Below are 57,671 nucleotides of genomic sequence, written 5' to 3'. Positions count from 1 at the left end.
TGAGGAGGGCTACTCCGTCCCGCCCTGCGTCATTTTGCGGGCGCGCATCCGCTCCGCCCCCATCTGGATGGCCAGCTTGACCTCGCCGATGGCCCGTGTGACCTCGATCTCACGCGGGCAGGCCGGTGTGCAGTTGAAGATCGTCCGGCAGCGCCAGACGCCATCCGGCGCAGCCAGGATATCCAGCCGCTGCTCCGCAGCCTGGTCGCGGCTGTCGAAGATGAAACGGTGGGCCTGGACGATCGCCGCCGGCCCAACATACGACCCATTGGCCCAGAAGGAGGGACAGCTTGTCGTGCAGGCCGCGCACAGGATGCACTTGGTGCTGTCGTCAAAGATCGCCCGCTCTTCCGGTGACTGGCGGCGCTCCCGGCCGTCCGCCGGGGGCGGGTCGTTGTTGACGAAGTAGGGCATCACCGCCCGGTAGTGGGCGAAGAACGGCTCCATATCCACGATCAGGTCTTTGATCACCGGCAGGCCCAGGATCGGTTCCACCTGAATGGTCACGCTCTCCGCGCCTTCCGCCGCCAGGCTGCTGACCAGCACCTTGCAAGCCAGCATGTTGCGGCCGTTGATTCGCATGGCGTCGGAACCGCACACGCCGTGCGCGCATGAGCGCCGGAAGGCCAGCGTGCCGTCTTGCTCCCACTTGATGCGATGCAGCAACTCCAGCACGCGGTCGGCAGGGGCGACATCTTCCAGGGTGAAGTCCTGCCAGTAGGGCTTAGCGTTGGTCTCCGGGTTGAAGCGCCGGATGCGGAAATGGGCTTTCATCGCTTATCCCCAGTCTGATACAGTGCAAAGTGTTGGGTTCGCTGCGCCGGGTCTGGCGCGGGTGATCACCGCCGCGTACCCGGCTCGCTATTTTCCCGCTGCCTCTCAATAAACGCGTTCCTGCGGCTGGTAGCCCAGCGACAGATCCACCGGGCGGGAGTGATCCAGCCGGATTTCGCCATCGACCAGCGTGGCGAACGTGTGCACCAGGAAGCGTTCGTCGTCGCGTTTGGGAAAATCTTCCCGGCTGTGCGCGCCGCGGCTTTCCTGGCGGGCCAGGGCGCTGGCGGCAGTGACCTCGGCCACGTCCAGCAGCGCGCCCAGTTCCCACGCTTCCAGCACATCGGTGTTGAAGCGGTAGCCGCGGTCGTCAAGCGTCAGGTCGTCCCGGAAGGCCGCCTTGAGATCGCGCAGCGTCTTCAACGCTTCCTGGATGCCCTCCGCCGTGCGGAAGACACCGACGTGATCCATCATCGTCTCCTGCATCCGCCGCCGAAGCTGGCCGGGGCGGGTGCTGCCCTTACACGTGCGGAGGCGATCCAGTTCGGCCTGGACGGGGCCGGTCGGGTCGGATGGCAGCGGCGGCAGGTCAGCGCTGCGGGCGTATTCAGCGGCCTTCTTGCCGGCGATCCGCCCGAAGACGATCAGGTCGGTCAGGCTGTTGGTGCCCAGGCGGTTGGCGCCATGTACACTGACGCAGGCCACTTCGCCCGCCGCGTACAGGCCGGGCACAATCGCCCCGTCGGCGCTGGCCAACACTTCAGCATCGACATTGGTCGGGATGCCGCCCATCGCGTAGTGAGCGGTCGGCGCGACCGGGATCGGCTGCTCGACCGGATCCACCCCGGCGTACGTCTTGCAGAAATCGAGGATGTCCGGCAACTTCTGATGGATGGTTGCCGCGTCGATCCGGCGCGAGTCGCCTGCTTCTGCCAGGTAGCGGTTGACGGTCTTGGGCGTCACATCCAGGTGTACGTAGGGCTTGCCGTTGATACCGCGCCCGGCCTTTAGCTCCAGATAGATGGCCCGGCTGACCACATCCCGGCTGGCCAAGTCTTTGATCGTCGGGGCGTAGCGCTCCATGAAGCGCTCGCCCCGATTGTTAAGCAGGACTCCACCTTCGCCGCGCACGCCTTCGGTGATCAGCACGCCCAGCCCGTAAAGGCCGGTGGGGTGGAACTGGAAAAACTCCATATCCTCCAGCGGCAGGCCGCGTCGCAGCAGGATGGCCGGGCCGTCACCGGTCAGGCTGTGGGCATTGCTGGTGACCGACCAGACTCGCCCCCACCCGCCGGTCGCCCAGATCACAGCCTTGCTATGGAAGACGTGCAGCTCGCCTGTGCCGATCTGGATGGCGACCACGCCCGCCGCCCGTCCATCGTCACTCAGGAGCTGATCCATGACGTGGTACTCGTCGAAGAAGGTGATCTGGTTCTTGATGCACTGCTGATAAAGCGTCTGCAGGATCATGTGCCCGGTGCGGTCGGCGGCGTGACAGGCGCGGCGCACGGGCTGCCTGGTTTTGTTGTTGGTGTGGCCGCCAAAGCGGCGCTGGCTGATCGTACCGTCAGGGTTGCGGTCAAAGGGCAGTCCCAGGTGCTCCAGCTCGATCACGGCGCTGACGGCTTCCTGGGCCAGCACCCGTACCGCGTTCTGGTCGGAGAGGTAATCGCCGCCCTTGACCGTATCGAAGGCGTGCCACTCCCAGTGATCTTCCTCCAGATTGCCCAGCGCCGCGCCGATGCCCCCCTGCGCCGTCCCGGTATGGCTGCGGGTGGGGTAGAGCTTGCTGACAACCGCCACCTTACCGCCGGGGAGATTCTGACTGGCGTAGAGCGCAGCCATCAGCCCTGCGCCGCCCGCGCCTACGACGACAATGTCGAATTCATGTGTGTGCATAGCGTTTCGCTCTCAGCCCATAAAGATGTCACATACCCGGCACGCCACTGATCAGGGCTAGCGCGCCGATGATGATCAGTGCCGCGCAGCCGACAACCACCGCCCAGGTCAGCCCGCGCCGCACGGTCGGGTGGTGAGCGTAGTCGTTGAAGACGATGCGCAGGCCGTTGAAGCCATGAACAAGCGCCAGCGCCAGCAGCGCCGCATCGTAGATCCGCCAGCCCAGGTAAGCCCAGCGTGCGGCAACGAAACTGGCCGCCAGGCCGGTCCCGCCCTGGTTGATGCTGAATACACCCTCGATCACGTGCATGATCGCCAGATGGCCAAAGGCCAGCGGCAGAATCAACATCCCGGAGACGCGCATAAAGCCCCACAGCACCTGCTCCAGGCGGCTACGCCGGGTGAGCAGCGGGCCGGCCAGTCCTGCGCGACCGCTGACAGCCCCGAACAGCCCGGAGAGGAGCACCCCCGCCAGCAGGGCCAGGATCATCCCGCCGCCGAAGGGCACAACGACCCGGCTGAACACCAGCTCCAGTTGCAGGTCAAATGAGCGGCCTGTGTAGAACTCGACCACGTGCTGGGCCATCAGGACGAAGACGGGGACGAGTACCACGATCGTGGCCAGGAAGACGATCTGGGCGGCGCGCGCCTGATGCCGCCACCACTCCGGGCGGAAGTCAAAGATGGCGATGCGCAGCCCGTTGAAGGCGTGGAAGACCACACAGGCCACCAGCGCAAATTCGCCGATGGTGAACAGTGGGGTCTGGTAGATCGCGATCGCTTCTTCGTAGAGTTCCGGGAAAAAGGCCACCCACGAGGTATCGATCACATGGAGGACGAGGAAAAGCAGCGTGCCCAGTCCGGCTAACCGGTGCAGAACCCAGCTCCATTGCCCGATCTTCCCCCGGTAGCGCAGAACTTCGGTGACGGTCATGGTCAGCGTGGTCATAGGCACAGGCTCCTGAACAGGTGCTCTCAGGCTCGCCGACGGCGATTCGTCTGGGCGGGCACCGGCCCGCTGAGCCGAGGCGAACGCCGGACGGGTGGAGCGATTTCTGGACAGTTGACGGTGACAATGGCCGATTATAGCCCGACGCTTTTAAATGCCAAATTACGATGCGTGGCGGGGGTTAGCGGCGGGGAGGCCGAGGGGGGAGGGGGGAGACGGGCCAGGAGACCGGCGGGGCGGGGTATGGCTGCCGCGGGCAACGGCTTCTGCTGTATAATGTGCGCCATTCTTCTGAGGGGGTGAAAGCACGATGCAGCGCGATCGCGAATACTGGCTGGTGGCAGGCGGCTACGCCCTGATCTTCGGTGCGATGGCTCTGGTGGAGCCGTACCTGGTCCCGCACCTGCTGGGACTGGGGCTTTCCGGCACCGAAGTCGGCAATCTGATGGCGGTGGTCAACCTGATCGGGCTGCTGTTCATCCCGCTGGCGTCCTCAGCGGCAGATCGCAGCGGGCGGCACCGGCGGATCACGGTGTGGTCAACGCTGCTGCAGGCGGCTGCCGCGCTGGCGATGGGCCTGCTGACGATCCCTCTGCTGGTCGGCGCGGCGGTGATCCCCTTCCGCTACTTCACCGGGCTGGGGATGACCGCCCGCAACCGGCTGGCGCTGGCCTGGCTGCAGGCGCGTAACAGCCGGGATTACGGCAGCCTGCGCCTGTGGGGATCGCTCGGTTTTGCCGGGTGTGTGGTGATCGGCGGCGTGGTGGCCCAGCGGGCCGGCGTGCCGCTCCTGTTCGTGGCCAGCGCCGCGGTTGCCCTGGCCTCGCTGGCGCTGCTGCAGCCATTCGCGGCGCAGCTGCCCACCCAGGAACAGCGCCGGCGGGAAGGGCGGCCCTCGCCGGTGCTGGTGTTGCTCCTGCTGGTGATCATCCTGATGTCCCTCTCCCGCGCCGCCTATAACGGTTGGGTGCAGGATTTCATCCAGACCGGCCTGGGCGGCGGGCAGAGCGCGGTCGGGCTGTACATGGCTCTGGTGGCGCTGATCGAGGTGCCGGTGATGGCCTACGAGCACCATCTGGTGCAGAAGTGGGGTTCCGGGACGACCTGGGCGCTGGGATTGATCCTGGTGGCGGCGGGCTTCTGGCTGTTTTCGCTGGTGCAGACAGTCCCCCAGGCGTTGCTGCTGGCTTTGCCGATGGGTGTCTCGCAGGGCTTCACCATTGTCGCGCCGGTGGTGCTGATCGGGCAGGTCAGCCGCCCGCATAACACGACGCTTAACCTGGCGCTGGCCGGGGTGCTGGGCAACCTGGGCACGCTGATCGGCAGCCCGATCGCCGGGCGGCTGTTCGACGCTTACGGCGTGCGGACGTTGCTGCAGGTGGGCGCGCTGGGGATGTTCCTGACGCTGATCGTGCTGGTGGGGGGGCTGCGGCTGGCAGGGCTGGGCGCGCTGCGCCCGGAGGGCGCAGGCCGGTAAGGAGGATGGAGTTTTTCCGCTACCTCCAGTACAAGATAGCGCCACCATGCTGTAACCGCGCCATATTCCTACTCTTTTGCCAATGAACAGCACAGTGGCATGCCTCTAGGCGAGGCAGCCAGTGACTATGCCTTGCAGGAATGACACTTCGCGGTAAGGCGCTACGCTGCGCCGCCATCCCCGCCGATCGCCAGGACCAGGCGCACGGCGGCGGCGACATAGGCCGCGCAGCGCGCGCCCTGGTTGGTGGCGACGAAGCGGGCTTCCCCTTCCGGCGTGCCCAGCGCGCAGCCGCACAATTCATAGCAGCCGGTTGACCCGAATTCCGCCTGGAAGCGCTCCAGCACCTGCTGCACGGCGGCGTAGACCGGCTCGACCGACTGCGCCGGGGTATCGCGGCCCAGCAGTAGCCCCAGGCCCATGATCGCGCCGGAGAGCGCGCCGCACATGCCGCGCGTGTTGGCGATACCGCTGCAGAAGCCGGTGGCGATCCGGGGGATGAGCGGCGACTCGATGCCCTGGCTGCGGGCGATGGCCAGCAGCACGCTTTCCGCGCAGTACAGGCCGGACTGGAAGGCCTGGCGGCCCTGCTCGGCGGGATGGTCGGTCATGGTGGCGCGACTCCTTTCTACCAGCGCTAGCATCTGTGCTGTCATTCTGCAGCGGCAGGGTGTCTGCTGATCACTGCCTGACACGGATCATACCTGATTCTGATGGATTCCGATCGGTTCATGCTGATGGGTCGTCAGCCGCGAGTATCCATCACCTGCGTCGGTTGTTGCTTTTGTTGAAAACCATACAATGAATGCGGTGCTGCCTCTTCGTAGCATTTCGGGCGGCAGCCATATCGATTGTAGATTGTGATGCTGGAGGAGGCTTTACATGTTGAAAAGAGTTGTTCTAGGAATGGCAGTGATGGTGCTGTTGTTGGGCGTGACGGTGGCTTATGGCCAGGGCGGGACGATCGCCGTTGGCGACACCCTGGAAGGCATGCTGAATAACTCCACGGCGGAGTACACGTTTACCGCCCGGGGCGGCGAGTCGGTGACTTTCACCCTGCGCTCGGACGATTTTGACCCATTTCTGGAGTTGCGGGATGGCGACGGCGTTACCCTGCTGACCGACGATGATAGCGGAGGGGATCTGAATGCTGCGTTGATGTACACCTTCAGCGCCGCTGGGACCTACCGCGTGGTGGTGACCAGCTACTCAGGCCCGGCCACAGGAGCCTATACACTCAGCGCGGCTGCCTTCGAGATCGTGACACTGAGCTACGGCGTGCCGGCCAAGGTGAAGGTCAACAACGATGTCCATAACTTCACCTTCACGGCGGAGGCCGGGACAGTGATCGACCTGGCCTGCGACAATCCCGACCTGGATGTGCGTCTGACGCTGGTCGATGCTGGTGGTATGCAGGTGGCTTACGACGATGATGGTGGCCCCGGCTACGCGCCCTACCTCCGCCGCGTGATTCTACAGGATGGCGGCCAGTACACTGTGCGGTTGGAGCCAGTGGGCAGCGATGTGGTGGGTACAACCCTGTGCACCCTGACCCAGACCGAGGTTCAATCGCTGGACGGCGGTCCAGTGACTGTCACCTTGAGCAGCGATATGTCGATGGAGCGCCTGGTCTTTACCGCCACTGCCGGGCAGACGTACCGGTTGACTGTCAGCAGTCCGTCCCAGACTGACGCCTACATCACGGTGATGCAGGAGGGTTACGAGGTTTACAGCCTGAATTTCTCCCAGGCTCTGGAGGGGTCGTTTGTCTTTATGGTTTCCAGCGGCGGGCTGTTGCCGGTGGAAGTGACCAGCTACAGCACCTGGTCTGGCCCGGTGACCCTCGAGATCACGGTTGAACCGGTCGCTCCCTAGGGCATTACAGGGAGCGCGATCGTTGGTGAAGAAGAAATGGGCGGTCTACGGGCCGCCCGTTTTCTGTTTGGAGTCCAGCAATGGTTTGCTGTTTCCGGGTATCCGCGCCACCCCCACCGCGTTATTCTGGGGGTGGTGGCGGCAAAAAACGGTCGGTAGTATCATGCCCTAGAGGCCGCAGGCAGCCGTGCTGCGGGCCGGGGACGCGCTTTTGGCAGGGGGGACTGGAGCGAGGCTGAGACGTGACACCATGAAACACAATCGTATCGTCCTGGACCCGGACGCCGTGGACGACGTGCTACAGCAACTGGCCGTATCGTACGATCTGGATTCGGGTACGCTCGAATACCTGGGGCGGATCGTCGCCCTCTACCCGCGCCCGGCGACCATGTACGTGGATGAATCCAGCGCCCTGTTTTACAGCCAGACTCCGCTGGTCGACCGCTTCACCTTCAACCTGCAGGCGGATGAGCTGGTGCTCTTCGCCAGCGACCCGCTGACCTTTATCGACGCCACGATCGAGATGGCAATGTACCTGGCCGGTTTCGCCACCATGCTCGGCGTGGATGAGCAGTGGAAGATCGAATTCACCATCGGCGCGTGGAAGCCGGTCAAGAGCCGGATCAAGCGCGAACTGGGTATCCCGGTCATCGACGAGCCGCTGTGGATTGTCGGATTGCCCCCGGAGAAGGAAGGGCATGAGGACCCACACCCCTTCCTGACGCTGGTCTCCCGCCTGGATATTGCCTCGTTCACCCAGATGGTCCGCCTGGCTGCCCGCGATGATGTGGAGGTCAACTTCCCCCCCGGCGCTGATCCGCGGGTGATCGAGGTTTATGTGCGGGTCAAGACGGCGATCGAGCAGGTAGCGGACGGCCTATCGCTGGCGGACTGGCGCGAGTTCAACCGGCGGTTGTTGCTGACGGTGCAGGAGCTGGAGGCCGAGTATCAGCCGTCCAGCCTGCCCGTCCCGCACTGGTGGCAGCAGCCGGAGCGGCCGGGTGATCCCCGGTCGGGCGACGCCGCTCCTGAGGAACGGGAGCGCGCCCTGAGCGCCCAGGCGGAAGGGGAAAGCGCGCCGGCATCGGAACAGACGCCGCTCTCTGAACGCGAGCGCTGGGACCCGTTTGCCGCCTACCTGGAAGAACTGTTCGGCGATGATGAGTAGTTGGCCGACAGCCAGGACGCGATGAGCAGCGATCGGTCACGCTACGAACGCTATCTGGCGGCGTACCGTGGTGCGGAGCCGCCACCCTGGGATACCGGTATCGTGCCGCCGGAGGTGCGGGCGCTGGCAGAAGGGCCACAGGCGCTCCCGCCTGGGCGGGCGTTGGATGTGGGCTGTGGCACGGGCGTCAGCACGGTGTACCTGGCCAGGCGCGGCTGGCGGGTGACCGGCGTGGACTGGGTGGCCGCCGCGCTCAGGCAGGCCCGCGCCCGTGCGCGAGCCGCTGGTCTGGGCCGGGCGCAGATCCGTTTTGTGCGCGCGGATGTCGGCGCGACGGATTTTCTGATCGAGCATCCCCCGGTTGATCTGTGGCTGGATATTGGCTGTCTGCACGGGCTGGCGGAAGAAGAACGGCGGCGCTATGCCGACCATGCGGCGCGGCTGGTAGCGGCGGGCGGCCTGCTGCGCCTGTACGCCTGGCAGCGGCAGGCAGGCACGGATGACCCGCCGGGCCTTAACCCGGAGGATGTGGCAAGTCTGTTTGGTGCTGCCTTCGTGCTGGTAGCAGTCGTTTTCAGCCGGGATACCGCTGGCGAAGAACGTCCGGCAGCCTGGTATGCGCTGCGCCGCCGGCAGGCGGGGGTGAGTCCCTAGACTCTGGCCGCGGCCCCGATCAGGCGGGCCACTTCGGCCAGCAGGTCAGCCGGGATAACCGGTTTGGTCATGAAGCTGGTGACGCCCGCGGCCAGGGCTTCCTCCCGCAGGGTCGGGCTGATCTGTGCGGTCAGCATCAGGATCGGCAGGTCAGCCAGGCCGGGCATGACTCGCAGCCGCTGGCAGATTTCCAGGCCGTTCATGTCAGGCATCATGTAGTCGATGATGATGGCGTCCGGCTTCTGGTGCGCCACCAGCGCCAGCGCCTCCGCGCCGGTAGCCGCTTCCAGGGTGACGTAGCCGCCCCTGCCCGCCAGGATCAGGCGCAATAACATCCTTGTGTCAGCCAGGTCGTCGACAATGAGGATATGACGCATCGTCATAAGATATCCTTCAGATAAAATTGTGATGCAAAGTCCGGACAATTATAGCTGGTACAGACAGCCCTGCAATAACCGGCCGTGAGTGTCTGCCGGGGCAACGCCCGGCAAGGCGGAGGTTGCCAGGCCGGGATTATAAAACCGCCGACCATCCCAGCCGGGACGGTCGGTAGTCGCTGGCGGTGCAAAATCTGCGCTGGCCCTGGCCCGAGGCCTACAGTTCGACCACGATAACCCGCGCTTCGGCGCGGCGCAGCAGCAGGCGGCGGCCATTCAGTAGGTACTCGATCGGATCGCCCAGGGTGGTTGCGCTGAGCATTTCAATCACTGCACCCGCTGTCAGGCCGACCTCGCTCATCCGTCGGCGGAAATCGCCACGCCCGCCAATCTGCTTGATCACGGCCGTTTGACCGGGCAGCAATTGATCAAGCGTGCGGATAACCGTGGTGATCGTGGTTGGGGTTGTCATTACACCTCCTTGACCGGGCTGTTACGATAAGCCGGGAATCTACCTGTTGTCAGGGATGCCTGAAGCTGACGCCTGTCGGGGCTGCAATGCGGGTGATTCGGGAGTACGTGTGGCGCAGAGAACACGGGTTCTGGTGGCGTTGCGTACGGGGAATGGGCACCCCGGCATCATGGCATCCTGCTGTCTGTCTACCCTGAGTATGGCTAACATGCACAATAGCGGGTAGTGACGGTTGTCACAATTTCAACAAACAGCCGGGATCGACTGCCGTTTTGCCCTGCTGGTAGCTCTGCGGGGCGGGCAGCCTGATGGATGCGAATCGGCGCTCAATGGGCGATAATCCAGGTACATCAGTCTGGCAGAGGGGGGGAACTCCATGCGTTTGACCACCATGAGCAGCGCTGTCCTGCGCAGCTTGGACGGGCACGGCATGACGCTGAGCGGCCCGCACGGCGAAGCCCTGCGCATTGACATCCTGGAACAGGATGTGGTCCGCCTGTGGTTCATGCCGGATGGTACGCCGCGCCTGAACCGTACCTGGGCGGTCGCTGGGCCAGGTGGCGCGATGCCCCGCGAGGGCCGCCGCCGCGATGATCTGTCGCCCTTCACGCTGCCGGGCTTCAGCCACGAGATGGCCGGTCAGGCGATTCACCTGCATGCCGGCCGGCTGACCCTGCACATCGATCTGGCGCGGCTCCATATCGTCTGGGCGGACGCCACCGGGACGGCGTTTGCCGCCGACCTGTGGGGGCGCGGCTTTGCCCACGATCGGGGCGGGCGGGCAGTGCGTCACACCCTGGCCCGCCGCGCTGACGAGCACTACTATGGCTTTGGCGAGAAGGCCGGACCGCTGGACAAGGCGGGGTTGCGCCTGCGCATGGACGCCGTCGACGCGCTGGCCTATAACGCCGAGAACAGCGACCCCCTTTACAAGCACTGGCCATTTGGCATCACGTATGTGCCTGACCGGGGGATTGCTTACGGCCTGTTCTATGATAATCCGGCCAGTGCTGTCTTTGACCTGGGGCGGGAGATCAATGCCATCTACGGCCCGTACCGCTACTACGAAGCCGCTGACGGCGACATCGATTGCTACCTGATCTACGGGCCGGGTATCCCGGAGGTGGTGGAGAAGTTCACCCGTCTGACCGGGCGGCCCTGCCTGCCGCCGCGCTGGACGCTGGGCTATCTCGGCTCGACGATGCGCTATACCGAATTGCCGGACGCCGACGCGCAACTGCGTGGCTTCATCGCCCGCTGCGCCGGGCACGACATCCCCTGTGATGGCTTCCACCTCTCCTCCGGCTACACTACCGACGCGGCGGGCAAGCGCCAGGTCTTCACCTGGAACCGGGCCAAAATCCCCGATCCGGCGGCCATGACCGCCGCTTTCCATACGGCGGGGATGCACGTGCTGGCCAACATCAAGCCGCACCTGTTGCGCTCCAACCCCGCCTATGACGAGGTGGTCGGGCGTGGCGGCTTTGTCCGCGCAGCGGAAGCCGATGCGCCGGAGGTAGTGGACTACTGGAGTGGTGGGATTGCTGAAACTGACCCGGCGTCGTATATCGATTTCAGCAGCGCCGCCGGTTTTGACTGGTGGCGGGGGCAGGTCAGGCAGGCGCTGCTGGAGTGCGGCGTCGACGCGCCCTGGAACGACAACAACGAGTTTGAACTGCGCGATGACGCCGCCCGTTGCGCTGGATTCGGTGAGCTGTTGCCGGTCGGGCTGGCCCGGCCAATCCTGACCCTGTTGATGGGCCTGGCTTCCTATGAAGCCGTGCGGGAAGCGCACCCCGATCGGCGGCCGTTCGTAGTGACGCGGGCGGCCTCGCCCGGCATGCAGCGCTACGCGCAGACGTGGTCCGGCGATAACCACACCTCCTGGCATACGCTGCGTTACAACATCCCAATGGGGCTGGGCCTGAGCCTTTCCGGGATGCCCAACACCGGTCATGACGTCGGCGGGTTTGCCGGGCAGCCGCCGGAGCCGGAGTTGTTCCTCCGCTGGGTGCAGAACGGCATCTTTCACCCGCGCTTCACCATTCATTCGCTGGGTCTGGGCGGCCAGGCCACCGAGCCGTGGATGTACCCGGAGGTGTTGCCGCTTGTGCGGGAAGCTATCCGCTTCCGTTACCGGCTGCTGCCATACCTCTACACATTGCTGGCGGAGGCGGCGCGGACCGGCGCCCCGATTGTGCGCCCTCTGGTCTATCACTTCGCCCATGATCCGCACTGCCGGATGGAGTCGTTCGACTTCATGCTGGGGCCAAACCTGCTGGTAGCCTCCGTGCTGGAGCCGGGGGCGCGGACGCGGGCGGTTTACCTCCCTGCTGGAACGGCCTGGTGCGATTTTCATACAGGCCAGTGGCACGCGGGCGGGCAGATGGTGACGCTGGACGCGCCGCTGGAGCGCATCCCGCTGCTGGTCCCCGCCGATGGGTTGATCCCGCTGGGGCGGGCTATGCGCCATGTGGGGGCGGAGCCAGACAGCCTGCGCGAGGTACATGTTTTCCCGTCGCCGGGTGGGGGCGAGGGTGCCTTTGCGCTGGTGGAAGATGACGGCTGGAGCATGGCCTACACCCGCGGGGAGCAGACCCGTTTGACGCTGCGCGTTGCGGCTACGGCGGCGCAGATCGTCCTGGCTGTTGACCCGCCGCAGGGCGGCTTCCCATTGCCTTACGACACGGTGGCGTTTGTGCTGCCGCCCGGCGAAATGCGCCCGGTTTCCGGCGGCGAGGTTGCTACAGGCGAGGATGGCCGCCGGCGGGTGCAGGTGGCGGTGCCGCCCGGTCGGTGAGAATAAGGGGCCAGGGAACAGACAGTAAAGGAAGCCAGAGCAGGGGCGCTACCTGTGGTTGCAGGTTTATCGTCCCGGCTTCCCGCTCTCCCGGTCTCTTTCTTGCTGGCCGCCGTGATCACGGGCTGATCAGCCCTGCACCCCCGTTCCGGTGGATGACGGAGCCGGGCGGGCGTGTTATGCTCTGGATGCATGGTTGGTGCATGAAAGCAGGGGGCGATGAGTGATAGTGTCTTTGACGCGCTGCAGTCGACGGGCAACATTGGTCGGGATGTCAGCGCGTTTCTGACGGCAATGGGCCGGGCTGATACGCTGGCCCATACCCGCCAGGTGGTGGGCCAGGCCCGCATCCTGGCGGCGCGCTTTGGCCGTGATATGGCCGGGGATATGACCCGCGCGGCCCAGGCGGCCTGGTGCCATGATCTGGCGGCCGTCGTGCCGCCGCAGAATCTGCTGGACGAGATCAGGCGATGGAACGTCCGCCTCAAGCTGGAAGACCGCGCCATCCCGCCGCTCTTGCACGGTCCACTGGCGGCGGCGGTCGCCCGGCGGAAGCTGGGCATCACCAGCCGGGTCGTGCTGAACGCCATTCGCTATCATTCCACGCTGCGCGCCGGGGCGGGCCGGCTGGAGAAAATCGTCTTTGTGGCGGATAAGGTCGCCCTTGATCCCGCCTCGCCGCGTCATGACTTCCTGCCCGCGCTCAAGGCGGCGCTGGATGTCGGGCTGGATGCGATGGCCTTTGCCTACCTGGACTGGGTGATCCGCCACGAGGACGAACTGGGGTGGACGATCCATCCCAACCTGCGGGCAGCGCACGCTGAGCTGTGCGCGAACCAGGTTGCCGGGGAGGAACCGGTCGCTCATGCCCGTTGAGAGCGCTATCCACGACCATCTGCTGCCCAGTAATGCAGTGGGTAGCGTGATGCGCCTGCGCGTGGTGACTCCGCCCGGCTACGACCGGCGACGCCAGTACCCGGTTGTGTACCTGCTGCATCTGTGGGGCAGCCATGAACGCTTCTGGACTGATCGGTTGGCTGTGCACGTCCGGCTGGCGGAGGGCATCGCAGCGGGGATGTTGCCGCCGATGATCCTGGCTATGCCTCAGGGCGACAAGAGCTTCTACCTCAACGCCGCCGATCCGCCCGGCGTCGTCTGGGAGGATTCGCCCTACAACGATGCGAGCGAGTATTACTACGACGGCTTTGACTGTTACGGCAACTACGGCGACTACCTGCTCAAAGAAGCTATCCCTTTTGTCGAGGGGCATTACCCGGTGCGGCGCGACCGCGACGGACGGGCGATCGGCGGTCTGAGCATGGGCGGGGCAGGGGCGGCTGTCCACGCCTTCACCGATCCGGCCCGCTTCTGCGCGGTCGGGTTGCACAGTCCGGCGGTCTTCTACGACCCGGATGGCCCCGGGGCGCCGCCCTGGATCTTCGGCATCGACGACGACGATGCTTTCGCCCGGCGCGATCCGCTGCACCTGGCGCGGCGCTTTGTCATCCCGGCCAGCCAGCCGCGTATCTGGCTGGATTGCGGCTGGGACGATCCGCTGCGCCGCAGCATCGAAACGCTTCACCAGGAGTTGCTGGCGATGGGCCTGGCGCACGATTACCATCTATGGCCGGGCGGCCATGACGGCGCTTACTGGGTGCAACATGTTGCCGACTATCTGGCCTTTTATGCGCGTGGCTGGTAATCAAGCGGTGCGGCGTGGGCGTGGCTGGCAGGTTGCCATGCTGCTTGGCGGCCTGATTCTGGCCGGCCTGTTGCCTGGCGCAATTGAAGCCCAGGGTGGCGACGCGACACTGCCGCCGCCTGCGGCGTTGCCGGAGTACGGCGTGCTCGTCCAGCAATGCGGCGCTGGCGTGCAACCGCGCGGTCCGGACTTTGCCGCCAGCGGCCTGATCGTGACCACTTTCTCCCGTGACGCGATGTGGGTGGTGGATCTGGATCGCCGGATGCGCTACCCGCTGCCGGAGACTCGCCCCTGCGCTCCTAACTGCCGGCCCTCCCCGGATCGCTGGCGGCTGCTGTATGTTTCGCCGGAGACAGCTACCTTCTGGACAATGCGACCGGATGGTTACGACCGCCAGCCGGCCTTCCCCTACTATGTCAGCGAGCTGGACTGGTGGGATGAAACACACTGGCTGGTATGGCCGACCGCTGGCCGCCCGGCCATTTACCCCATCGGCGTCCCCCCGGAGCAGGGGGAGCCAGTGCATCTGGCCGACTTTGACACGTTCTCCATCCAACCCGGCGGCTACTACGGGCTGCGGTTGGCCCAGGGATCGGCAGAGTGGCCGGTGCTGGAACTGGTCAACCTGGAGGATGGGGAGGCGCTGCCCCTGCTGGAGGTCAAGCCGTACAGCGGTGGGGCGGTCTGGTCGCCGGATGGGGCGCGGCTGGCCTACATTGGCCGGGGGGAAGTTGACCCGCTGGTCGGGCTGGCCGGGGCGGAGGTTTTTCTGGTGGAGCCGGGGGTGGCGGATGCCGTCCGTGTCACCAACCTGACCGGCCTGTATGGCGCGGTGCGGCTTAGTGGAGAGCAGATGACTCACGCCCTGAGCTGGTCGCCGGACGGGCGCTACCTGGCTTTCTGGGTGATCGAGATCATCGGGCCGGATATGGCCGCCAACGTCGGTCATGCAGTCATCCACGTACTGGATACCGCCAGCGGCAAAATCACGGCTTACTGCGGCTTTGCCACCAACCGGGTCAGCCCGCGCCTGCCAGCCCTGGTCTGGTCGCCGGACGGGCGCTACATTGCCTTCGGCGTCGACGTGCCAGAGGACGAGCGCGCCGCCCTGCTGCTGATCCTGGATACACTCAGCGGCGACTACACCGAGGTCAGCGAGGGGATGTATGCCGCCTATGGCACATACGACCCGGTCATGTGGGGCGTGCGCTGACGCTGCGCTGCGCCCCTTCCCACCTGCTTCATTCACGGCACTTCGTACAGGCGGTAGCCTTCCGCTGCCAGAATTTCGCGCAGCCCGGCTTCAGCAGCCCAGGGCGGTTCCGGCTGGCCCGGCGCAGCGATCCAGTAGTCGTGGGCGGTCACCGTGGCCCGATCAGCGGCGCCCAGCAGGCTCAGGCGCAGGTCAGCCTGCATCAGGGCGTAGTAGAAGTGGTATTCGGCGAACAGCACCGTCGATCCCGGCGGTGCTTGTGTCCGCAGCCAGCGGATCGCTGGCCAGCGCCCGCCGAGCTGGATGGCATGCCGGGCATCGTCGCTCATGAACGGGTCGCGCAGGATCTCCAGCTTGTGATCGACGGCCATCCGGGCGGTGGGTAGCGCCAGCAGAATGATGGCCAGCGGCAACGCGACGCGCGTCAGCCAGCCGGTGCGGGCCAGCCAGCGCTGATGGGTCAGCCAGCCGGCGGCAGCCAGCAGCAGGTCGGCGCCCATCACGGCAAAGACGCCCCAGATCAGCAGCAGAAAGCGCAGGTCGTAGCTGAACAGCAGCCACCAGACCAGCCAAAATGGGACGCCAAAGCCCAGCAGCAGCACTGCGCGTGGCTCCAGGGCCGGGCGTGCCCGCCACAACCTGATGGCCTGCCAGCCCACGCCCGCCAACCCCAGCGCGCCGCCCAGCAGAAAGTGCGACGGTGTCAGCGCCGGGCCAAGCAGCATGGCCAGCGTCCGGTTGGCCTGGTCGGTCCAGCCGGTAGGCGGGATCAGATAACCGTAGGCCAGCGAGGTGTGGACATACCATGGCCCTGCCGCCAGCAGAATCCCGCCCGCCAGTAGCAGGGACTCCCACCCGTTGATGGCCCGTCCTGCCCCAGTGCGTCTGAGCCAGTGCGTGAAGATTACCCAGCCAGCTAGCGCCGCCGGGATCAACAGCGCGCCGTTCTTGGTGAAGGCGGCCAGCCCGGCCAGCAGCCCGGCCAGCGCCGCGTTGATCATCCCCGGTCGGCGACTCAATCGCCAGGCGAAGATCATCGCCAGCAGGGCATGTGTTCCGGCGGGCACGTCAGTATAGGCGGAGGCGGCCCAGTGTGGCAGGATCGGCGTCGTCGCCAGCAGGTAAGCGGCGGCCAGCCCGACCGTCCGACCATACAGATCGCGCCCCAGCACGTAGGCCGCGCCGATCCCGCTCATGGCCAGGACGGCGATCACGAAGCGCCCGGCGTATTCCTGTGGCCCGCCACTGATCAGGTGGAGGTAGGCCATTGCCAGCGGAACGAGCTGGGGATAGGCGTCATATACTCCGGCTCCGCCGAAGCGCCCGGTCGTGGCGAAACGGTAGGCCATCGGCCCGTAGAGGCTCAGGGTGTCGTCTTCGCCAAAAGGCCAGTAGGCGGCGTTGAACAGCGTCAGGACGATTACGGCGGCGATGGCCAGTACCGCGGCGACGGCTGCCGGGTGGCGCCCGCTACTTCTCGGCGAAGCGGGAGGGGGTACTCTGGGGTGTTCGCGCTGCAGGACATAACCGCCCGCTCCGGCCAGCGTCAACAGGAGCGCCATCAGCGGTCCGGCAGCAACCAGCGTGGGGGAGACCGCCGCCAGCATCATCAGCAGCCAGGCCAGCCCACCCAGGCTCAGGGCGGGCGTCAGGAGGGCGACCAGCGCCAGGTCGTCCTCACCCTCAGGGGCGGGCGAACGCGACAGCAGCCAGCGTGCCCAGGGATAGGCCCAGAGCAGGCTGAAGATCGCGGCCAGCCAGGGAACCAGTGCGTTAATCATGCGCCTTCCTTCTTGCGTTGTCAGCTCATTGTAGCAGGCCCACCTGCCTCCGGCACCCCATTCTGCGTCGTTTTTTGACATTGGGAGTGTCTAAAGGTAAAGATATGGGTAAAATGGGGGTATGAGCCAATGTCCATACTGTCACCGAACCGAACAGCAGGTCAAAGCGGGTCTGAATGCCTCAGGCAGCCAGCGCTATCTGTGTAAGGCGTGCCGCCGCAAGTACACGCCCCAGCCGAATGACATCGGGTATCCAGCTGAAATACGGCGCCAGGCGCTGGAGATGTATGTTGATGGGCTGAACTTTCGGCGTATTGCGCGCCTGCTAAAAGTCAACCATCAAACGGTCGCCAACTGGGTCAAAGCCCACGCTGATCAATTGCCCGATCCGCCGCCGGCTCCTGCCGAGCCCATTGAGGTGGAAGAACTCGATGAGTTGTTCACCTTCGTTGAGCGTAAAAAAACGTCGTCTACGTGATCACCCAGGTCGACCGAGCCAGTCGCTGCATTGTCGGCTGGGATGTGGTCTGGGAAAGGAGCACAGAGGCGCTGCAAGCCATGCTCGACCGTAATCCTCAGGCCCGGCGGTATTATTCGGACGACTTCTCAACCTATCACACACTGGTGTACTATCCCGGTCGTCATCAGGCCCTGACCGACAAGAGCCAGACCTATTCCGTTGAAGCGGACAATGCTGAACTCCGTCACTATCTGGCGCGACTGGCGCGTAAGTCGCGTTGCTTTTCTCGGTGCATTCACGCCCTCTGGCGTTCCATCAAGTTGTTTGTGTTTGCCTGGAATCGCCGCCAGTTATTCAAACGCCAGTTCCCGGCTTACCCGGCTCACCTGAAAGATTTCGTGTATCCTTGAAATTAGACACTCCCTTTGACATTTCAGCCTTTGGATGACTATACTAGGGTACTACCTGTCGAGAGTGGAAGAGCCTGGGTGGGAAGATCAGGCCGGGGGTGCGCCAAGCCGGTCTTGATCAGCAGGCGGCGGCGCTTCAGTGAGGGGGGCTGCGGCAACTTGACAGGCACTGTGGGCTATTGCTCGGCGGGCTGCCGCCGGCATTGCACATGAGCGAGCACGTTGCTTAGGCCTTTCTTTTCATTTCGTCCCATTGTTCCTGCCACAGCGCAAACCACTCAGCCAGAGGGGGGATCGGCGGTTCTGCCGCGGTATCAGACCCCGGTCTCTGTCGTGTGATTCCTGTTGAGCGCCTTTCCGGCGCTGAGTCCGGAAGGCTATTGGTTCGCTCCAGAGCGAGGAGAGGAATACCATGAGGAAGCTGAATAGGGTTCTTCTGACCGGCCTGTTGCTGGCGCTGGCGCTGACCCTGGCGCTGCCGACAACGGCCCAGGGGCCGAAGGGCGGTATCATCCTGGAAGCCAGCTTCGGCGGTGACCCGGCCACCTTCAACCCCCTGCTGTGCACGGAGACGGGTTGCGCCCGGCTTGTCGGTTTGATGATGCCCGGCACGATCGGCGTTGATCCGGAGATCGCGGCGCCGGCTCGTGTGGGCGATAATCCGCGGGTGCGCGGTGCGCTGGTCAAGGACTGGCAGATCTCTGAGGATGGCACCGTCTATACCCTGACCTTCCGCGATGACTACTTCTGGACGGACGGCACCCCGGTCACAGCCTTTGACTACAAGTTCGCCTGGGATGCGATCGTCAGCGGCCAGACCGACACCAACCTGGGCTATGTCCAGGATGTGATCGCCAGCGTGGAAGCCCCTGATGCAACGACGGCCGTCGTCACACTCCATGAGCCGGACTGCAACGCCCTGCTCTACATCGGCTACATCCAGGTGATCCCATCGCACCTCTTCAGTGATGACTTCACCCAGTTCAACGACAACCCCTGGAACTTTGAGCCGACCGTGACCGCTGGTCCTTTCACCTTCGGGCAAATGCGTTCCGGTGAGCTGGTCAGCCTGCTGGCTAACCCGAACTACGTAGACGCCGAACTGGGCTATGTCAACTCTGAGGGCTTCATCTACAAGAATGTGCCCGACGCGACAGTGATGGTCGAGCAGTTCCTGGCCGGTGAAGTCAACCTGCTGGATAGCCCGGCGGTCAACCGCCGTTCGGACATCCGCGCTGCCGCAGAGACCGGCGCGGTGCAGGTCTATGCCTACCCCGGCAACGCCTGGGACTACATGACCTACAACCTGGCCAACCCCGCCAATCCGCAGCCTGGCCTGGACGAGAATGGCAACGAGATCGTGCAGGAGCCGCACCCGATCTTCGGCGATGTACGCGTCCGGCAGGCGCTTGCCTATGCGGTTGATCTGGAAGCGATCATCGACGGCGCGGTCTTTGGCGAAGGCACGGCCATGGCCTCGACCGTGATCCCGGCTTCCTGGGCCTTTGACGAGACCCTGGAGCCATATCCGTATGACCCGGCCAAGGCGACCGAAATGCTGGCCGAGGCGGGCTGGGTGGATACCGATGGCGACGGTGTGCTGGAGGCGCAGGGCGCCCTCTACGCTGAGGACGGGACCGAGTTCCGCTTCACCCTGTACACCAACGAAGGCAACACCCGTCGCGCGGCTGTCGGCACGATCATCCAGGACGAACTGTCCCAGATCGGCGTCGCTGTGGACTTCCAGACAATTGACTGGAATACCATGCTGGACATCATGTATGCCCAGACCTACGATGCCATCATCCTCGGCTGGCGGCAGGGCTACCCGGATGACCCCGACTTCACCCAGATCTTCTCCATCCAGTCGGATGTGCCCGGCAGCGGTGATAACACCGGCTCGTACCACAACCAGCGGGTGGTGGATCTGATGCGTGAGGCGCGTCGCGTGCCCGGCTGCGGCCTGGAAGATCGGGCGGCCATCTACGCCGAGTACCAGCGCATCGTCAAGGAAGACCAGCCGTACATGTTCCTGTACGCCATTGACGGCATGTACGCCGCCAGCTCCAAGGTTGAGGGCTGGAACCCCTATCCCAGCAATATGTTCTGGAATGTCGACGCCTGGTCCGTTATGCCCTAGGGTTGGGCTGCCACAGGTAAACTACAGGACGCCGGGGCCGGCTGGCTCCGGCGTCCCCATCCCTGCCGCCGGAGATGCACCTTTTTCGGTTGAGCCGCCATGCAATTACTGATGAGTCTCAACCGAAAACGATGCATACCTCCGTTGACTCCCGCTCGTTCCTGCCGTTATGATCGGAGGATAAGCCATACCGGCTCTTTGTACAGGAGAAGCTAAGAGGCTTCAATCATGGTCAAGTACACGATTCGGCGCCTGATTCAGGCGCTTCCGACGTTGTTCGGGATCACCATCCTCTCTTACCTGCTGATGACTGCCGCGCCCGGCGGCCCGGTGGCCGCCCTCACTTTCGGCCAGCGGATCACCCCGCAGGAGCGTGAGGCGATGGCCGCCCGGCTGGGGGTCAACGATCCCTGGCCGGTGCAGTACCTGCGCTGGCTGCTGGGGGATGACTGGATGCGCTGGGACAGTGATGGCGACGGCGTGGCCGACCGCTCTTTCCTGATCCCGCTAGACGCTGATGGCGATGGCGAGCCAGAGCCGCCCGGCACACGGCTGGGGATCATCCGGGGCGATTTTGGCACGTCGTTCTATGCCCGCCGACCGGTGCTGCAGGTCATCGCGGAGCGCATCCCGGCCACACTGGAGCTGGGGCTGGCCTCCTTGCTGGTCGGCCTGATCGTCGGTGTGCCCATTGGCATCATCGCCGCTGTCCGGCGGGGCGGCCTGTTTGACAACTTCACCCGGATCATGGCCGTCATCTTCAATGCCGTGCCGATCTTCTGGCTGGGGCTGATCCTGATCCTGATCTTCGGCAGTATGCTCGGTGTGCTGCCGATGGGTAGTCGCTGCGCGCCGACGCTGATTGGCGATTGCCCGCCAATTTACGCCCGGCTGAACTACCTGCTGCTGCCCATGCTGGTGCTTTCGACTGGCGGCATCGCCGGTTACTCCCGCTATATGCGCACGGCGATGCTCGACGTGATCGGACAGGACTACATCCGCACGGCCAAAGCTAAAGGGCTACGCCCGCGCCAGGTCTGGTTCGGCCATGCTGCCCGCAACGCCCTGATCCCGCTGGCGACCTTCCTCGGCCCGGCGATCACCGGTCTGCTGGGTGGGGCGGCCATCACCGAGACGATCTTCTCCTGGCCTGGTCTGGGGCGCCTGGCGGTCTCCGCTGTTGTCCAGCAGGACTACCCGGTGGTCATGGCCGTCGTGATCATGACGTCTATCGCCACCATCCTGGGCTATTTGCTCTCCGACATCCTCTATGCGTGGATCGACCCGCGCATCCGCTTTGATTAGGCAGGGGCTGTAAGCTATGGCCGCACAAACCACCATCAAACCTGTGAATTTGCAGGAAGAAGAGGAACATCATGTCAGCGAATCGCTGTGGGCGACAGCTATGCGCCGCCTGCGCCGCGACTACCTGACGCAGATTGCCATTGCCGTCATCCTCCTGCTGGCTGTCCTGTCCATCTTGGCTCCGACCATCAGCCAGCATATCCTGCATGTTGACCCCAACCGCACCGATATTGCCAACAAGTTCCTGGGGATCGGTGCGCCGGGGCATATTCTGGGCACCGACGACCTGGGCCGTGATCATCTGTCCCGGCTGCTGCATGCCGGGCAGATCTCACTGGGCATCGGCTTCGGCGCAGCCATTCTGACGATGACGATCGGGCTGACCCTAGGCATCGTGACCGGCTACTATGGCGGGGTCGTTGATGACCTGATCAACTGGCTGATCACGACGCTGGACTCGATCCCCTCCCTGTTCCTGCTGCTGATTATTGCCGCAGTACTTTCGCCCTCGGCAGAGGCGCTGGTGCTGGTGCTGGCGTTGATCGGCTGGACAGGGGTGATGCGCCTGGTGCGTGGTGAGACGATCGCGCTTCGCTCGCAGGAGTTCATCGTCAGCGCGCGCTCGATCGGCGCATCTGACCTGCGGATCATGTTCGTGCACATGCTCCCCAACCTGTTCTCGATTGTGGCCGTCACCCTGGCGATCAATATTGGCAACCTGATTCTGGTCGAATCGGGTCTGAGCTTCCTGGGGCTGGGGGTCAAGCCGCCCACGGCGACATGGGGCAATATGCTGACCAACGCCCAGACCTTCTTCACCAAAGGTCCGCATCTGGTGGTCATGCCGGGGTTGTTGATCGTGATCACGGTGCTGTGCCTGTATATCATCGGGGATGGCATCCGCGACGCCTTTGACCCGCAGATGCCACGCTGATCCGCGCGTATAGGCAGATGCGCACACGCAGCAGGCCGGGGAGAGCGTTCCCCGGCTGCTGTGTTTTTCGGGCGGCTAGCTGTGGAAAGCAGGCAGTGTTGCTAAAATCATTCGTAGTAAGCGGTATGTTCAGCCTGGTAAGGCGGGCTTGAAAAAGGGGATGTTCCATGACCAAAACAGCGCTGGTATGTGGCGCAGGTGGATTTATCGGCGGGCATCTGGTCCGCAAGCTCAAGGCGGAAGGCTACTGGGTGCGCGGCGTGGACATCAAGGAGCACGAATTCATGCCCAGCACCGCCGACGAGTTCCTGTTGCTGGACCTGCGGGAGGAGCCAAACTGCCAGACCGCCCTGCGGCTGGGCGATGGCACCTTTGACGAGGTCTACCAGCTGGCGGCGGATATGGGCGGCATGGGCTTTATCCACACTGCCGAATGCGAGATCATGCACAACAGCGCCCTGATCAACATCCACATGATCCATAACGCTGCGCAGATGGGTGTACCGCGCTACTTCTTCTCCTCGTCGGTTTGCGTCTACCGCGACATGAAACCCGGCGAGCCGGAGATGACCGAAGCTGAGGCCATCCCCGCCAATCCGGATAACGAGTACGGCTGGGAGAAGCTCTATGCCGAACGGATGGCGATGGCTTACGCCCGTCACCACGACATCCAGGTGCGCATTGCCCGCTTCCAGAACTGCTACGGTCCCTATGGCACATGGCGGGGCGGGCGTGAAAAGGCCCCCGCTGCCATCTGCCGCAAAGTCGCCGAGGCCGAAGATGGCGGCACGATCGAGGTGTGGGGGGATGGTACGGCGATTCGCTCTTATACCTATGTGGACGACATGATCGATGGCATCTACCTGCTGATGCATTCCGATCTGGAAGGCGCGGTCAACATCGGTTGCCCGCAGTACGTTACCGTGGACGAGCTGGTGGCGACCGTAGCGGAAGTGGCTGGCAAGCGAATCCACATCCGCCATGTCGAAGGGCCGGTCGGCGTACAATCCCGCAACTTCAGCAACGAGCGAATCTACTCGCTGGGCTGGCGGGCCAGATACTACCTGAAGGACGGTATCGCCCGTACCTATCCCTGGATCGAGGAGCAGGTGCGGGCCGCCCGCGGCGGGTGATCCGTGTGGCTGGCCGCATAAGATGCGCAAGCAAGGCGGCAAGGGGATGGCCCCCTGCCGCCTTTGCTGTTGGATTGCCCGCAGACTGCCTAGCGGTCGGTGAATTCCTGCCTCCAGGTGCGCAGGCCAAAGCGACTGAGATAGATCGGGATGTTGCGGAAGAGCGGGTTTTCCTGCTCGATCTCGCGGATCATGGCTCGCTTCTGATGGGATTGCGGGCCGCAGAGCAGAGTCACCGACCCCCCTTCGCCGCCGGCGCCGTTGAGCTTCCAGCCGATCGCCCCATATTCCCGCGCGATCTCAATGACCCGTTTGGCGTCTTCGCTGACCAGGGCGCTGTTCAGACGTTCCTGGGCGGCGGTGTTCTCAATCATCGCCTGGCCCAGAGCGACGAAATCCCCGGCGTAGAGGGCATCCCGCGATTTTTCCGCCGTGACCCGCAGGTCGTTGAGCTGGCGGCAGTCCGGGCCGACATCTTCCAGTTCGCGGATGACCTTCTCGTGCACCTGCGAAGAGTCGTGGGTGTGACCCAGGTAGATCAGGGCCAGGCGGCGTTCCAGTTCCCACCAGATGCTGTTGGGCACGACAATCGGTGAGACGGAAGCATAGGGGTAAAGGTGCATCTCGATGAAGTTGATCCCACCGAACGCCGAGCAGAGTTGATCCTGAATCCCCGACTGGCGCTTGAGCATATCCGTCTCCACCCGGTGGGCCATTTGGGCGACCTCATGCGGGCTGAGCTGGCCCGGCGTCAGGCGGTCGAGCGCCCCCACCAGGGCCACCGTCACGGCTGCTGACGTGCCCGTGGAAGCGCCCGCCGGGGCTTCTGAGAAGATGGTGACCTGCAGGGCCACATTCTCCGGCACGCGCATCAGTTCGATGGTGGCTTCCAGCAGGGGGTGGCGGTCCCAGCCGGGCAGGTCCGGGTTCATGACGTAGCGTTCGCCGTAGTTCTCGGCGAAGATGATGATCCGTTCATCCTGACCGTCGTAGGGATAAACTTCGATCTGCACTTCCACGTAGGGGTAGACGCCGATGTTGAAGATCTTGCCGTACTTGGCGAACCAGGTATCCGTCCAGCCGCCGTTATCGCAGATGCGGATGGGGGCCACGCTGTTGATCACACACAGAGGGGTTCGCGCTTGATCTTGCATGAGGATTCGTCCTGTTACAGGCTGGTGGCGCTAACGCCGTGGCGCTGAAGAACGCTTCCATTGTACTCGAAAATCCGCCGGCGGCTCCGCCAGGCGGCTGTGGCTGATGCGGCTGATCGGCGGCGTCACGCCTCTAGGAAGCGATCAATGGCCTCCAACGCGCCAGCCAGATCGTCGTAGAAGGCGATCCGGAGCCGTGGATGGGAGCAGCCGGTGAGCATGGCCGACAGGTGTGTCCCGGCCCGGCACAGGCCCAGCACCGGGATGGCGCGGACGTGCAGCGCGTAGGCGATCTCGTATCCCACTCCCAGTGAGGGGACGGTCACTTCTGCGATCACGGCAGCAGCCTGATCCAGCCAGCCGATGTCCTGTATATAGATGTCGCGGTCGCTCTGGCCGACCTCGTCAGCCTCAAGCGTGGCGGAAGCGACGTGTTCGCTGAGCACGGTATGACCGGCCCGCCGCAGATGCTCGACGATGGCGGCGTAGACGGGTTGCAGATCGCGTCCGGCGCGGATCGAAGCCGCGAAATAGAGTTGCATGGTGGTCTATCCTGGCGGTATGCGCAGCCGGTGTTATGACTCGAGCCGGGCCAGCGCCTCGTCAACGCTCAGCCCGTCGTGGATCATGCTACGGAAGACGCCCATCATCCGGACCGGATCCGCCGCCTGGAAGACATTGCGGCCAATAAACATGCCGTTTGCGCCGGCGGCCAGCGCCCCGGCGACCATGGCCAGCGCCTGGCGCAGGGTATCCGTCCTGGGGCCGCCGGCGATCAGAATGGGGCGGAAAGAAGCTGCCACTACCTGGCGGAAGGACTCAGCATCGCCGCTGTAATCGGTCTTGAGGATGTCGGCGCCAATCTCGCAGGCCATCCGCGCGCCCAGGGCGATGAACTCGGCTTTGTAGATCGCATCTCCCACGCGCAGGCCGCGGGCCATCGGCTCGATGATGCAGCCGATGCCCAGCGCCTCGCATGCCTGGGCTACCGCAGCGACCTCCTGAACCTGGGTGGCCTCGGCGGCGGGGTCCTGGTAGCCGATGAACATGTAGACCAGCACAGCGTCGGCGCCCAGGCGGGCGGCATCCTCCGCCGTGCCCAGCAGACAACCCCGGCCCTCGTCGCTGCCCAGCATGGCCGGGTCGCGCCAGCGGTTGGTCCAGTCCAGGCGGAGGATGAGGCCGGGAGCGCCCCGCCCGGCAAACACGGAAGCATACTGGCGGGCGACGCCAGGGCTGACCAGAAAGGCATCCGCCCCCGCTTCGGCCAGCGTTTCAAGAACCTGGCCGGGGTTCAGGGTACCGGGGATCGCGCCCAGGTGTAACCCGTGATCAAACGCCACGACCGCTGCGCGCTGGGTCCGGGGATTCAACACGCGCCCCAGTCGGATGGTTTTGCCCGCGTTGGTATAGGCTGGCATAGGAACACTCCTCTGGCAGAAGGCCCGGCGGGCCGGATATCTCCGGCTGATCATCGCAGGGAGCAGGGCCGGGCTGGCGGGGGATGCTCCCTGCTGGCCTGACTATACTACGCCCGGTTGTCTGACTGCTAGAATTTGTCCTCCTCTTTGTCAAAGAGCGGTTTGGCGTCTTCGTGGTAGAGTTCATGTGCCCTGCAAGGGCCTGGCCAGCTAGCTGGAGGGTGAACGGTTTTCGCTCCCTGTGGTATAGTCAGAGCCGTGCTGGATGGTGATTCAGGCAAGCTGCGCAGGGGGAGGGAACATGCTCAGTCTGGCAGCCATCATGCGCAATGCCTACCGGGCCGGGATCGCTGTGCCTGCCTTCAACATCCCCTATCTGCCGATGATGGCCCCGGTGATCCGCGCGGTTGTCGACCAGGACTGCTTCGCCCTGGTGGAAGTAGCCCGCCTGGAGTGGACTAAATTCGAGGCTGGCAGCCCGGCGGCGGTCATGGCCGAATTTCAAAAGTGGCAGGCGCCGGAGCACGTCCGCCTGCATCTGGATCATGTCCCGGTCATCGATGAGGACAGGCTACCGGTAGACTACCTAGGGATCATCCGCGAGGCGATCGCCCTGGGCTACCATTCAGTGATGGTTGACGGCTCCCGCCTGAGTCTGGAGGACAATATCGCTGCCACGCGGGAAGTCGCCGCTCTGGCTCATGCAGCGGGCCTCCCGGTTGAGGCGGAACTGGGCGCGGTGCTGGGGCATGAGGACGGCCCGCCGCCGCCCTATGATGAGTTGTTCGAATCTGGCCAGGGCTTCACACAGGTTGATGAAGCGGTGCGTTTTGTCGCTGAATCCGGCTGTGACTGGCTTTCGGTCGCCATCGGCAGCATACATGGGGCCATCTCGGGCGTCTATAAGGATCAGAAGAAGATCAGCGCCCGCCTCAATCTCGACCATCTTGACCGGCTGCGAGCGGCGGTGGACATCCCGCTGGTGCTGCACGGCGGTTCCGGGGTGCAGCGTGAGTACGTGCTGGAGGCGTTCCGGCGGGGCATCGCCAAGATCAATATCGGCACGGAGATCCGACAGGCCTATGAGGCAACCCTGCGGGCCAGCGGGGATGTCAGTACAGCGCAGGGCGCCGTCTACGAGCGGACGACCTGGCTGATCCGGGACTATTTTGGGTTAAGCGGCACACGCAGGCAGATCGCAGCGGAGGCGGTATGAGTCTGCTGGGGATTGATGTTGGCACAACCGGCTGCAAGGCGGCGCTCTTTGCGCCGGATGGGCGGATGCTGGCGGCGGCCTACCGCGAGTACGATGTTCAGCATCCGGAGCCGGGCTGGGCGGAGCTGGACTCCGCTTATGTCTGGGCGGCGGTACAGGAAACGATCCGCCAGGTGGCCGGGCAGGCTGAGGTCGGAGACCCGATCGAGGCCCTGTCCATCTCATCGCTGGCCGAATCGGTGGTGCCGGTCAGCGCCGATCGACGGATTCTGGGGCCGTCGCTGCTGAACTTTGACTGTCGCGGTGAGGAATACGTGCCTGCACTCCGCCAGCAACTGACCCCGGAACGACTTTACTATATCAACGGCAATACACTGGGCAATCACTTTACACTGACTAAACTGATGTGGATCAAGGAGCACCAGCCCCGGCTGTACGAACAAACGGCCTACTTTCTGCACTGGACGAGCTTTGTGGCCTTTATGCTGGGGGCGGAGCCGACCGTCGATTACTCGATGGCCAACCGCACGCTCTTCTTCGACATCAACCGGGAGGCCTGGTCTGAGGAATTGCTGGCGGTCGCCGGGCTGGAGGCGGACAAACTGGCCCGTCCGGTGCCATCTCACACGGTGGTGGGGACGGTCTCCCCGGGCGTAGCGGCGGATCTGGGTCTTCCGCCGGGTGTGCAGATCGCCATCGGCGCGCATGATCAGTGCGCCAACGCGGTCGGCTGCGGGGTGCTCAATCCCGGCCAGGCCAGCTATGGCATGGGCACCTACCATTGCATTGCACCGGTGTTTACCGGGCGCCGCGCCCCGGCCATTATGATCGAGCGCGGGATCAACACGGAACATCACGCCATACCGGGGCGTTTTATGGCCTTCATCTACAACCAGGGTGGGGCGCTGGTCAAGTGGTTCCGCAATACTTTCGCTGCCGCCGAACATCAGCAGGCGCTGCAAAATGATCAGAGTATCTACCCGGCTCTGCTGGACGAGATGCCGCCTGACCCCAGCAGCGTCGTGGTGCTGCCACATTTCATGACCACCGGGCCGCCCGAATTCATCGCCAACTCCAGCGGCGTGATCACCGGCCTGCGGCTGGAAACCACGCGGGGCGATATCCTGAAAGGCATCATCGAAAGCATCGCCTATTCGCTGAAGGAAAACATCGACAATCTGCCGCCGACCGGGATCGCCATCGAGGAGTATCGCGTGGCCGGTGGCGGCAGCCGCTCCGATATCTGGATTCAAATCTGCGCCGATATCCTGGGCCAGCGTTTCATCCGCCCGGAGGTGACAGAGGCCAGCGCGCTGGGCGCGGCAATCATCGCCGGGGTGGGGTGCGGGGCGTTCACCTCCTTTGAGGAAGGCGTGGCGACGATGATCCGCCTGGGCAGGACGTTTGAGCCGGATATGCGCATGCATACACGCTATGGGCAAAATTACGCCAAGTATCGGCAATTATGGCCGCTGTTGCGGGAGTACTTGACCGGGTAATGGCTGCGCCGGGTGGTGATGACTGGAAGAGGGAAAAACTGTGACGGTTATTGCGCCGATCTACGTGGGCAAGGAAGCGATCGCGGCACTGCTGGCTTACTGCCAGGAACATAACCTGAAAGATCTGGTGCTGGTCGCCGACCGCAACACTTACGCGGCGCTGGGGGAGCGCGTTGAGCGGGCGCTGCGTGAGCAGGGCTACACGCCGACAACGATCCTGCTGGAAGGTGAGGAGGTTGTCGCCGACGAGGCCACCTGCATCAACGTCCTGGTGCGGGCGCCGGCCAGGCCGCAAACCTACCTCGCCGTCGGCTCAGGTACGATCACGGATATCGTCCGTTTTGTCAGCCATCGTTCGCGCAATCCTTTTCTCTCGCTGCCTACCGCGCCCTCCGTGGACGGGTATACATCCAATGGTGCGCCGCTGGTGCTGGGCGGAGTCAAGATCACAGTGGATGCCCAGCCGCCGCAGGCCATCTTCGCTGATCTACCGACGTTGCAGGCCGCGCCGGAGCTGTTGATTGCGGCGGGCTTCGGCGACCTGCTCGGCAAGACCACATCGGTGGCCGACTGGCGGCTGGGCGCGTTGCTGTGGGGCGAAGACTATGATGAGACAATCGCTGCCCGCACCGAGCGCGCCTACCGCGAATGTCTGCGCCATGTGGAGGCCATCCGCCGCCGCGATGAGGCGGGCATCCGCGCCCTGATCGAGGGCCTGATTGAGTCGGGTCTGTGCATCCTGGACTTTGGCCGCTCCCACCCGGCATCCGGCTCGGAGCATCACGCTTCGCATTACTGGGAGATGACGCTGTTGCAGCAGGGTCGCCCGGCGATCCTGCACGGCGCGAAGGTCGGGGTAGCTTCCCGGCACATCGCCGGGTACTACGCCCGGCTCCGCAGCATCCCCCGGCAGGAAGCCTTCGCCCGGATCGAACGGGCCAGCAGACCCGATCCGGAGGCTGAACTGGCCGCCATCCGGGAGGCGTACGGCCCGCTGGCTGAGACGATTATCCGGGGGCATGGGGATTTCCTGCAGATGTCGGAGGCGGCCTTTGCTGACCTCAAGCAACGGGTGATCGAGCGCTGGGATGCGGTACAGGAGATCGCGGCACAGGTGTTGCCGCCGGACGAGATCGCCCGGCTGCTGAGCGCCGTCGGTGGGCCGGTGAGCGGCCAGCAACTCGGCCTGCCGGAGGATGAAGTGCAACGCGGGCTGGCGTACGGCCACTACCTGCGTAGCCGCTTCACCATCACCAAGATGTTCCACCTGTTCGGGCTGGGGTAGTGGAACCGGGCCTAGCCCTGATCGGATGCCGCCAACAGGGTGGCTTAAGCCGATTCACGTGGAATGATGGTGTACGGGCTGGCGAAGAAACGGCGTGGCCCTTCTACCTTGCCCTCGATGCGCTCAAAGAGGGCGGTGGCCAGCTTGCGGCCAATGTCTTCCGGCTCCTGGGCGATGGTGGTGAGCCGGGGGCGGATGATGGTGGCTTCGGCGATGTTATCAATACCCATCACGGCGATGTCGGTCGGCACGTTCAGCCCGGCGTCCTGAAACGCCAGGATGGCGCCGATGGCCATCAGATCGTTGAAGGCAAAGAGCACTTCCGGCAGATCGTTGCGGGCCATCAGTTGTTCGGCGGCCCGCCGCCCGCTTTCGATGGTGAAATCTCCCCATAGCAGATGCTGAGGCTCATACTGCAGGCCGCAATCCGCCAGGGCCTGGTTAAAGCCCTGCAGGCGGCGCGGGCCGGGTGGGAACGCGGCGGGCACGGTCAGGCAGCCGATGCGGCGGTAGCCGCGCACCTCGATCAGCCAGCGCGTCCCGTCATAGGTTGCCTGGCGGTCATCCATGTGGACGACGTCCACCTGGGGATGGTTGACATGGTCGCCCAGTGCCACGATGGGCGTGCCCGATAGCCGCAGAAAGCGGTCGATATCCTCGTAGGTCAGATGGATCGGGGTCATGATCACGCCGTCGACCGGGCGGCGTAACACGGCTTCGCAGAAGTGCTTTTCGTTCTCGTAAAGGTGATCGCTGTTGGCAATCAGGACATCATAGTCGTAGCGGTGGGCAACATCCTGGACGCCGCGCACGATAGGGTGGTAGAAGGCGTTGGCGATATCGGCGATCATCAGCGCGATCATGTAGGTTTTCTGGGTGCGCAGGCTGCGGGCAGTCGTATTGGGCCGGTAGCCCAGTTCTTTGACCGCCGCCAGAACCCGTTCGCGGGTCTCCTGGCTGACCGGGATGGAGGTTCTGGACTGGTTAAGGACGCGGGAGACGGTCGGCTGGGAGACACCGGCCAGGCGGGCGACATCCTGCATGGTTGGCGGGCGGCCTGTTTTGGGTTTCTCGCGGGGCATGGTCTTCTTTCCACCTGGCACAGCTGATCAAGTGCGCTTGAGACCGGAATCGGCAGGACAGGCAAAGAACGCTGACCCTGCTGACATCAACGCAACACAACCTCTTTCATACTGAATTGTATAACGGTATACGATTTCGCAAAAGCCCCCAAGTTTTGCTAACCTGAGCCGGTTATTGGAGGTACTAGCATTGAACGATTTATAGTCATCTGTATGAAATGCACAAATGCATGGATCGACAATTGCCTTTGTTCCCGGCTCAACTTGCCTGAGTTGCTTGACAGGCTGGTAATTCTGTGATTTGATCTAGACGTGAATTCGAATTCATGCATTCGAATTTTCTTGCTGTGACTTGTTGATTTTTTACAAACCGGCGCCTGGTGGTGAGCGGTAGCCGATATTCCCCTTGAACGCCCCAGCAGGCCGGTTTTTGAATCGGCCTGTCTGATGAGCGCCTCTGCTTGGTATGCCTGTCTCTGAGCGCGTGCGCCGGCGGGAAGCCGGAAAGGAGGTGGAGCAGCCAGGAGTCATTTCGGTATGGAATGGCTTCGTGTCGATTGCGTGAGCAAGCTCGTACGTTGAACCATCTGGACGGTGTTCTTCACAAGGAGCAGAAGATGTTGAAGCGCTTTGGTTTGATCGCAGGAACTGTGGTGCTTGTCACCGTCATGCTCATGGTGTCCATGTCGATGGGCACTGTGCAGGCCCAGGAACAGCCGACGGCCACGCCGCCAACGGTTGGTACCGGTGCTACGCACATTAGCTTCTGGAACGGTCTGACCGGTTCCGATGGCGTGACCCTGATCGAAATGCTGGGCAAGTTCGCCGAAGAGAACCCGGACATCTCCGTCACGGTTGAAATGATCGCCTGGAACACGCTCTATCAGAAGCTCCAGACGGCGTTTGTGGCCGGCACGTATCCGGAAGTCTTCCTGCTGCATGCGTCGGAGATTCCGCAGTACGCCAGCTATGGTGTGCTCCGTGACCTGGGTGATCAGTACACCTCCGGCGGCGGCTGGCTCCCCGATGATGATCTCTCAGCGACCACGATGTCCGGTCTGATGTGGGACGGCAAGATCTATGGCATCCCGCTGGACAACCATGGCCGTGGCCTGTGGATCAACATCGACATGTTCGAGGCTGCTGGCATCTCGACCGACTACACCCAGGCGCCGACCACCTATGAAGGCTGGGTGGAACTGTTCCAGAAGCTCACGCTGGATGCCAACGGCAACAACGCCCTGTCGCCCGATTTCGACCCCGAGAACGTGGTGCAGTGGGGTTACACGGTGGGCGAATGGCCCAATGTGAACTTCCTGGCCGCGCTCTACCAGCATGGTGGGTCGTTCCTCAGCGAAGATGGCAAGACCATCACCGTCAACTCTGAAGCCGGTATGAAGGCGCTGCAACAGACCTACGACCTGGTCTACAAGTATCATGTCTCGCCGCCTCCGGCTGGCTTCGACACCTGGCAGGGCTTCGGCGCTGGCACGGTGGCCGTGCTGCCCACCGGTACCTGGTACCGCAATCAGTCCCTGCTGCAGACCGACATCAACAGCATGGCCTGGCCCAACTGGCAGTGGGGCCCCAACAAGGCGACCTGGTTCGGTATCCACACCTTCATGGTCCCCGCCGGTCTGGAAGATCCTGTCAAGCTTGACGCCGTGCTGCGCATGATCCGCTGGGTCAGCGAGCATCAGGTGGACTGGGCGGCTTCCGGCCAGGTGCCCGCTCGCCTGTCGGCCCAGGCAGCCCTCGATCCGGAGAACTATCCGTCCAACATCCTGCTGGGCAAGACCTTCTCCGAATACGGTATTCAGGACCCGCGTACGACGGTGACCCAGGAACTGCTCAGCCTGCTTGACGCCGGCCTGCAGGAAGCGCTCAACGACATCAAGCCGCTCGATCAGGCTCTGAACGATGCCGCGGCGCTGATGCAGGAAGCGCTGGATCGCGCTGGCTAACGTCGTAATTCAGGTCAAATCAGGTGGGGCGGATCACTGATCCGCCCCACGCTACTCGTGAGCCAGTTCTGCGAGTAGGTGTTCTTGAAAATCCGCACTGCTCTCTGTCTTCCTGTTCTCCAGGAGATAGAGCAAACGAACTTTTCGAGGCATGTGAGTGGAGGACAGGTAAGCCCATGTCTGCCATCATGGAGCGGCTTACCGGGTCCAGGCAATTTACTTTGCCTGTCAGCCTGAAGACCCGTGAAGCCATCGCTGCGTATACCTTCCTGGCGCCGTTCTTGATCTTCTTCGCCATCTTCTTCGTCCGCGCCACGATTGCTTCTGTTGAAATGAGTTTCTATGACTGGCGGCTCCTGCGCCCCACCCGGCCCTACATTGGCATTCAGAACTACCTTGAATTGTTCGATGATCCGATCTGGTGGGATTCGGTCGTCCATACGCTCTATTTCACTGCCATGACCGTGGTCGGAACATCGTTGGTCGGGCTGGCGGCGGCGCTGGCGGTGACCCGGCCCATCCATGGCCGGGGGTTCTTCCGCGTGCTGCTGTATATCCCTCAGCTGATGTCGGTTGGTGCTGTGGGTTTGATCTGGAACTGGCTGTGGAGCGGCCAGTTCGGCGTGATCAACTACCTGCTCAGTTTCCTGGGTATCCGTCCGATCAACTGGCTGGGGGAACCCAATCTGGTGCTGCCTGTCCTCAGCTTTACGACGATCTGGTGGACCTTCGGTTTCCCGATGCTGATTTACATCGCCGGCATCCAGGGGATACCGGAGCACCTGTATGAGGCGGCCAGAATTGATGGCGCAAGTGGCTGGCAATCGTTCCGCTACATCACGCTTCCACTGCTGCGCCCGACGATTCTGTTTGTGACAGTGACCGGGGTGATCGGTCATTTCCAGGTTTTTGGGCAGCCGTACATCATCACCGGTGGTGGTGGGCCAGGGAGATCCTCCTGGACCGTGATTATCTATCTGTACCAGCAGGCCTGGGTTGCTTTCCGGATGGGATATGGCGCCGCGGTAGCCGTAGTGATCGCGATCATCATGGCTATCATCACCACGTTCCAGTTCAAGATCATCAGCCGGCCTGTGGAGTACTAAAGGGGGCGGGGCATGAGCATCGTGCAACTCAGACATTCGACGTTCTTCCGCTATTTTGGCGTGTATGTCTTTCTGTTTGTGATGTCGGCGTTTGTGCTCTTCCCATTGGTCATTGCGGTTTCGCAATCGTTCATGACCAATCAGGAAGTCAATCGCTGGCCCCCCAGAGTCATCCCGGTTGAACCAACGATCGAAAGCTACCGCCTGGTGCTAACCCAGCAGGATGTCCGCCTGGACCTGTGGTTGCGCAACAGTGTCGTGGCGGCGACGGGGTACACGATCGCTGTGCTGGTCATCTGCTCGCCGGCGGCTTACGCCTTCGCCAGGCTCAATTTCCCCGGCAACAAGCCCCTGTTTGCCTTCCTGCTGGCGACCATCATGATCCCGGGGCAGGTGACGCTGATCCCCAACTACCTGTTGATGCGCGACCTGAAGTGGCTTGACACCTTCAACGCGCTTATCTTCCCCGGCGCGGCCAATGTCTTTGGCGTCTTCCTGCTCCGCCAGTTCTTTATGCAGGTGCCCAGGGAACTGGAAGAAGCGGCGGTGCTGGATGGCGCCGGGTACTTTGGGCGCTTCTGGCACGTAATCCTGCCGCTATCCACCAATGCGCTGACGGCGCTGGGCATCTTCGTTTTCCTTGGCCATTTCAATGACCTGTTCTGGCCCATCATCGTCACCAGCAGCCTGCAGACGCGTACCCTGCCGGTAGGCCTGTCGATCATCCAGTCGTCGTATGCCGGTCAATATCGCCCGATGATCCTGGCTGGCGCGGTTCTCTCGACGCTGCCGGTGCTGATCGTCTACTCAATCTTCCAGCGCCGGATCATTCAGGGCGTCACGTTGACGGGGATGGGGGGACGGTAAACGGCTGGCCCGTGCCCTACCTGGCGGCGGGCCTGATCACGCAGGACGGTGCCTTCGGACAGTTAAAGCCTTGGCCAATTCCCACGGGCTGGAAGCACAACCGGTTGGGAGGGTTGGAAGCTGCATGGTGGCGGGCAATTTCGGCTGGGGCCGGACCTGCCTGCGACCGGGCAGGCCTGACCGGGGAACCGCAAAGGGCCGGGGCGTGCGCTTAACAAACGAGGTGAATTCTGATGTCCGCTTCAAAAGCACAGATCTATCTGGATACTAACCGCAACATCAGCCCGATTTCACCCCTGCTGTTCAGCGGCTTTGCGGAGCATATGGGGCGTTCCATTTACGAAGGGATTTACGATCCCGATTCGCCCCACGCTGACGAGCGCGGGCTGCGCAGGGACGTGCTGGCGGCCCTGCGCGAACTGAACTTCCGGGCCATGCGCTATCCCGGTGGCAACTTCCTCAGCGGCTATAACTGGCTGGATGGCGTCGGCCCGAAGGATAAGCGCCCGCGCCGCCGCGACCTGGCCTGGCAGTCGATCGAGACCAACCAGTTCGGCACAGACGAATTCATGGCCTTCGCCAGGGCGATCGATACCGAGCCGATGCTGGCCGTCAATATGGGCACGGGCACGATCCAGGACGCGGCGAATCTGGTCGAGTACTGCAATGCCCCGCTGGGGACACAGTACGCCGACCTGCGGGCCGCCAACGGGCATCCTGAGCCGTATGGCGTCAAGTACTGGTGTGTGGGCAACGAGATGGACGGCCCCTGGCAGATCGGGCACCTGGAAGCCGAAGACTACGGCAAAAAGGCCCGCGAAGCTGCCAAGATGATGCGCTGGCACGATCCCTCGATCAAGCTGGTGCTGTGCGGCTCGTCATCCTCCCGGATGCCTACGTATCCGGAATGGGACCGGGTCGTACTGGAGCTGGCCTGGGAACAGGTGGACTATCACTCACTGCACTATTACGCCAACAACCACGACAACGACACGGCCAGTTACCTGGCTCTGAGCGCCGAATTCGAGGCGTTTGTCGATACGCTCTCCGGCGTGCTGCGTTATGTCAAGGCCAAGAATCGCTCCAGGCACGACGTGTTCCTCTCCTGGGATGAATGGAACGTGTGGTACAAAGCCCACCTGCCCAGCGACATGCAGGGCCAGTGGACAGTCGCGCCACACCTGATCGAGGAAGTCTATAACCTCGAAGATGCATTGGTCGCCGCCCAGTGGATGAATGTCTTCCTGCGCAAGAGCGATGTCCTGAAGATCGCCTGCCTGGCCCAGGTGGTGAACGTCATTGCGCCGATCCTGACCACCCGCGACGCGCTGCTCAAACAGTCGATCTACTATCCGTTCTTGCTCTTCAGCCGGCTGGCTTCCGGCGTGGCGCTGGATGTAGCCGTCAAGGCGCCGCTGTATGAGACGCAGAAGTTCGGGACCATGCCGCTGCTGGATGTCTCGGCTTCGTGGGATGAGGAGAAAGGCACGCACGCCATCTTCATCGTCAACCGCAGCCAGACGGAAAGCCTGCCGGTGGAACTGATCTGGCAGGATCGCGCGCCGGCACGGATCAGCAAGGCATACCGGGTGGCCGGGACCGATCCCAAGGCGGCCAATAGCTTTGAGAATCCCAACGTGGTTGTTGCGGTCGAGGTGGCAGCGCCGGTTCTGGATGGCAAGTCGGCGTCGCTGGTTGTCCCGCCGCTGTCGTTCACGGCTATCGAGGCGCAGCTGCGCTAGGCGCAGGCGCGATGCGATCCGGCGGGCGGGGGGTGGGGCAGCCCATCCCCCGCGTATTTTTGCCCGTGCTGACTGAAAGCGCATTCACAGGAGGAAAGATGAGCAGATTGTTTCGTTTGCCCCGCTTGCTGCAGATTAGCCTGGTGGTAGCCCTGCTGGCCGCGACCGTCGGTATGGCCTCCGGCCAGTCGGGCGAGCAGGGAACACTCCGCAACCCGCTGAACCCTTATGGCGGGGCCGATCCCTGGCTGACCTACTACGAGGGCAACTATTACATGGCCGCGACCACCTGGGCCTCGGCCTGGTACATGCTCAAGTCGCCCACCCTGGCCGGGCTGAAGACCGCTGAGCCGCAGCTGATCTACTTTGAGACAGAGCCATCGCGTTGCTGTAACTTCTGGGCGCCGGAATTTCACCTGCTGGACGGCCCCAACGGCAAGCGCTGGTACTTTTACTACACTGCCGGGCAGCCCTTTGGCAACTACGATCACCAGCGTATCCACGTGCTGGAAAGCGCCGGAACCGATCCGCTGGGGCCGTATACCTACAAGGGCCAGCTCATGGAGCCGACCGGCGACCGCTGGATGATCGACAGCAGCATCCTGCAGCTGAATGGGCAGCTATACCTGCTCTATTCGGCCTTTGGCCCCCGCCAGTCGGTGTACATCGCCCCCCTGAGCAACCCCTGGACGCTCAGCGCGCCAGGAGTGCTGATCTCCGAACCCACGTACCGCTGGGAGACCTCCGGCGGGATGGTCAACGAGGGGCCGGTAGCGCTCCAGCATGACGGGCAGACGTTCATCATCTTCTCCGCCAGTTCCTGCGCCACCGGCGACTATAAGCTGGGGATGCTGACCTACCGGGGCGGTGATCCGCTGGACCCTGCCTCATGGGAGAAGAATCCTGAGCCGGTCTTCCAGCGCTCGGATGAGAACGGTGTCTTTGGCCCTGGGCATAACGGCTTCTTCAGGTCGCCGGATGGCACCGAAGACTGGATCGTCTACCATGCGGTGGACTTCCCGGAGGGGGCCTGCGATGGCCGACGTACGACCCGCGTGCAGCGGATCGCCTGGAACGCGGACGGCACACCGGACTTTGGCATCCCGGTTGCTGTTGGCGAGCCGATCGCCGCACCCTCCGGGGACACAGGCGTTGACCCGCTGCCAGAATTGCCTGCGCTGGATGTTGTGCGCTTCCGCCCCTCCAGCTATTCGGAGGGCTATCTGCGCCATTCGGGCTTTATCGCGCGGTTCGACTACAGCGTCTCTCCACGAGCCGATTCGGAGTTTCTCATCCGCCCCGGGCTGGCCGATCCGGAGGCAGTATCTATCGAGTCGCGTAACTTCCCAGGCTTTTTCCTGCGCCACCAGAACAACGCCGTTTTCGTCCTGCCTGATGACGGCTCAGAAACCTATGAAGCTGACGCAACCTGGTGGATCCGGCCCGGCCTGGCGGACGAGAACCTGATCTCGCTGGAGGCGTATAGCCGCCCCGGTTACTATCTGGGCAAGACGTTCGGCGTGGTGGCCCTGTTTCGGCCTGCAGATTCCAGCCCCGCCGGCGCCCTGCAGGATGCTACCTTTTATCAGGAGCGCTAGCAGCCTGCCCTGTAGCGCGCCGGTGAGTCCTGCCGCCAGACAAAACGCAGCGCCGAAAGCTCTCCGGCGCTGCGTTCGATTCCGGGATCGCCTGACGGGTGATGCCCCGGCAAGCAGGCTTAAGCCTCTGTCTCTTCCTGCGGCGCGATGAATGGCCAGCCGTCGTCATCCCATGTCAGCGGGTCGATGCGCAGGGTAGGCGTGCCGTTATTCTGGGCGTCGTAGGCGTGGTAGACGATGTAGTCGCGATCCTCGTCCTGCAGGATGCAGTTATGGCCGGGGCCGCGCCAGCGCTCGGTGGGGAAGGTGACCTGCGTGCCGCCGCCGTCGAGCATCTCCACGCCGTCGCGGTCGACATAGGGGCCAGTGACCTTCTCCGAGCGTCCGACCATCACCCGGTAGGTGCTATCCACCCCCCGGCAGCAGAAGTCGAAGGACACGAATAGATAGTAGTAGTCGCCCTTGCGGATGATGAACGGCGCTTCTACCGAGCCGGAGCTGACATGGCGCGTAGCCAGGCTGTAAAGCGTCTCGTCCTCGCTGGAGAGCATGCCGGTCTCGTAATCCAGGCGACGCATCTTGATGCCTGACCAGAAGCTGCCGAAGGCCAGCCAGGGTACACCGTCTTCGTCGATGATCAGGTTGGGATCGATGCAGTTGTAGTTATCTGTGCGGAACGATTCAATCACCGGGCCATGATCAACCCAGCCCCAGCCCTCCGCCTCACGGTCGAGCGTGACGTTTGTCGCCAGGCCGATGGCGGAACGGTTGCTGCCGAAGGTGGAGGCGGAGTAGTACAGGTGGTACCGGTCGTTGAAATAGGAGATATCCGGCGCCCAGAGGTTGGTGGCACCGATCGTCTCCCTAGCCCAGGCGGGTACGCTGCCAAAGACGACCGGCGGCCTGGCCATCTTCCATTCAACCAGGTCGGTCGACTTGCGCACCTCAATGCCGGTGGCCGTGCAGAACAGGTAATATGTGTCGCCAGCCTTGATGATCGCCGGATCATGTACCGGCGAGATTCTGCCGGATAGCTGGGTCATCGCCTGCCCTCCTTCCGGGGCGCTGGCTGCGCCCGCCCGACGCGCCTGAAGACCGCTCAAGCCCAGCCCCAGCCCTGCGCCAAGCGCCAGGCTGGTGCGGAGAAAATGGCGGCGACTGTAACGGATGGACATGCGGAATTCCCTTTCCACTCAGACTTGCCAGCATCAGCGAGAGATCGGCGACTCTCAGCCGCGTTTGAGCCAGACGGCCATCTCATGCACACCGCGATGCCCCCAGGCATAGTAGGGGATGGCCATGAAGCCGTCCCCCCGGATCACGGTCACGCCGTGCAGCAGCTCCGGGTGGTGTTCGGCGTGCAACGGCAGGTCATCCGGCAGGATCAGATCGAGGGCGCGGCCATTGTTGTCGATGCCTTCCGCCGCGTAGACCAGTGGGCCGCGCTCCAGCGCCACTTTGCCGACAGTGTCGCTGATGGCCGGGTGAGCCAGCACGCGCCGGATGGGCATCGGGAAGTCGATTTCGACGACATCACCGGCTGACCAGTCGCGGGTGATGGTCAGGTAGCCATCGGTTTCCCCGGCGGCCAGCGGCGCGCCGTTAACCCGCAGCGTCACCGCGCCGGGGGTAGCGTCCAGGTAGTGGTACAGATCGCCGGGGACGGGCTGACCCTTGACCCAGCCGGGGACGCGCAACATGAGCGTGAAGCGGGCGGGCCGGGCCGGATCGACCTGCAGCCGGATGGCGCCGTCCCAGGGGTAGCGGGTCTCCAGTCGGAGCTGCACATCCGTCCCGCCAACCGCGACTGCCGTCTGGCTGCCGATGTATAGGTTGATGTACAGGCGGTCATCGCGCACGGCATAGATGTAGCCAGGCAGCGAGGGCATCAGACGCACCACGTTAGTCGGGCAGCAGGAGCACCAGAACCAGGGCTGGCGGGTGATGGTGTGATCGCTGTTAAAGTGGAACTTGGTGTCGCATTCCAGCGGGTTGACATAGAAGAAGGTATTGCCTTCCAGCGAGACGCCGGAGAGGAAACCGTTGTACAGCGTCCGTTCCAGGATGTCGTAGTAGGCGGATTTGCCTTCCAGCAGGAACAGCCGATGGTTCCAGAAGATGCTGCCGATAGCGGCGCAGGTCTCGTTGTAGGCGGTCAGGTTGGGCAACTCGTAATCGTCGCCGAAGGCTTCGCCGGTATGGCGAGCGCCCAGCCCGCCGGTCAGGGCCATCTTTCTGGTGACAACATTTTCCCAGATTGCCTTGATGGCATTCAGGTAGTCCTGGTCACCCGTCAGGGCGGCAATGTCGGCCATGGCGGAGTACATGTACACTGCTCGCACAGCGTGGCCGACTGCTTCGCGCTGCTCGACTACCGGCTGGTGATCCTGCATATAGCCGGGGTTACCGACGGCCTGCATCAACTCCCGTCCGTGCGGGCGCCCGCGCTCATCCAGGAAGAACTTGGCCAGCTTCAGGTACTTTTCTTCCCCGGTCAGGCGGTACAGCTTGACCAGCCCCAGCTCGACCTCCTGATGCCCCGGCACAGCGTGCAGGCCGTCCGGTCCGAACGTCCGGCAGAGCAGGTCGGCGGTGCGCAGGGCGATATCCAGGAAGGCACGCTTGCCGGTGGCCTGGTAGTAGGCGACTGCGCCTTCAAACATGTGGCCAAAGTTGTACAGCTCATGGCTCATGACCAGGTTGGACCAGCGGGTCGGGCCGGCGGCTTCATGGGGATGCTCCGGGTCGATCGTCCGGGCGGTGTAGAGGTAGCCATCCGGCTCCTGGGCGGCGCCGATCTTCTCGATGATGCCGTCGATGTAGGCTTCCAGTTCCGGGTCGGGCTGCACCTGTAGGGCGTAGGCCGCCCCTTCGATGACCTTGAAGACATCGGAATCGTTAAACTGCCACCCCGTGTGCGGGCCGGGCATCTTCCCGGCGGCTTTGTCGAAGTTGTCGATGCGCCCGGTTTCCTCGCACTTCTGGAAGTCGTAGGGGATCGTCACCTGTCGGTTGGTCTCGATGCGGGGCAGCCAGAAGGAATCCTGAATGCTCACCCGGGTGAATGGGATAGGCTGAAAGGGGTACTCTGAACGGGTAGTGGTCATGCGTCATTAAACTCCCGGTGGGTCAAATGAACAAATGCCAGCGAACGATGCCTGTCATCACCTGTTTTCTCCCGGCTGGCTGGCCGGGAGAAAAGCGCGATCGATTGCGGGATGCGGTCAAGGGCTGGTATGGGGTGCACGAATATCGCGGAGCAAAGCGGTCGTACAGGCTGATGATACCCCGGATTGGCCGGGCAGACAAACGTCTTACCGCTCGAATCATTGGCAGATGTTGTGCTGGCACGCATGTTGCCGTGGCACATGAGAACAGGCTAAGAAAACCTCCGGCGGGCGCGGTTGCACGGGTATACTGGCCACACCGGGCCCTGGCAGTGCCTGGAATCGTCCGGTGATGACTGGAGGACCAGCCCTATGATCCCATCACACCCTGCGACCCGTGCCCGCCACGCGGCGTTGCTGCTCGTCGTACTGGTTGCCAGTCTTGGCTCCGGCGGTATTCTGCTGGCCCAGGGGCCAACTACGTTTGAGATCGGGCAGGAACTGACCATCGCCGCTCTGCTGGAGCGCGAGATCGCAGGCAGCGAGATCACGTTTGAGGAGACGCTGGAAGACGGCGCCAACTACCACCGTTACATCGCCAGCTATGTTTCCGAAGGTAACCGGATCTACGGCCTGCTGACGGTGCCCTTTGGCAATGCGCCTTATGGCGGCTTCAAGGCCATCGTCTTCAATCACGGGTTCATCCCTCCGGCAAACTACCGCACTACCGAGCGTTATGTCGCCTATGTGGACGCCCTGGCGCGGGCCGGTTTTGTCGTTTTCAAGATCGATCTGCGCGGACATGGCGATTCCGAGGGCGAACCGGCGGGGTCGTATTTCTCGCCCGCCTACACCATCGACGCTATCGCTGCGCTCAAAAGCCTGCAGACGCTGGACTTTGTCGATCCGCAGGGCATTGGTATGTGGGGGCATAGCATGGCGGGCAACCTGGTACTGCGGGCCATGCTGATCGAGCCGGCGATCAAGGCGGGCGTGATCTGGGCCGGGGCGGTGTACAGCTACGATGACTTCTCCCGCTACGCGATCTCCGATCCGTCGGCCACCCGCGATGTGCTGGAGCGGCTGCCCGCCTTCCGGCGTTCCCGTGAGCTGTTTGAAACGTATGGCCGCCCGAATACCGAAGAGCCGTTCTGGCGGGCCGTGTCGCTGACCGCCAACATCGACCTGCTGAATGCCCCGCTGCAGATTCATCACGCGGTCAATGATGACGTGGTGAACATCGGCTACTCCTATGACCTGGTCAAAGTGCTAGCTGACCATAACAAAATTTACGAGTTCTACGAATATGAGGGCGGCGGGCATAACATCGACTCGCCGTACTTTGACCAGGCAATGCGCCGGACGATCCTCTTCTTCCAGCGAACCCTGTGATGTTCGTCGTGGCGTGGCGGGCCAGGTGATGTACAGTAGGGGCAACCATGCGCAGTCTGGATACGTGCACCAAGGATGGAGAAGATGCCCCTCAAAGTCGCCATGATCGGCGCCGGGTCGATCGGTTTTACCCGCCGTTTGATGCAGGACCTGCTGACCGTCCCCGAATTTCAGGATACCCGCTTTGCCTTCACGGATATTTCGCAGCGTAACCTGGACATGGTGACCCAGCTCTGTCGGCGGGATATCGCCGCCAACCGGCTGCCCGCCACCATTGAAGCCACCCTCGACCGCCGCCGGGCGGTCGCCGACGCTGACTACGTCATCTGCATGATCCGCCAGGGCGGGCTGGAAGCTTTCCAGCTGGATATCGACATCCCGCTCAAGTACGGCGTTGACCAGTGTGTGGGTGATACGCTGTGTGCCGGCGGGATCATGTACGGCCAGCGCACCATCCCGGTGCTGCTGGACTTTTGCCGGGACATCCGCGAGGTGGCCAAGCCCGGCGCACTGTTCCTCAATTACGTCAATCCGATGGCGATGAATGTCTGGGCCTGCAACAAGTACGGCGGCGTGCCGACCGTTGGGCTGTGCCACGGTGTGCAGGCCGGTCACCAGCAGATCGCCAGCGTTGTCGAGCACTGGGCGCGGCGCAAGGGCCTGATCGGGCCGGATGAGACCGTCTCGATCAAGGATGTGCCTATCGTGGCGGCGGGGATCAACCACCAGACCTGGTACATCAAAGCCGAGTGGCGGGGTATCGACCTGATCCCGCTGATGCTGGAGATGTTCGAGCAGCACCCGACCTTTCCCACGACGGAGAAGGTGCGGATCGATGTGTTGCGACGTTTTGGCTACTACAGCACCGAATCCAATGGCCACCTGAGCGAGTACGTGCCCTGGTACCGCAAGCGCCCGGAAGAGCTGCCCCGCTGGATTGACCTCTCGGTCTGGATCAACGGCGAGACCGGCGGCTACCTGCGCGTGTGCACGGAGAGCCGCAACTGGTTTGAGACCGACTTCCCCAACTGGCTGCGGGAAGAACCGCCGGTCATCGAGCCGGCCATGCGCAGCCTGGAGCATGCCTCGTATATCATCGAGGCGCTGGAGACCGGTCGTCCCTACCGCGGCCATTTCAACGTGATCAACCGGGGGCACATCACCAACCTGCCGGATGGCTGCGTGGTGGAAATCCCTGGCTACGTCGATCGTACCGGGATCAACATGCCGGTGATCGGCGATCTGCCGCTGGCCTGCGCGGCCACCTGCGCGGCCAGTGTGCGCGTCCAGGAGATGGCCATGGAAGCCGCCGTCCACGGCGATGTCACGCTGCTCAAGCAGGCCATGCTCCACGACCCGCTGGTCGGCGCCGTCTGCAACCCGGAGGAAGTGTGGCAGATGGTCGATGAGATGCTGGTAGCGCAGGCAGCCTGGTTGCCCCAGTACGCGGCGGCTATCCCGGAGGCGGCGGCGCGGCTGGCTGCCCACGAGCACAACGGTACCCGCGTCCCTCTGCGCGACTGGCAGGGCGCTGCCCGGCTGCCCGTCCGGACGGTGGAGGAGATGGCCCGCACCGAAGCAGAAGCCCGCGCCACAGCGGGCGCGGCAGATAAAGCCCACATGCTGGAAAAGAAGGACTCCTGACGCTGTTTTTTGCGTCGTCGCCAGCCCACAAAGCCAGAAAAGGCCCGGTGCAACCGGGCCTTATCCTTTGCTTCCTGCGATAGGCTTTGAGGGATGAGCCTACTTGATCGTCAGGGCTACGACAGATTTGGCCGGCAGATCGATCAGGAGCCTGCCGTCGGCGATCTGCGCGCCGTGGAACGGGGCCGGGCGGACGGCATCCGGCTGCTCAAACGTGTTGTGGGCGGTCATCGTCGGGGCGGTGAGAATTCGTCCACTGACCGAGGCGGCCTGCACCCCGCGCAACTCGCAGGTGATCGTCTGTGCGGTAGCCGGGTTCAGGTTGCACAGCGTCAACAGGATGTCACCTGCCGCGCTCTGCGAGGCGGAGGCGCTCACTGCCGGGATGGCCTGGCCGTTGAGCGTGTAATCGGCAACCTGTAGCTCCAGCGGCAGGAGCGTGGCATCCTGGTGGCCCTTGAACATCTCAAAGACATGATACGTGGGCGTGAGGACGATCTTCTCCCCCTGGGTCAGGATGGGGGATTGCAGGACATTGACCGTCTGAGCCAGGTTGGCCATACGGACACGGTCGCAGTGGTTGTGGAAAATGTGGAGCGTTAAACCGGCCACCAGGGCGTCGCGCAGGGTGTTCTGCTGGTACAGGAAGGCCGGGTTGGTGCCCGGTTCGGGCGGGTACCAGGTGCCCCATTCGTCGACGATCAGACCGACGTGCTGGCCCGGATCGTAGTAGTCCATGATGGCGATGTGCTCTTTGATGCTGTCCTCAATCGCCAGCGCCTTCTGCAGGACGACAAACCACTGATCCTCGCCGAATTCGGTCGCGGAGAAGTCTGTCTCCCGCATAAAAACGTAGTAGTGCAGGCACAGCGCGTCGATGGCACGCGGGCCGAGCACCTTGAAGACATCGCGCATCAGTACCTCAGTCCCGTAAATATACGGGCCGCCCATACCGCTGGCGATCTTCATGATCTTGTTGCCGCTGTAGTTGCGGACATAAACCTGAAACTGGCGGTAGAGGTCAGCGTAGTGTTCCGGCTTCATACAGCCGCCGCAGCCCCAGTTTTCGTTGCCGATGCCCCAGAAGCGGATCTTCCAGGGTTCGGCCCGCCCGTTGGCCCGGCGCAGGTTGGCCAGTGTGCTGTCGCCGTCGAAGGTCAGGTACTCCACCCACTCGGCCATTTCCTGCGGGGAGCCACTGCCTACATTGCCGCAGATGTACGGCTCGCAGCCCAGCTGGTCGCAGAGGTCCATGAACTCGTGGGTGCCGAAGCTGTTGTCTTCCACCACGTTTCCCCAGTGGAAGTTGATCGTGCGCGGGCGCTGTGCCTTCGGGCCGATGCCATCCCGCCAGTGGTAGGCGTCGGCGTAGCAGCCCCCCGGCCAGCGCAGGTTGGGGATGTTGATCGCCCGCAACGCCTGCACCACATCATTCCGGATGCCACGCGTGTTAGGGATGGGCGACTCTTCGCCAACCCAGATTCCGTCGTAAATGCAACGGCCCAGGTGCTCGGCAAAGTGCCCGTAGATGTGGCGGCTGATGGTCTTGTGGCCCAGGTCGGCATTGATCACCATCTGGTTCATAACGTTCTCCTTCACGATTTGCCTCTTCCTAACCGGAAACAACAGCAGGGGCATGCACGTGCATACCCCTGCCTGCTTATAGCAGACTGGCCGGGGGCGCTGGCCCGTCCGCCAGCGTGGGACAGCGCCGCCTGGCCAGGCATTACTACCTACTCCTCAGGGACGGTGGGCAGGCCGTTATCGTACTCCGGGAAGCCGGGGACAGGGTCCGTCCAGAGCTTGCCGTCGAGGTAATCCTGGAGGTTATCCGGGGTGACGACGACGGAGGGGGTGAGGGTGATCTGAGGGACTTCCTCACCGGCGAAGATAGCGGCCATGGCGTCAATGACGGCGACGCCCATGCGGAAGGGGTCGACGCCGAGGGTGGCGCTGAACTGACCTTCGGCCAGGAGGTCGAGGGTGGGCTGGTTGCCATCGATGCCGACGGCGAAGAAGTCCTCGTTGATGACCAGGCCGAGGTCCTGGGCGGCGAGGGCGGCGCCGATGGCCATTTCGTCACTGTTGCCGTAGAAGACGTCGATGTCGGGGTTCTGCTGGAGGGCGATGCCAGCGACTTCCTGGCCACGGGTGCGCAGCCACTCGGCACTCTGGGAGCCGACGACCTCGACATTGGGGCAGTTCTTCTCCAGGCCGGCCAGGAAGCCGCCGGTGCGGCGATGGGAGAAGATGCTATCGATACCTTCGAGGATGAAGACCTTGCCGGTGGTCTCGGCGGGGGTGGTGCCGTACTTGTTGGCGATCAACTGGCAGGTATAAGCGGCCAGTTTCTCAGCGCCGCCCCACTGGTCGTAGCCGATGTAGGTTTCGACCTTGCCCTCAGAGAAGGGGGTGATGAAGTTGTGGGCCAGGATGGGCACGCCGCGTTCGTTGGCGGCCAGCACGGCGGAGATGGCCGAGTCGGTGCCGATGGGGTTGATGCTGATGGCCTCGACGCCGAGCTGGAGCAGTTGCTCGACGGTGGTGACGAACGAGGCGAAGTCACCTTCACTGGCCGGGGCCTGGACTTCCAGCGTCCAGCCCAGTTCAGCGGCGCGGGCGCGCGCACCTTCCACCATCGCCACATGGAACGGGCTGGTCAATGCGGGCGGCACGAAGCCGACATAGTGCGTTTCCTGCTGGGCCTTGCCTGCGCTGACGGTTGGCACGGCCATCGCCAGGACCAATACAACGAAAAGCATGATATGGGCGAACCTGCGCATCTTTACTGCCTCCTCTAATGAAACGGACTTTTTAAAGCCCCGTGTTGCCACGAGGGGACAACCCAGTAGTGGTTTATTCGGGTGGGGTCTGCAGCGAGCCTGGTGCTGGCCGGGAGGCCCGCTTTTCCCCCTCCCGCATCGGCGTTTCTACTGCTGTAAAGCGGCTAGGATTCGGTGCTGCCCCGGCGCAGCCGCAGCCAGGGGACTTCACCCTGGCGGATGACGTCCAGCATCACGGCCAGTACGATGATAATCCCCAGTACGATCTCCTTGGCGTTGGAAGGCACACTCAGATAGACCATGCCCTGTTCGACGATACGGATGATGAACACGCCGACCATCGTGCCCCACACACCGCCTTTGCCGCCGGTCAACGGCGTACCGCCGATCACCACCGCGGCGACGGTCATCAGGGTCAGGTTGGTGCCATTCTGGTAGGCGCCAGAACGCAGGCGGGCCATGACCAGCACCCCGGCAATGGCCGCCAGCGTGCCGCTGATGCCGTAGATGATGATCTTCACGCGATTGATGTTGATGCCGGAAAGCCGCGCTGCTTCCTCGCTGTTGTTGCCCAGGGCGTAGGTGTGCCGCCCGAAGCGCGTCTGACGCAGCACCACCCACGAGATGGCGAAAATCCCCAGGGCGATCAGGAAGGGCACGGGGATGTTCCAGCGGTCAAAGAGGGGGATGCGATCAGTGATGACTTCCAGGACGCCGGTGCGGTTGATGTTGATCCCGGCGCCATTCGTCCAGACCAGCGAGATGCCCAGCAGGATACTACGGAAGCCCAGGGTCACGATCAGCGGGTTCATCCGGAACCAGGTGATCAGGCTGCCCTGGAACAGACCGATCAACAGCCCCGCGCTGACGGCGATCAGGATGGCGTAGATGGCCGGGATGCCGTTAGCCATCTGCCCACCGGCGATGTTCGTCCCGGCGATAAGGATCGCGGAGACCACGCCGCTAAAGGAGACCATCGCCTCGACGGACAGGTCGATGCCCCCGATCATAATCACGTAGGTCTGTCCGGCGGCGGCGATGGCGATCGCCGCCGTCTCCAGTAGCAGCAGACTCAGGCTGGTGGGTGAGCGGAAGGCTGGTGATAGAATCCACAGGATCGCAAACATAATCAAGAAGACCAGCAGCGGCCCCATGTTCGAAAGGAGCCTGCTCAGCTGCTTCCCCGGTGAGACACTGCTTTGCTTTTGCTCCGCCACACGTGTTTGGGTTGTCATATCGCCCTCTGCATCTGTCGGCCATTGTTGTGAGACCCGTTCCCGCTATCCGCGTAACCGGTAGCCATTTCCATGATGCGCTCCTGAGTGGCCTCTTCGCGGTCAAGAAAGCCGGTCACGCGGCCCCGGTGGACAACCATGATCCGGTCGCTCATGCCCAGAATCTCCGGCAATTCGGAACTGACCATGATCACGGCGCCGCCTTTGGCCACGAAATCGTTGATCAACCGATAGATCTCCACCTTGGCGCCCACGTCGATACCGCGCGTCGGCTCGTCGAACATCAGCACGCGGGGTTGGGTGGCGATCCATTTGCTGAAGACGACCTTTTGCTGGTTGCCGCCGGAAAGGTTGCGGACGATTTGCTCCAGCGACGAGACCCGGATCGCCATCTCTTCCACGAAGCGGCTGGCTAGCGCCGTTTCCCGCGCCCGGTCGATCAGGGGGCCGCGGGCGAAACGATCCAGGACGCTGATGGTGATGTTCTCGCGGGCGGAGAGATGTAGCAGCAACCCCTGCTGTTTGCGGTCTTCGGTCAGCAGGGCGATACCGTTGCGGATGGCGTCGCGAGGGCTGTGGATGGTGATCTTCTGTCCTTCGACGTAAACGTCGCCGCTGTCGATGGGATCGGCGCCGAAGATGGCCCGCATCAGCTCGGTGCGTCCCGCCCCGACCAGCCCGGCGACGCCCAGCACTTCCCCGGCGTGTACCGAGAAGCTGATGTCATGCAGGCGTCCGGCCTGGCTGAGGTGTTCGACGCGCAGCAGTTCCTTACCCTTGGGGGCGATCTGCTTGGGGAACTGATCGTGCAGGGTGCGCCCTACCATCAAGCGGATGAGTTCGTCGACGTTCAGTTCACTGACGGGTCTGGTGGCGATATGCTCGCCATCGCGCAGGACGGTGATGGTGTCGCAGACCTTGAATGCTTCCTCCAGGTGGTGGCTGATGTAGATCACCGCGACGCCGTGGGATTTCAGTTCGCGGATGATCTCAAACAGGTTGTCGATCTCGCGCAGGCTCAGGGCGGCGGTTGGCTCATCCATGATGATCAGGTCGGCCTCATGGCGCAGCGCCTTGGCGACTTCCACCATCTGGGCCTGGCCGACGCCCAGCTTGCTCAACTGAATCGTGGGATCGATGTCCAGCCGCAATTTACTGAGCAACGCTGCGGCCTGCCGGCGCGTTTCCTGCCAGTCCACAAAGGGGCCGCGCATGATCTCGCTGCCCAGGAAGATGTTCTCCATCACCGAGAGCAAGGGGACCTGGTTCAGTTCCTGGTAGATGGTGGTGATCCCTGCCAGTTGGGCTTGGCGAGGATTGGTGAAGGCCACTCGCTCGCCCTTGAACACGATTTCGCCTTCATCGGCCTGGTAAACGCCAGAGAGGATTTTGATCAACGTCGATTTGCCAGCGCCGTTTTCCCCTACAATGGCATGCACTTCGCCCCGGCGCACCTGCATGCTAACCCGGTTCAGCGCCAGTACGCCGGGAAAGCGCTTGGTGATGTTGCGGATCTCCAACAGGATGGGTTGCTCTTCATTCGCTGCCATCGCCTTATTCCATTCACCGGCTGGTCAAAGGCCCCAGTTACGCCTGCGCAACCGGGGCCTTTTTCGCGCCTAGTAGCTGGCTTCGTTCCAGCGAATCTCGTTCTTGAACTGACGCAGATCGGTCTTTTCGTCGATGAGGAGGAATTCGACATCCACCATCTCGGCCAGGTCCTGCATATGCTCAACGGTGAGCGCCTGGCTGAAGCCGGTATGATGCGCACCACCGGCATAGATCCAGGCCGCCGCCGCGACCTTGAGGTTGGGATGTGGCCGCCACAGGGCGCGGGCGACCGGCAGCCTGGGCATCTGCGCAGGTGGTTCGACGACATCTACCGTATTGACGATCATGCGCAGACGGTTGCCCATGTCCACGATAGAGACGTTCAGAGCGGGGCCAGGCCGGGCATCGAACACCAGACGGGCCGGGTCTTCCTTGCCACCGATACTCAGCGGATGCACCTCCAGGCGGGGCTTGCCGCTGGCGATGCTGGGGCAGACTTCCAGCATGTGCGCCCCCAGCACCCACATCCCGCCGGGATTCAGGTGGTAGGTGTAGTCTTCCATGAAGGAGGTGCCGCCGTTCAGACCGGCGCTCATCACCTTCATCGTGCGCACCAGCGCCGCCGTCTTCCAGTCGCCCTCAGCGCCGAAGCCGTAGCCCTCGGCCATCAGACGCTGCACGGCAAGGCCGGGGAGCAGCTTGAGGCCGTGCAGGTTCTCAAAGGTGGTGGTGAAGGCAGTAAAGCCGCCATCCGCCAGGAAGCGACGCAGCCCGACCTCAATCTGGGCGGCATCCCGCACTGATTGATGGCGCGCGCCGCCGGGTCGCAGTTCAGCAGCCACCTCGTAGGTGTCCAGGTACTCGGCAATCAGCGTGTCAACCTCAACCGGGCTGACCTGCTGGACGTAAGCCGCCAGGTCGCCCAGGCCGTAGCCATTGACCTGATAGCCGAAGCGGATTTGCGCTTCGACCTTGTCGCCTTCGGTCACGGCCACGAAGCGCATGTTGTCGCCAAAGCGTGCCACCTTCATGCTCTGGCTATCCAGCCAGCCACAGGCAGCCCGCGCCCAGGCGCCGATCTGGGCGTGCACTTCCGGGTCTTCCCAGTGGCCGACGATCACCTTGCGGTTCAGGCGCAAACGGCTGACCATGAAGCCGTACTCGCGGTCGCCATGGGCCGACTGGTTGAGGTTCATGAAGTTCATGTCGATGGTGGCCCAGGGCAGGTCCTGATTGAACTGGGTGTGCAGGTGGGCCAGCGGTTTTTGCAGCGCCTTCAGCCCCGCGATCCAGTTCTTGGCCGGGGAGAAGGTGTGCATCCAGGTGATCACGCCCGCGCAGTTGGGGGCGCTGTTGGCCGCCAGGCAAACCTCTTGAATCTCTTCGGCGGTGGTCAAGACGGGCTTGTAGACCACACGGGCGGGGATGGCCGGGGAGCTATCCAGCGCCCGGACGATCGTCTGGGCGTGTTGGGCCACCTGTTCCAGCACCTGCGGGCCATAGAGCTTCTGGCTGCCGACAAGGAACCAAATCTCGTACTTGCTGAGATCGATCATGGGGAAGACTCTTTCTAGCTAATGATGCTTTCTGCGGATACCTGTTATCTAAGATAAAAATACTGGTCGCGCCCGGCTGGTTCTGGGCGTCAAGGTGTGGACCTGAGGGTGACGTCCGGGGAAGCTAACCAACGTTGGCGCGCGCAAGGTGTCCATTTCTGTCAACGTTCACATATGCACTCAACGTAGCATAGTCTCTGTCGGTTGTCAATCAGCTAATAGTTCTCCTGTTCTTTACCAGCCCTGGAAAGGAACCGTGCTTTCGCGGATGATCAGACGGGGGTAGATCACCCGCTGCTCCGCCGGGGCGGCGGGATCGGCAATCCGATCGATCAGCATCTCCACGCTACGCTGGCCGACGATGCTGAAGTCCTGCCAGATCGTGGTCAGAGGCGGGTTGAAGTAGGCAGCCTCCGGCAGGTTATCGTAGCCGGTGACCGACACATCTTCCGGGACGCGCAGGCCGCGTTCGCGCAACGCCTGCACCGCCCCCAGGGCCATCTGGTCGTTGCCGACCACCAGCGCGGAAAAGCGCACGCCCATCTTCAACAGCGCCAGCGCCCCCTCGTAGCCGCTGCGGGCGCTCCAATCGCCGGCGATGCTGGGGCCGGGAGTCAGCCCGGCTTCCTGAATGGTCTGCAGCCAGGCGCTATGGCGGGCCTCCGCCCCGTACCAGTTGAGCGGGCCACTCAGTTCAGCGATGGCGGTGTGGCCCAGCTCAATCACGTGGCGGGTAATCAGGTGGGAGCCGTAGCCCTGGTCGATCACTACCGAGGGAACGTGCTGGCCGAGGCAGGTATCAATCAACACGAGGGGGGTGCTGCCGCAGGCGACATACAACTCATCGGTGTTGCAGCCACAGACCGGGGTGATGGCGACGATGCCATCGACATGCCAGCCGGCCAGGCGCTCGATGGCGTCCCGGAAGCTCTGGACTGACATTTCGGATACAGTGGAGAAGATCAGGTCATACCCGGCGGCTTTGGCCGCGCTTTCGATGTTGAGTAGCATCTGCAGCGGGCCATAATAGGCCATGCCAAAAGCGATGATGGCGATGGTATGCGAGCGCCGGGTGACCAGACTCTTGGCGGCCCGGTTGGGGTGATAGTCCAGCTTCTTGATCGCTGCCAGGACGCGCTCGCGGGTTTCCTGGGCCACGTAGGGGTGACTGTTGATCACCCGCGAGACGGTCTGGTAGGAAACGCCGGAAAGGCGGGCGACGTCATTGAGGGTGATGCGGCGCGATGGTTTGGCCATAAGTGGCTCCTGGGTCTGGGCCGCCGGAGGCAGGGACGGGGCGGCGGGCGACGGCGCCATAGAGCGATGATCCGGTGAGGATGATTTCCGGCGGGGCGGGGATGGCGGTGTCGGCTGCGCCGGGCCTGTTGGAATCCCCCATAACTACTTGACGAAGATGCATAATGATGTTACGCTGATACTGTGAACGTTCACAGAAAGCATACCACACATTAAAGGTGCTGGCAATGTATACGATCGGCATAGACTTCGGGACCGAATCAGGGCGCGCGGTGCTGGTGGATGTGCGTGACGGTCGTGAGATCGCCACGGCGGTCTACCCGTATCCCCACCGGGTCATTGACCACACACTCCCCGGGAGTGACAAACCGCTTCCGCCGGACTGGGCCTTGCAGGCTCCTCAGGATTATATCGGCGTTATCAAGCACACGATTCCCGCCGTCCTTAAGGAAAGCGGGATCGACCCTGCCGAGGTGGTCGGCATTGGCATTGATTTCACCGCCTGCACCATGTTGCCGGTCAAAGCGGATGGTACCCCCCTGTGCTACCTGCCTGAGTACCGCGACAACCCCCACAGCTGGGTCAAACTCTGGAAGCATCACGCCGCCCAACCCCAGGCCGACCAGATCAACGAAACTGCCCGCCGGATGAACCAGGCATGGCTCAACCGTTACGGCGGCAAGATTTCCTCCGAGTGGTTCTTCAGCAAGATGCTACAAACCCTGCAGGAAGCGCCGGAGATCTACCACGCCGCCGATCGGTTTATCGAGGCCGCCGACTGGGTGATCTGGCAGCTGTGCGGCGTGGAGACGCGCAACGCCTGCACCGCCGGTTATAAGGCCATGGTGCAGGATGGCACGTATCCGCCACGCGAGTATTTCGCCGCCCTGCATCCCGATCTTGCCGATGTGGTTGATACCAAGATGAGCCGGGTCTTTGCCCAGCTTGGCGACCGCGCCGGCGGTCTGGTGCCGGAGATGGCGGAGGCGACCGGCCTGCGGCCCGGCATCGCCGTGGCGGTAGCCAACGTCGACGCGCATGTCACCCCGCCCGCTGTCAAGGTCACCGAGCCGGGCACGATGGTCATGATCATGGGCACCTCCACCTGCCACATGCTGATCGGTACCGAACTGCGCGAAGTCGATGGCATGTGTGGCGTTGTGGATGGCGGCATCGTCCCCGGTATGTACGGCTACGAAGCTGGCCAGAGCGGGGTGGGCGATATCTTCGCCTGGTTTGTCGATCATGCCGTCCCGCCGGAATACCACGAAGCGGCCAAAGCGGCTGGTGTGGACCTGCATAAGTATCTGGAGACCGAAGCGGCCAAACAGAAACCGGGTGAACACGGCCTGATCGCCCTCGACTGGTGGAACGGCAACCGGTCAATTCTGGTTGACGCCGATCTGACCGGCCTGTTGCTGGGAGCTACCCTGGCTACCCGCGCCCCGGACATCTACCGCGCCCTGATCGAAGCGACCGCTTACGGCACGCGGGTCATCATCGAAGCCTTTGAGGCGAAGGGCCTGGCGGTGAACGAACTGGTGCTGGCTGGCGGCCTGCCGGAGAAGAACCAGCTACTCGTCCAGATTTACGCCGACGTCACCGGTAAGATGCTCAAGTTCGCCGGATCGGCGCAATCGCCGGCGCTCGGCTCGGCCATGCACGCCGCTGTCGCCGCGGGGGTCTACCCCAACATCAAAGCTGCCGCCGAGAAGATGGGCAAACTCAAGGATCGTGTTGTCCGACCAATCCCGGAAAACAAGGCAGTTTACGATCAGCTTTACGCTGAATACAAGCTCCTGCACGACTACTTTGGGCGCGGGGGCAATGACGTCATGAAGCGCCTCAAGGCGATCAAGCTGGCGGCGCGCGGCGTGGCAACCGGTTAACCCTCAAGGGGACCTGACCTGATGCGCCAGGGTGCCGTTCACGCGGCGCCCTGGCCACCCGCCAGCTTCGGACTGTTCAAGGGATGTCAGCACATGAAACTACAGGCTTTGCGGGAAACGGTCTGCGCGTTGCACGCGTTGCTGCCGCAGAACAACCTGGTCGCCTGGACCAGCGGCAATATTAGCGCCCGCGATCCGGAGACCGGGCTGGTGGTGATCAAACCCAGCGGTGTCAAGTTTCCCGATCTCACTCCGGAAAACATGGTGATCGTCGATCTGGATGGCAGGCTGGTGGAGGGGGATTACAAGATGTCCTCCGACACGGCTTCGCATTGCTACATCTACCGGCATATGCCGCACGTGAACGGCGTGGTGCACACCCATTCGCGTTATGCCACCGCCTTCGCCATCCTGGGGCGGGAGATCCCCTGCACTACCACAGCTATGGCCGACGAGTTTGGCGGTCCCATACCCTGCGGCGGCTTCGCCCTGATCGGTGGGGAGGAGATCGGGAAGGTGGTTGTGGAGACACTGACCGGCAGCCGAAGCCCGGCTTGCATCCTGCAGAATCACGGCGTGTTCACCATCGGGCCGACGGCTGAGGCGGCGGTCAAAGCGGCGGTGATGACCGAGGATAACGCCGCGATCGTCTGGGCGGCGCTGCAGATCGGCACGCCGATCCCCCTGGCGCAGGCGGATATCGACCGGCTGTACGATCGTTACCAGAATGTCTACGGGCAGCGCTAAGGCTGCCGTCAGACGGGCTGAACACACGCGTTCAAGGAGCGAAACGACGATGACTGCTATCCTGCCCGGCAGGCTTTCTGCCCTGGAGATTACCCGGCGGCCGGTGACGCTGGGGGTAATCGTCGGGAACCGGGGCTTCTTCCCGGCTCACCTGGCCCTCAGCGGGCGCAAGACGGTGCTGGAAGTGCTGGAAAAGGCGGGCATCCGGGCCATCATCACCCCGGAAGACGCGACCAATGTCGGGGCAATTGAGTCGCTGGCCGAGGCGCAGATCTGTGCCGATCTGTTCCGCCAGCACCGCGACGAGATCGACGGCGTGCTGGTGACGTTGCCCAACTTCGGCGATGAACGGGCGATCGCCAACACGCTGCGCTGGGCCGATCTGGACGTCCCGGTGTTGATTCAGGCGTTCCCCGATGATGTCGCCCGCATGGATATCGCCAACCGCCGCGATAGCTTCTGCGGCAAGATGAGCGCCTGCAACAACCTGCGCCAGTACGGCATCAAGTACACCATCACCAGCCGCCACACTATGGACCCCACCAGCGCTGAATTCCAGGCAGATCTGCTGCAGTTTGCGGGCATCTGCCGGGTGGTGCGCGGGCTGCGTCGCGCCCGGCTGGGGATGCTGGGCGCGCGCCCGGAAGCTTTCAAGACGGTGCGTTTTAGCGAAAAGCTGCTTGACCGCGCCGGGATCAGCGTGGAGACGCTTGACCTCTCAGAAGTTTTTGGCCGGATTGAGCGCCTGACTGATGATGACGCGGCGGTGCAGGAACGTCTGACGCACATCCGCGCCTACGCCCGGACCCAGGATGTGCCGGCGGCGGCTCTGCTCAAGATGGCCAAGTTCGGGGTGGTACTGGATCGCTGGATGGCCGATAACCAGTTGGACGCGACCGCTGTCCAGTGTTGGACGTCGATGGAGGAGTACTTCGGGATTGTGCCCTGCACCTTGATGAGCATGGCCAGCAATGCTCTAACACCTTCCGCCTGCGAGACGGATATCGCCGGGGCGCTGGCGATGCTGGCCCTGCAGCTGGCCTCCGGGCGGCCCTCGGCCATTGTGGACTGGAACAACAACTACGGCGATGACCCGGACAAGGGTGTGATCTTCCACTGCTCCAACCTGCCCAAAGCTATCTTCGTGGAAGACATCCCGGTGATGAGCTACCAGGACATCATTGCCGGGACGGTTGGTAAGGAGAATACCTACGGCACGATCTTCGGGCGGGTGAAGGAAAGCCCCTTCACCTTCCTGCGCGTCTCTACCGACGATTTCAGCGGCGAGATCACGGCCTATACTGGCGAGGGCCACTTCACCAGCGACCCGCTGGAGACCTTTGGCGGTTACGGCGTGGTGCATGTGCCCCACTTCCAGGACCTGCTGGCTTACATCTGTGAGAACGGTTTCGAGCATCACGTCAGCATCAATCAGTCGCGGGTAGCGGCGATCATCGACGAGGCGTTCAACAAGTATCTGGAATGGCCAACCTACCATCACCAATAGGAGTCACCGGCTGGGCGCCGGGTGAAGACCATGTCTGTGCTACTTGAAGCCAGAGGTATCACCAAGCAATTTCCGGGCACGCTGGCGTTGGATGATGTCCAGCTCGAATTACAAGCTGGCGAAATCCACGCTGTGATCGGGGAAAACGGCGCAGGCAAAAGCACGCTGATGAAGATTCTTTCCGGCGTGTACAGCGCCGACGCCGGCCAGATCTTCTTCCAGGGGCAGCCCGTCGCCCTGCGCAGCCCGCAGGAAGCAATCGCCCTGGGTATCGCCATCGTCCATCAGGAGTTGAGCGTTATCCCGGCCCTGACGGTGGCTGAGAATATTTATCCGGGTCGCCTGCCGACTGACCGGCTGGGCATGGTCAAATATGGCGAGCTGTTTGAGAACGCTCGGCGCGAACTGGCTCGCCTGAACGTAGCTGTCGATCCCCGCGCCGAGGTCAGCACGCTTTCTGTGGCTAACCAGCAACTCGTGGAGATCACCAAGGCGCTCTCCAGGCAGTGCAAGGTGCTGATCCTGGATGAGCCGACTTCCGCGCTG

48 protein-coding genes (2 of these 48 cut by a window edge) are annotated in these 57,671 nt (G+C 63.2%); 29 read left to right on the top strand and 19 right to left on the bottom strand.

Annotated features, from left to right (window positions below):
* Window positions 1-3 carry the final stretch of an isoprenylcysteine carboxylmethyltransferase family protein gene (locus HPY64_09755; protein ID NPV67415.1) on the top strand. The gene continues 684 nt to the left of window position 1, outside the view, so 3 of the gene's 687 nt are visible here — the last part of the coding sequence; its start codon lies beyond the left edge, outside the window; it ends in the stop codon at window positions 1-3.
* Between the two features lie 6 nt (window positions 4-9).
* Here the strand turns inward: HPY64_09755 and HPY64_09750 are convergent, their stop codons facing one another.
* The 3 genes from HPY64_09750 to sdhC all read right to left on the bottom strand — a co-directional run bounded on the left by HPY64_09750 (window position 10) and on the right by sdhC (window position 3,622).
* Window positions 10-774: a succinate dehydrogenase iron-sulfur subunit gene (locus tag HPY64_09750; protein ID NPV67414.1), complete on the bottom strand. Its 765-nt coding sequence runs from the start codon at window positions 772-774 to the stop codon at window positions 10-12.
* Between the two features lie 105 nt (window positions 775-879).
* Window positions 880-2,673, bottom strand: coding sequence for a succinate dehydrogenase flavoprotein subunit (locus HPY64_09745; GenBank protein NPV67413.1), 1,794 nt, complete (start codon window positions 2,671-2,673; stop codon window positions 880-882).
* Between the two features lie 28 nt (window positions 2,674-2,701).
* Complete coding sequence (sdhC, locus tag HPY64_09740) at window positions 2,702-3,622, bottom strand: succinate dehydrogenase, cytochrome b556 subunit (protein ID NPV67412.1); 921 nt, start codon at window positions 3,620-3,622, stop codon at window positions 2,702-2,704.
* Between the two features lie 310 nt (window positions 3,623-3,932).
* Between sdhC and HPY64_09735 the strand changes: the two genes are divergently transcribed.
* Complete coding sequence (locus HPY64_09735; GenBank protein ID NPV67411.1) at window positions 3,933-5,099, top strand: MFS transporter; 1,167 nt, start codon at window positions 3,933-3,935, stop codon at window positions 5,097-5,099.
* A 161-nt stretch (window positions 5,100-5,260) separates the two neighbouring features.
* Here HPY64_09735 and HPY64_09730 read toward each other — a convergent pair whose 3' ends face one another.
* The gene (locus HPY64_09730; protein NPV67410.1) at window positions 5,261-5,710 is read right to left on the bottom strand and encodes a C_GCAxxG_C_C family protein; all 450 of its coding nucleotides are present in this window, start codon (window positions 5,708-5,710) and stop codon (window positions 5,261-5,263) included.
* 271 nt (window positions 5,711-5,981) lie between these two features.
* Between HPY64_09730 and HPY64_09725 the strand changes: the two genes are divergently transcribed.
* The 3 genes from HPY64_09725 to HPY64_09715 all read left to right on the top strand — a co-directional run bounded on the left by HPY64_09725 (window position 5,982) and on the right by HPY64_09715 (window position 8,796).
* The gene (locus HPY64_09725) at window positions 5,982-6,974 is read left to right on the top strand and encodes a hypothetical protein (protein ID NPV67409.1); all 993 of its coding nucleotides are present in this window, start codon (window positions 5,982-5,984) and stop codon (window positions 6,972-6,974) included.
* A gap of 250 nt (window positions 6,975-7,224) precedes the next feature.
* Entirely contained in the window at window positions 7,225-8,142 is a 918-nt protein-coding gene (locus tag HPY64_09720; protein NPV67408.1) for a hypothetical protein, read from the top strand.
* Window positions 8,143-8,796, top strand: coding sequence for a class I SAM-dependent methyltransferase (locus HPY64_09715; protein NPV67407.1), 654 nt, complete (start codon window positions 8,143-8,145; stop codon window positions 8,794-8,796).
* On the opposite strand, the gene HPY64_09710 is transcribed toward HPY64_09715, so the two are convergent.
* On the bottom strand, window positions 8,793-9,179 hold the full coding sequence (locus HPY64_09710) for a response regulator (protein ID NPV67406.1): 387 nt from the start codon (window positions 9,177-9,179) through the stop codon (window positions 8,793-8,795). The genes HPY64_09715 and HPY64_09710 overlap by 4 nt on opposite strands.
* A gap of 211 nt (window positions 9,180-9,390) precedes the next feature.
* Window positions 9,391-9,645 carry a ferrous iron transport protein A gene (locus tag HPY64_09705; protein ID NPV67405.1) on the bottom strand — a complete coding sequence of 85 codons (255 nt, stop codon included), beginning with the start codon at window positions 9,643-9,645 and terminating at the stop codon, window positions 9,391-9,393.
* Between the two features lie 376 nt (window positions 9,646-10,021).
* Here HPY64_09705 and HPY64_09700 point away from each other — a divergent pair, with 376 nt between their 5' ends.
* The 4 genes from HPY64_09700 (at window position 10,022) to HPY64_09685 (ending at window position 15,360) form a co-directional block, all read left to right on the top strand.
* A complete protein-coding gene (locus tag HPY64_09700; GenBank protein ID NPV67404.1) occupies window positions 10,022-12,445 on the top strand; it encodes a glycoside hydrolase family 31 protein in 2,424 nt (807 codons plus the stop codon).
* Window positions 12,446-12,664: 219 nt separating this feature from the next.
* A complete protein-coding gene (locus HPY64_09695; GenBank protein NPV67403.1) occupies window positions 12,665-13,321 on the top strand; it encodes an HD domain-containing protein in 657 nt (218 codons plus the stop codon).
* Entirely contained in the window at window positions 13,311-14,147 is an 837-nt protein-coding gene (locus tag HPY64_09690) for an esterase family protein (protein ID NPV67402.1), read from the top strand. The genes HPY64_09695 and HPY64_09690 overlap by 11 nt, the downstream gene beginning before the upstream one ends.
* On the top strand, window positions 14,107-15,360 hold the full coding sequence (locus tag HPY64_09685; protein ID NPV67401.1) for a hypothetical protein: 1,254 nt from the start codon (window positions 14,107-14,109) through the stop codon (window positions 15,358-15,360). Before HPY64_09690 ends, HPY64_09685 begins: the two co-directional genes overlap by 41 nt.
* A gap of 32 nt (window positions 15,361-15,392) precedes the next feature.
* Here the strand turns inward: HPY64_09685 and HPY64_09680 are convergent, their stop codons facing one another.
* Window positions 15,393-17,141, bottom strand: a complete 1,749-nt coding sequence (locus HPY64_09680) for a hypothetical protein (GenBank protein ID NPV67400.1) — start codon at window positions 17,139-17,141, stop codon at window positions 15,393-15,395.
* Window positions 17,142-17,262: 121 nt separating this feature from the next.
* On the opposite strand from HPY64_09680, the gene HPY64_09675 reads away from it, so the two are divergent.
* From HPY64_09675 to HPY64_09650, 6 genes are all read left to right on the top strand, one after another.
* The gene (locus HPY64_09675) at window positions 17,263-17,619 is read left to right on the top strand and encodes an IS1 family transposase (GenBank protein ID NPV67399.1); all 357 of its coding nucleotides are present in this window, start codon (window positions 17,263-17,265) and stop codon (window positions 17,617-17,619) included.
* 44 nt (window positions 17,620-17,663) lie between these two features.
* Complete coding sequence (locus HPY64_09670; GenBank protein ID NPV67398.1) at window positions 17,664-18,011, top strand: IS1 family transposase; 348 nt, start codon at window positions 17,664-17,666, stop codon at window positions 18,009-18,011.
* Between the two features lie 412 nt (window positions 18,012-18,423).
* Entirely contained in the window at window positions 18,424-20,151 is a 1,728-nt protein-coding gene (locus HPY64_09665) for a hypothetical protein (GenBank protein NPV67397.1), read from the top strand.
* A gap of 228 nt (window positions 20,152-20,379) precedes the next feature.
* Window positions 20,380-21,456: an ABC transporter permease gene (locus tag HPY64_09660; GenBank protein NPV67396.1), complete on the top strand. Its 1,077-nt coding sequence runs from the start codon at window positions 20,380-20,382 to the stop codon at window positions 21,454-21,456.
* 16 nt (window positions 21,457-21,472) lie between these two features.
* Window positions 21,473-22,390 (top strand): ABC transporter permease, encoded by a 918-nt coding sequence (locus tag HPY64_09655; GenBank protein ID NPV67395.1) that lies wholly within the window; start codon window positions 21,473-21,475, stop codon window positions 22,388-22,390.
* 167 nt (window positions 22,391-22,557) lie between these two features.
* Window positions 22,558-23,523: an NAD-dependent epimerase/dehydratase family protein gene (locus tag HPY64_09650; GenBank protein NPV67394.1), complete on the top strand. Its 966-nt coding sequence runs from the start codon at window positions 22,558-22,560 to the stop codon at window positions 23,521-23,523.
* A gap of 89 nt (window positions 23,524-23,612) precedes the next feature.
* Here the strand turns inward: HPY64_09650 and HPY64_09645 are convergent, their stop codons facing one another.
* The 3 genes from HPY64_09645 to HPY64_09635 all read right to left on the bottom strand — a co-directional run bounded on the left by HPY64_09645 (window position 23,613) and on the right by HPY64_09635 (window position 26,098).
* Window positions 23,613-24,677 carry a GHMP kinase gene (locus HPY64_09645; GenBank protein NPV67393.1) on the bottom strand — a complete coding sequence of 355 codons (1,065 nt, stop codon included), beginning with the start codon at window positions 24,675-24,677 and terminating at the stop codon, window positions 23,613-23,615.
* Between the two features lie 125 nt (window positions 24,678-24,802).
* On the bottom strand, window positions 24,803-25,219 hold the full coding sequence (locus HPY64_09640) for a nucleoside 2-deoxyribosyltransferase (GenBank protein NPV67392.1): 417 nt from the start codon (window positions 25,217-25,219) through the stop codon (window positions 24,803-24,805).
* A gap of 33 nt (window positions 25,220-25,252) precedes the next feature.
* On the bottom strand, window positions 25,253-26,098 hold the full coding sequence (locus tag HPY64_09635) for a hypothetical protein (GenBank protein NPV67391.1): 846 nt from the start codon (window positions 26,096-26,098) through the stop codon (window positions 25,253-25,255).
* A 301-nt stretch (window positions 26,099-26,399) separates the two neighbouring features.
* On the opposite strand from HPY64_09635, the gene HPY64_09630 reads away from it, so the two are divergent.
* From HPY64_09630 to HPY64_09620, 3 genes are read left to right on the top strand one after another with little or no spacing between them, the layout of a single operon-like run.
* Entirely contained in the window at window positions 26,400-27,314 is a 915-nt protein-coding gene (locus HPY64_09630) for a class II fructose-bisphosphate aldolase (protein NPV67390.1), read from the top strand.
* A complete protein-coding gene (locus tag HPY64_09625) occupies window positions 27,311-28,813 on the top strand; it encodes a hypothetical protein (protein NPV67389.1) in 1,503 nt (500 codons plus the stop codon). The genes HPY64_09630 and HPY64_09625 overlap by 4 nt, the downstream gene beginning before the upstream one ends.
* A 40-nt stretch (window positions 28,814-28,853) precedes the next feature.
* Window positions 28,854-30,098, top strand: a complete 1,245-nt coding sequence (locus HPY64_09620; GenBank protein ID NPV67388.1) for an iron-containing alcohol dehydrogenase — start codon at window positions 28,854-28,856, stop codon at window positions 30,096-30,098.
* Between the two features lie 44 nt (window positions 30,099-30,142).
* On the opposite strand, the gene HPY64_09615 is transcribed toward HPY64_09620, so the two are convergent.
* Complete coding sequence (locus HPY64_09615) at window positions 30,143-31,180, bottom strand: LacI family DNA-binding transcriptional regulator (GenBank protein ID NPV67387.1); 1,038 nt, start codon at window positions 31,178-31,180, stop codon at window positions 30,143-30,145.
* Window positions 31,181-31,797: 617 nt separating this feature from the next.
* Here HPY64_09615 and HPY64_09610 point away from each other — a divergent pair.
* The 5 genes from HPY64_09610 to HPY64_09590 all read left to right on the top strand — a co-directional run bounded on the left by HPY64_09610 (window position 31,798) and on the right by HPY64_09590 (window position 38,457).
* A complete protein-coding gene (locus tag HPY64_09610; GenBank protein ID NPV67386.1) occupies window positions 31,798-33,144 on the top strand; it encodes an extracellular solute-binding protein in 1,347 nt (448 codons plus the stop codon).
* Between the two features lie 221 nt (window positions 33,145-33,365).
* Window positions 33,366-34,250: a sugar ABC transporter permease gene (locus tag HPY64_09605; protein ID NPV67385.1), complete on the top strand. Its 885-nt coding sequence runs from the start codon at window positions 33,366-33,368 to the stop codon at window positions 34,248-34,250.
* Window positions 34,251-34,262: 12 nt separating this feature from the next.
* Entirely contained in the window at window positions 34,263-35,117 is an 855-nt protein-coding gene (locus HPY64_09600; GenBank protein ID NPV67384.1) for a carbohydrate ABC transporter permease, read from the top strand.
* Window positions 35,118-35,350: 233 nt separating this feature from the next.
* Window positions 35,351-36,859: an alpha-N-arabinofuranosidase gene (locus tag HPY64_09595; GenBank protein NPV67383.1), complete on the top strand. Its 1,509-nt coding sequence runs from the start codon at window positions 35,351-35,353 to the stop codon at window positions 36,857-36,859.
* Window positions 36,860-36,870: 11 nt separating this feature from the next.
* Window positions 36,871-38,457 carry a family 43 glycosylhydrolase gene (locus HPY64_09590; protein ID NPV67382.1) on the top strand — a complete coding sequence of 529 codons (1,587 nt, stop codon included), beginning with the start codon at window positions 36,871-36,873 and terminating at the stop codon, window positions 38,455-38,457.
* A 119-nt stretch (window positions 38,458-38,576) separates the two neighbouring features.
* Here HPY64_09590 and HPY64_09585 read toward each other — a convergent pair whose 3' ends face one another.
* Both HPY64_09585 and HPY64_09580 read right to left on the bottom strand, forming a co-directional pair.
* Window positions 38,577-39,632, bottom strand: a complete 1,056-nt coding sequence (locus HPY64_09585; GenBank protein NPV67381.1) for an arabinan endo-1,5-alpha-L-arabinosidase — start codon at window positions 39,630-39,632, stop codon at window positions 38,577-38,579.
* A gap of 54 nt (window positions 39,633-39,686) precedes the next feature.
* Entirely contained in the window at window positions 39,687-41,564 is a 1,878-nt protein-coding gene (locus HPY64_09580; GenBank protein NPV67380.1) for a glycoside hydrolase family 127 protein, read from the bottom strand.
* 372 nt (window positions 41,565-41,936) lie between these two features.
* Between HPY64_09580 and HPY64_09575 the strand changes: the two genes are divergently transcribed.
* Window positions 41,937-42,956 (top strand): alpha/beta fold hydrolase, encoded by a 1,020-nt coding sequence (locus HPY64_09575; protein ID NPV67379.1) that lies wholly within the window; start codon window positions 41,937-41,939, stop codon window positions 42,954-42,956.
* A gap of 84 nt (window positions 42,957-43,040) precedes the next feature.
* Window positions 43,041-44,600, top strand: a complete 1,560-nt coding sequence (locus HPY64_09570) for an alpha-glucosidase/alpha-galactosidase (protein NPV67378.1) — start codon at window positions 43,041-43,043, stop codon at window positions 44,598-44,600.
* Between the two features lie 99 nt (window positions 44,601-44,699).
* Here HPY64_09570 and HPY64_09565 read toward each other — a convergent pair whose 3' ends face one another.
* From HPY64_09565 to HPY64_09540, 6 genes are all read right to left on the bottom strand, one after another.
* Window positions 44,700-46,184: an alpha-N-arabinofuranosidase gene (locus HPY64_09565; protein NPV67377.1), complete on the bottom strand. Its 1,485-nt coding sequence runs from the start codon at window positions 46,182-46,184 to the stop codon at window positions 44,700-44,702.
* Between the two features lie 149 nt (window positions 46,185-46,333).
* Complete coding sequence (locus HPY64_09560) at window positions 46,334-47,383, bottom strand: sugar ABC transporter substrate-binding protein (GenBank protein ID NPV67376.1); 1,050 nt, start codon at window positions 47,381-47,383, stop codon at window positions 46,334-46,336.
* A gap of 164 nt (window positions 47,384-47,547) precedes the next feature.
* The gene (locus HPY64_09555; protein NPV67375.1) at window positions 47,548-48,618 is read right to left on the bottom strand and encodes an ABC transporter permease; all 1,071 of its coding nucleotides are present in this window, start codon (window positions 48,616-48,618) and stop codon (window positions 47,548-47,550) included.
* Complete coding sequence (locus HPY64_09550; GenBank protein ID NPV67374.1) at window positions 48,615-50,168, bottom strand: sugar ABC transporter ATP-binding protein; 1,554 nt, start codon at window positions 50,166-50,168, stop codon at window positions 48,615-48,617. The genes HPY64_09555 and HPY64_09550 overlap by 4 nt, the downstream gene beginning before the upstream one ends.
* 69 nt (window positions 50,169-50,237) lie before the next feature.
* Entirely contained in the window at window positions 50,238-51,725 is a 1,488-nt protein-coding gene (araA, locus tag HPY64_09545; GenBank protein ID NPV67373.1) for an L-arabinose isomerase, read from the bottom strand.
* Window positions 51,726-51,959: 234 nt separating this feature from the next.
* Window positions 51,960-52,982 carry a LacI family DNA-binding transcriptional regulator gene (locus HPY64_09540; GenBank protein ID NPV67372.1) on the bottom strand — a complete coding sequence of 341 codons (1,023 nt, stop codon included), beginning with the start codon at window positions 52,980-52,982 and terminating at the stop codon, window positions 51,960-51,962.
* Window positions 52,983-53,209: 227 nt separating this feature from the next.
* On the opposite strand from HPY64_09540, the gene araB reads away from it, so the two are divergent.
* The 4 genes from araB to HPY64_09520 all read left to right on the top strand — a co-directional run.
* Entirely contained in the window at window positions 53,210-54,871 is a 1,662-nt protein-coding gene (araB, locus tag HPY64_09535) for a ribulokinase (protein NPV67371.1), read from the top strand.
* 93 nt (window positions 54,872-54,964) lie between these two features.
* A complete protein-coding gene (locus HPY64_09530; GenBank protein NPV67370.1) occupies window positions 54,965-55,618 on the top strand; it encodes an L-ribulose-5-phosphate 4-epimerase in 654 nt (217 codons plus the stop codon).
* Between the two features lie 49 nt (window positions 55,619-55,667).
* Window positions 55,668-57,125, top strand: a complete 1,458-nt coding sequence (locus HPY64_09525; protein NPV67369.1) for a fucose isomerase — start codon at window positions 55,668-55,670, stop codon at window positions 57,123-57,125.
* 30 nt (window positions 57,126-57,155) lie between these two features.
* Window positions 57,156-57,671 carry the 5' portion of a sugar ABC transporter ATP-binding protein gene (locus HPY64_09520; protein NPV67368.1) on the top strand. Its footprint extends 981 nt past the window's final position, so only the first 516 of its 1,497 coding nucleotides appear in the window; the start codon lies at window positions 57,156-57,158; the stop codon falls past the right edge of the window.

The sequence above is a fragment of the Anaerolineae bacterium genome (genome assembly GCA_013178165.1).
In the GTDB taxonomy this organism is placed as follows: domain Bacteria; phylum Chloroflexota; class Anaerolineae; order Aggregatilineales; family Ch27; genus Ch27.
The sequence above is the reverse complement of the archived record's forward strand: the minus strand, read 5'-3'. Positions and strand labels throughout refer to the sequence as shown.

Bases quoted from the DNA above. Each gene is read 5' to 3' on its own strand.
- HPY64_09700 (NPV67404.1), top strand. From the start codon at position 10,022: ATGCGTTTGACCACCATGAGCAGCGCTGTCCTGCGCAGCTTGGACGGG.
- HPY64_09735 (NPV67411.1), top strand. From the start codon at position 3,933: ATGCAGCGCGATCGCGAATACTGGCTGGTGGCAGGCGGCTACGCCCTG.
- HPY64_09725 (NPV67409.1), top strand. From the start codon at position 5,982: ATGTTGAAAAGAGTTGTTCTAGGAATGGCAGTGATGGTGCTGTTGTTG.
- HPY64_09745 (NPV67413.1), bottom strand. From the start codon at position 2,673: ATGCACACACATGAATTCGACATTGTCGTCGTAGGCGCGGGCGGCGCA.
- HPY64_09580 (NPV67380.1), bottom strand. From the start codon at position 41,564: ATGACCACTACCCGTTCAGAGTACCCCTTTCAGCCTATCCCATTCACC.
- HPY64_09695 (NPV67403.1), top strand. From the start codon at position 12,665: ATGAGTGATAGTGTCTTTGACGCGCTGCAGTCGACGGGCAACATTGGT.
- araB (NPV67371.1), top strand. From the start codon at position 53,210: ATGTATACGATCGGCATAGACTTCGGGACCGAATCAGGGCGCGCGGTG.
- sdhC (NPV67412.1), bottom strand. From the start codon at position 3,622: ATGACCACGCTGACCATGACCGTCACCGAAGTTCTGCGCTACCGGGGG.
- HPY64_09530 (NPV67370.1), top strand. From the start codon at position 54,965: ATGAAACTACAGGCTTTGCGGGAAACGGTCTGCGCGTTGCACGCGTTG.
- HPY64_09630 (NPV67390.1), top strand. From the start codon at position 26,400: ATGCTCAGTCTGGCAGCCATCATGCGCAATGCCTACCGGGCCGGGATC.
- HPY64_09585 (NPV67381.1), bottom strand. From the start codon at position 39,632: ATGTCCATCCGTTACAGTCGCCGCCATTTTCTCCGCACCAGCCTGGCG.
- HPY64_09590 (NPV67382.1), top strand. From the start codon at position 36,871: ATGCGATCCGGCGGGCGGGGGGTGGGGCAGCCCATCCCCCGCGTATTT.
- HPY64_09560 (NPV67376.1), bottom strand. From the start codon at position 47,383: ATGCGCAGGTTCGCCCATATCATGCTTTTCGTTGTATTGGTCCTGGCG.
- HPY64_09640 (NPV67392.1), bottom strand. From the start codon at position 25,219: ATGCAACTCTATTTCGCGGCTTCGATCCGCGCCGGACGCGATCTGCAA.
- HPY64_09625 (NPV67389.1), top strand. From the start codon at position 27,311: ATGAGTCTGCTGGGGATTGATGTTGGCACAACCGGCTGCAAGGCGGCG.
- HPY64_09750 (NPV67414.1), bottom strand. From the start codon at position 774: ATGAAAGCCCATTTCCGCATCCGGCGCTTCAACCCGGAGACCAACGCT.
- HPY64_09600 (NPV67384.1), top strand. From the start codon at position 34,263: ATGAGCATCGTGCAACTCAGACATTCGACGTTCTTCCGCTATTTTGGC.
- HPY64_09650 (NPV67394.1), top strand. From the start codon at position 22,558: ATGACCAAAACAGCGCTGGTATGTGGCGCAGGTGGATTTATCGGCGGG.
- HPY64_09540 (NPV67372.1), bottom strand. From the start codon at position 52,982: ATGGCCAAACCATCGCGCCGCATCACCCTCAATGACGTCGCCCGCCTT.
- HPY64_09690 (NPV67402.1), top strand. From the start codon at position 13,311: ATGCCCGTTGAGAGCGCTATCCACGACCATCTGCTGCCCAGTAATGCA.
- HPY64_09575 (NPV67379.1), top strand. From the start codon at position 41,937: ATGATCCCATCACACCCTGCGACCCGTGCCCGCCACGCGGCGTTGCTG.
- HPY64_09720 (NPV67408.1), top strand. From the start codon at position 7,225: ATGAAACACAATCGTATCGTCCTGGACCCGGACGCCGTGGACGACGTG.
- HPY64_09710 (NPV67406.1), bottom strand. From the start codon at position 9,179: ATGACGATGCGTCATATCCTCATTGTCGACGACCTGGCTGACACAAGG.
- HPY64_09595 (NPV67383.1), top strand. From the start codon at position 35,351: ATGTCCGCTTCAAAAGCACAGATCTATCTGGATACTAACCGCAACATC.
- HPY64_09705 (NPV67405.1), bottom strand. From the start codon at position 9,645: ATGACAACCCCAACCACGATCACCACGGTTATCCGCACGCTTGATCAA.
- HPY64_09610 (NPV67386.1), top strand. From the start codon at position 31,798: ATGTTGAAGCGCTTTGGTTTGATCGCAGGAACTGTGGTGCTTGTCACC.
- HPY64_09565 (NPV67377.1), bottom strand. From the start codon at position 46,184: ATGAACCAGATGGTGATCAATGCCGACCTGGGCCACAAGACCATCAGC.
- HPY64_09665 (NPV67397.1), top strand. From the start codon at position 18,424: ATGAGGAAGCTGAATAGGGTTCTTCTGACCGGCCTGTTGCTGGCGCTG.
- HPY64_09550 (NPV67374.1), bottom strand. From the start codon at position 50,168: ATGGCAGCGAATGAAGAGCAACCCATCCTGTTGGAGATCCGCAACATC.
- HPY64_09645 (NPV67393.1), bottom strand. From the start codon at position 24,677: ATGCAAGATCAAGCGCGAACCCCTCTGTGTGTGATCAACAGCGTGGCC.
- HPY64_09680 (NPV67400.1), bottom strand. From the start codon at position 17,141: ATGATTAACGCACTGGTTCCCTGGCTGGCCGCGATCTTCAGCCTGCTC.
- HPY64_09730 (NPV67410.1), bottom strand. From the start codon at position 5,710: ATGACCGACCATCCCGCCGAGCAGGGCCGCCAGGCCTTCCAGTCCGGC.
- HPY64_09615 (NPV67387.1), bottom strand. From the start codon at position 31,180: ATGCCCCGCGAGAAACCCAAAACAGGCCGCCCGCCAACCATGCAGGAT.
- HPY64_09660 (NPV67396.1), top strand. From the start codon at position 20,380: ATGGTCAAGTACACGATTCGGCGCCTGATTCAGGCGCTTCCGACGTTG.
- HPY64_09525 (NPV67369.1), top strand. From the start codon at position 55,668: ATGACTGCTATCCTGCCCGGCAGGCTTTCTGCCCTGGAGATTACCCGG.
- HPY64_09570 (NPV67378.1), top strand. From the start codon at position 43,041: ATGCCCCTCAAAGTCGCCATGATCGGCGCCGGGTCGATCGGTTTTACC.
- HPY64_09555 (NPV67375.1), bottom strand. From the start codon at position 48,618: ATGACAACCCAAACACGTGTGGCGGAGCAAAAGCAAAGCAGTGTCTCA.
- HPY64_09685 (NPV67401.1), top strand. From the start codon at position 14,107: ATGTTGCCGACTATCTGGCCTTTTATGCGCGTGGCTGGTAATCAAGCG.
- HPY64_09635 (NPV67391.1), bottom strand. From the start codon at position 26,098: ATGCCAGCCTATACCAACGCGGGCAAAACCATCCGACTGGGGCGCGTG.
- araA (NPV67373.1), bottom strand. From the start codon at position 51,725: ATGATCGATCTCAGCAAGTACGAGATTTGGTTCCTTGTCGGCAGCCAG.
- HPY64_09655 (NPV67395.1), top strand. From the start codon at position 21,473: ATGGCCGCACAAACCACCATCAAACCTGTGAATTTGCAGGAAGAAGAG.
- HPY64_09675 (NPV67399.1), top strand. From the start codon at position 17,263: ATGAGCCAATGTCCATACTGTCACCGAACCGAACAGCAGGTCAAAGCG.